The organism is Oxalicibacterium sp., from assembly GCF_035565035.1.
Lineage (GTDB): Bacteria > Pseudomonadota > Gammaproteobacteria > Burkholderiales > Burkholderiaceae_D > Oxalicibacterium.
The window spans coordinates 1-42,833 of the sequence record NZ_DATMTD010000107.1 but is presented as its reverse complement, the minus strand read 5'-3'; the positions used below and the strand labels follow the sequence as shown (position 1 = coordinate 42,833).

The following is a 42,833-nucleotide window of genomic DNA, read 5'->3' as shown; positions in this document are numbered from 1 at the left end:
GACCCGTCGCATCAGCAAGCACGACGGGTCGTTTGGCGGCGTACTGGTAATGGGCATCGCCCCGCAGTTCTTCTCGCTTTTCTCGGATGATCCGCTGCTGGACAAGGGCGGCATTCTCGCCTTCATTGGTGAAGACGGCATCGAACGCATGTGGACGGTCAACGGCCGTGAAATTGCGAATGCCTCCGTAAAAAATGCGACGGACAAGCTCGCTTTTCCTGATGAAGAAAAGTACATCATCGCGACGCAAAAACTGAATAACTATCCGTTCATTGCCCTGGTCGGGCTTGATCGTGAACAGATCATGCTTCCCCATGAAATGAATGCAGACCTGTATCGCCGCATTGCCGTCGCCGGCAGCATCGTGCTGTTCATCTTCGCCTTCGTGGCTGCATGGATGTCCATTCATCTGAGCTGGAGAAAACGACAAGCCGAGTCGATCCGCGAAACCTATCGTCTGGCAACCGAAGGCGGCAACGAAGGTTTCTACATCATGGTTCCGCGACGTGATCGCAGCGGTTTCATTGCCGATTTCGAAATTGGCGACTGCAACGAAAAAGGTGCCGCCCTCTTCGGCAAGCACAAGGAGGAGTTTCTCGGTACCAGAATCTCCACGTTTTATTCCGGCGAATATTTCGACAGGTTGATGCACACCTATCGTAGTGCAATGGAAACCGGTTTTTACGAAGATGATTATCGCGTTCCCGACGAAAGCCCCGTTTCCGCCGAATGGCTGAAACGCAAATTCGTACGATCGGATAACGGCCTTGCCGTTACGGTGCGCGACATCACCGAATCCAAACGACATGAACGCGAGCTGGCGCAACGTGCGTCCGAAGACGGATTGACTGCGTTGCCGAATCGTCGCTGGCTGATGAACTATCTGCCGCAAGCACTCGCCAAGGCGCGCGACAATGAGGCAAGGATCGCCATCCTTTTCATCGATCTGGACGACTTCAAGAACATCAACGACACACTCGGCCATTCGGCGGGAGATCAATTATTGTGCGCCGTGGCGGCACGACTGAAATCCATCGTCCGTTCGACGGACAAGGTAATTCGCATCGGCGGCGACGAATTCACCATCGTGCTTGAATCGATTCACAACGAAGAAGAAGTCGCGCACATTGCCTTCGCAATCAACCAGACGTTGCGCGAACCATTCGAACTCGTACGAGAAACAACGTCACAGAAAAACAGAATAGGTTCTTCAATCGGCATCAGCATGTTTCCGCGCGATGGCCAGGACGTCGATACATTATTGAAAAATGCCGACATCGCCATGTATGCCGCCAAGGCTGGCAGCAAGGGACAATTCCGTTTCTACGACCGCATGCTGTATGAAAACATCAAGCTGCGCCTCAATACCGAACAGGAACTGGCGCAGGCAATCCGCGACGATCAGTTCCTGATTCATTATCAACCGCGCGTCCATGCAATGTCCGGACGTTTGCTGGGAGCAGAAGCGCTGATTCGCTGGCAACATCCGGAGCGTGGATTGATCCTGCCAAACGACTTCATCGGGTTGGCGGAAGAAAACGGCATGATCAACACCATCGGTGAAATCGTGGTGGACAAAGTCTGCGCACAGATAATGACGTGGCGCAAACAAGGACTGGAACTGGTTCCGATATCGGTCAACGTCTCCGCCCACCAATTCAACGAGAATAAGGTGAAAAAGACGATTGCCGCCGGATTGAAAAGATATGCGCTGCCCGCCGCATTGCTGGAAATCGAACTGACCGAATCGGCCATGATGCAAAACGGCGGTGACATCTTCGATGAAATCACCCAACTCAATGCGATGGGTATTCGCATTCATATCGACGACTTCGGCACCGGTTATTCGTCGTTGTCGCTGCTGCAGCGCCTGGACATGGATGTACTGAAGGTCGATCAGGCCTTCACCTCGCAGCTCGGACGCAGCGCGGACGGCGAAACATTTTTCACCGCCATCGTGTCGATGGCGAAAGCGCTTGGCATGCGTGTCGTCGCCGAAGGTGTGGAAACTGCGGAGCAATTGTCGATACTGCAGAAAATGGCCTGCGATGAAGTACAGGGTTACTACGTCGCACATCCGCTACCGGCCGACGAAATGCGTGACGTCATGCGCCGCCCTCACCTGTTCGCCTGACCGCGTTTTCCTTCTTCGGACAACCTCACTGCTTCTCAATCCCTTGGGGACGCCGCAGTTATAATGTCGGCGCTTGCGTACCCCGCCTTCGGCGAACTCGCGCATCGCAACCGTCTGTCCAACGAACACAATCCGTACAATGAATACTTCCAGCGCGCGCCCTATCGTTCTCTGTCTTTCCGGTCACGATCCTAGCGGAGGTGCAGGTTTGCAGGCCGACATCGAAGCATTGATGGCACAAGGTTGTCATGCAGCGCCAACGGTTACAGCGCTGACCGTCCAGAATTCGATCGACGTCTCCGATTTTCGCGTGCTCGATGCGGCCTGGGTATTGGCACAGGCCGATGCGGTCATCAGGGATCTGACGATCGCCGGCATCAAGCTCGGCATGCTCGGCTCAGTGGAGATGGTCGATACCGTCGTGCAAATCATCAGGCGCCTGCCCGGCATTCCTGTCGTTTGCGATCCGGTTCTGCGTGCCGGCGGCGGCGGTGCGCTCGGCAAGGACGAAGTCGGCTACGCAATGCGTGAACGCCTGCTGCCGATTGCCACCATCGCCACGCCGAACCTGCCTGAAGCGCGCATTCTGGCAGAGCTGCCGAACGGTACCCCGGATCAATGCGCAGAAAAGATTCTGCCCTTCTGCCAGCATTTGTTGATTACCGGCGGTCACGGCGACGAAAACGAAGTCCACAACCGCCTCTATTCACATGACGGCTCGATCAGCTCGTTCACTTGCGAGCGTTTGCCGGGCAGTTACCACGGTTCCGGTTGTACGCTGGCCAGCGCGTTGTCGGGTCGGCTGGCGCTTGGTGAAAACATCAAGCTGGCGGTCGAAACGGCGCTCGCCTACACGTGGCGCACGCTGCGTGACGCGGATCGTCCCGGAGCCGGGCAGCATTTTCCGCGGCGCCTGCCGCTCGATTTCTGCGCCTGATCCGTTAAATCGCGCGATCGGCGACATTTCTCGTGGCAGATCGCTGATGAAAAACAAAAAGCCTGCCGAATCGGCAGGCTTTTGCTGGAAGAATTCTGGTGGGAAGTACAAGTTTCGAACTTGTGACCTATCGCGTGTGAGGCGATCGCTCTACCCCTGAGCTAACCTCCCGGAGAGGCCGTAATTATCGCATAAAAGACCGGGAGCATCAATTCGCTTCTGCGGAACGCCACAGGCACTGCCCTCTGACTTCCTTGTCCAGGCCATTCATCACATTTTCATGCTCGGCCAGTTCATCATCGTTCGCGCATTGCAGAATCACTTCCGCAATGGCCACGACTTCCAGCACGACGCCTTCGCTTCCCGCTTCCGGCTCCAGGTCCATCGTCAGACTGTTCTGGCCGCGCGTCATCGCCAGATAGACTTCAGCCAGCAATTCCGCATCAAGCAACGCACCGTGCAACGCACGATGCGCATTTGAAACGCCGTAGCGATCGCATAACGCATCGAGCGAATTGCGTTTGCCCGGATGCATTTCCTTGGCCTGTACCAGCGTATCGACGATGCCGGAAATATGTTCCTTGAACACCGGCATGCCGACACGTTTCAGTTCTTCATCAAGAAATCCAACGTCGAACGGCGCATTGTGAATGATCACTTCTGCACCGTTAACGTAATCACGGAATTCGTCGACGATCTCCGCAAACTTTGGTTTGTCGCTGAGGAATTCGGTGGTCAGGCCGTGGACTGCCAGTGCGCCTTCTTCCGAATCGCGCTCCGGGTTGATGTAATGATGAAAGTTGTTGCCAGTCAGTTGACGGTTGACCAGTTCGACGCAACCGATTTCGATGACGCGATCGCCTGAACGCGCATTCAGGCCGGTGGTTTCGGTATCGAGGACAATTTGCCGCATGCTTTTCCTGTGATCAGTTTCTGCGTAATGTGTGGTTCAGAGTGTCGCGACTTCTACACCGCGATTGGCCAGTGCGTCGGCTCGTTCGTTTTCTGGATGGCCGTTGTGACCGCGAACCCAGCGCCATTCGATCTGGTGACGCGCCTGCGCTGCATCAAGCGCCTGCCACAGGTCGACGTTCTTGACCGGCTCTTTTGCAGCAGTTTTCCAGCCGCGCGCCTTCCAGCCGTGAATCCATTCGCTGATACCTTTTTGCACGTACTGACTATCGGTATGAACGATGACTTCGCACGGACGCGTCAGCGCATTCAGCGCTTCAATCACGGCTTTGAGTTCCATCCGATTGTTGGTGGTACCCGCTTCGCCACCGAACAATTCTTTCTCGTGCCCGCCCATTATCAGCAATGCACCCCAGCCACCGCGTCCCGGATTCCCCTTGCAGGCGCCGTCCGTGTATATATTTACCTTGTCCATTTTCTTTTGTCTGTCTTCTATCGACGTATCTTGTTGGTTACGGGAACGCCTTTCGGCGCCGCCGCTTTTTGCGTTTTCCATGCGGGTCCGATCAGTCGCATGCCTTTCACGCGCTTGATTGCCTGCACGATATAAACCGCACCCAGCACCGGCCACCAGCGTTCACCGGCGCTTTCCATGAAAGAAAAGCGGTTCAGCCATTTTTCCGATTCGCACGGTGGTGCGTAGCAACCGAAGCAGCCGTTGTCGACTTCCATGTTCAGCAACTTCAACCAGTCCTTGATGCGAGGTAGACCGATGAACTCGCCATACTGCGGCAGAAAGTACGCATCGCTCAATCTTCCCAGCACCTGACGCGAACCCCACAAGCTGAAGGGATTGAACCCGCAGATGATGACCTGCCCTTCCGGGATCAGCACACGCTCCACTTCGCGCAGCACCTGATGCGGCTCGGCCGCAAATTCCAGCACGTGCGGAAGAATGATCAGATCGATGCTGGAAGATGCGAACGGCAATTCCTCGAACTCCTGTATTGCCACCAGCGGCTTTGTTTCATTGTCATAGCCTGTTGTCGGCAGTTGGGTATCGGTCAGCCACGTATGCGGCATGCGGCTGCCACGCAACGCCTCGATCTGCGGCAAGCCGATTTGCGTCGCGTTGAAGCCGAAGATGTCTGCCGTCAATTCCTCCAGGCAGGTCTGCTCCCAGTTCCGCACGTAATTGCCGGCCGGACTCTGCAGCCAGGAGCCGAGAGATATAATCGATTTTTCAGAGGAAAAATTGTCCATGCCCATGCTGAATGTACTGACCGTCCCCGCGTTCAACGACAACTATTTATGGATCATCCACGATGGCAGTCATGCTGCGGTCGTCGATCCGGGCGATGCTGCACCGATTCTTGCCGCACTGAAGGCGCACAATTTGTCGCTGGTTGCTATTCTACTGACACATCATCACGCTGACCATGTCGGCGGTGTCCCCGCGCTGTTGCAACACGCGAATGTGCCGGGGAATTTGCCAGTTTACGCGCCGCGCAACGACCGCATTGCCAACGTCACGCAATTGCTGGACGAAGGCGATACGGTCCGCATTCCGCAACTGGATCTGACGTTGTCCGTGCTCGACGTACCCGGTCACACGCTGGGACACATTGCCTATGTTGCAAAGGAACAGGGCTGGCTGTTCTGCGGCGATACCCTGTTCGCCGGCGGTTGCGGTCGCATGTTCGAAGGTACCCCGGAACTGTTTCTGTCGTCGCTCGACAAGCTTGCGGCGCTCCCGGACGATACCAAAGTGTTTTGCGCGCATGAGTACACCTTATCCAATCTGCGCTTCGCGCTGGCCGCCGAACCCGACAACGCTGCGCTCGCCGTGCGGATGACGGAAGAACAGCATAAACGCGATCAGGATCAACCCACTGTGCCTTCTTTTATCGGACTGGAAAAAGCGACCAATCCTTTTCTGCGTACACGCGAGCCCGCCATTGTGAAACGGTTGACTGCTGAAGCTCGCGTGCAGGGCGACGATCCGGTTGCTGTTTTTGCGGCGTTGCGCGAATGGAAAAACAATTTCCGCTAGATCAACGTTTCGCAGTCAAAGATTGGTATTTTGATATTCATTTGATCTGCAAACCCTTGTTTTGCATGTAAATTCTCTTGACGGACAAAACGGGCATTCCTTACACTCGAACCTTATTTTTCTGCCGGCTATCATGGGTCGGTCATTTTGCGAGCCCCCATGCATCCAACCGCTTCCCGACGCCTGTACAAGATCCTCTGCACTGCTGCATTTCTCCTCAATTTTTCCGGCATGTCCCACGCCAGCGATCTGGCACTACCGCCTTACGACTGGGCCAAGGACGCCGCGCTTCAAAATAATCCTGAACTGGCCAACGATCCTCTGAGCCAGTTCGTCGTCGATAGCGATGCAGACATCTGGGCACGCATCCGCCGCGGCTTCGCCATTCCGGACCTGGTCGACAACCAGCTCGTGATCAATCAGACGACCTGGTATGTATCGCGTCCCGACTACATTGCACGCACCACCAAGCGCGCATCGCTGTATCTCTATCACGTCGTCGAGGAACTGGAAAAGCGCGGCATGCCGACGGAGCTGGCACTGCTGCCTTTCATTGAATCGGCCTTCAATCCGCAAGCCTATTCATCCGCCAAGGCAGCCGGCATGTGGCAGTTCATTCCTTCGACCGGACGCGATTTCAATCTGAAGCAGAACATGTTCAAGGATGAGCGTCGCAGCGTGCTTGCCTCGACAGATGCGGCATTGACCTATCTGGAAAAATTGCACGATATGTTCGGCGACTGGCAACTTGCACTCGCCGCCTACAACTGGGGCGAAGGCTCGGTACAGCGTGCGATCAGAAAAGCGGAAGCTGCCGGCAAACCGATCGACTTCAACAGCCTGTCGGCCTACATGCCGGCAGAAACACGCAACTACGTGCCCAAGCTGCAAGCGGTCAAGAACATCATTGCCACACCCGACGCCTATAACATCACCTTGCAGAAGGTCGACAACCAGCCCTACTTCGTCAGCATCGCAAAAACGCGCGACATCGACGTCAAGCTCGCGGCGCAACTGGCAGAGCTGCCGATGGATGAATTCAAGGCGCTGAATCCGCAATTCAATCGCCCGGTAATTACCGGCAGCAGCACGACGGAAATTCTGCTGCCGCAAGGCAATGCGGAAAAATTCAAGGCCAACCTGTCGAAGTGGACGCACGCACTGTCATCGTGGACGGCGCATCGCATTACCAATGCACGCGAGAAGATCGAAACCATCGCTGCAAAATTCCACACCACACCGCAAATCATTCGCGAGGTGAACAACATTCCACCGAAGATGGTGCTGAAGGCAGGCTCGACGATTCTGGTGCCGCGCACCACGGATTCGGGCCAGAAGGACATCACACAGGAAGTCGCCGATAACGCGGTGCTGGCAATGGCGCCGGAAGCATCGGAAGGCAAACGCATCAAGTTGACCGCGAAGAAACGCGACACGCTGCAATCGCTGGCAAGTCGCTACAAGGTGACCGTTGCACAGATCAAGGGCTGGAACAACCTGCATCAGGACAAGCTGTCTGCAGGACAGAAGCTGGAACTGTACGTGCGACCGACCCGCACTGCATCAAAAACCAGCAAGACGCGTCAGACTGCCAGCACAGGAAAATCGAAAACAGTCGTTGCGTCCAAATCTGCCAGCAACCGTTCCGCCAAGGTCAGCCTGGTTTCCGCCAAGGCCTCGAACAACAAGGTTGCCATCAAATAGTACCTGTAATACGTCGCCCGGCGACTTGTTCACTGCAGTCTATCCATTCACGAACAGACAATCGGCGCGCAGCACATCGCCTTTATCAGGCGTTCCCGACGTCGGCGTAGACCGCCGCGGCCAGCAGGCGTTGCGTGTACGGCTCCTGCGGATGGGACAATAATTCCGCCGTTCTCCCATGCTCCACCACTCTGCCGTCCTTCATCACCATCACGCGATGCGCCATTGCACGAATGACGGCCAGATCGTGACTGATGAAAATATAGGCAAGACCGTATTTTCGCTGCAAGTCCGCCAGCAATAACAGGATTTGCTGTTGCACGGAGACGTCAAGCGACGATGTCGGTTCGTCCAGCAGAATCAGCTTCGGCTTCAATACCAGCACCCGTGCGATGGCGATACGCTGGCGCTGACCACCTGAAAATTCATGCGGATAGCGCACCATCATCTCCGGCGACAAGCCGACTTCGATCAGACTGTCGGCAACAGCCCTGCGAACGCCTGCCGCACCGAGTTGAGGTTGATGCAGCGCCAATCCTTCACCGACAATCTGCTCGATCGTGCGACGCGGCGACAGCGATGCAAACGGGTCCTGGAACACCACCTGCATTCGCGCACGCAACGGCCGTAGCGTGTCACTGCGCATCGTGTCGATCCGTTTTCCCTCAAACGCAATGGCACCTGCCACACGCGCAACCGACAGGCGGAGCAAGGCCAGACCCAGCGTCGATTTTCCGGAACCGGACTCACCGACAATGCCCAGCGTTTCGCCCGGATGCACATCGATGCCGACATCATCGACCGCAATGAAAGGCGTGGTATTGAACCAACCCTTCCTGATATCGAATGTGCAGCGCACGTGTTCCGCGTGCATCAAAGGTGCCAGCGCGGCATTAACCTGCGTATCGACGATACGGTTGGGCTGGCTTGCCAGCAGTTTTCTTGTATAGGGTTCGCGAGGCTGTGCAAACAATTCCGATGTGGTGGCAACCTCGACCATTCGGCCTTTTTCCATCACGCCGACACGGTCGGCAAAATGACGCACCAGATTCAGGTCGTGCGTGATCATCAGCACCGCCATGTTTTCTTCGCGTTGCAGGCGATTCAGCAATTCGATGATCTGCACCTTGATCGTGACGTCGAGCGCCGTTGTCGGCTCGTCGGCGATCAGCAGCTTGGGGCGGCAAGCCAGCGCCATTGCGATCATCGCGCGCTGCCGTTGTCCGCCGGACAACTGATGCGGATAAGACAGTGCACGACGTTGCGGTTCCGGAATGCCGGTTTTGTCCAGCAACTCAATCGCTCGCAACGCTGCTGCCTTCGCACTCAGGCCTTCGTGCAGCATCAGGACTTCGGCAATCTGGTTGCCGATCGTGAACAGCGGATTCAGCGCTGTCATCGGCTCCTGGAAGATCATCGCGACTTCCTTGCCGCGCACAGCACGCATTGACGCTTCGCTGCGTGCAAGTATGTCGCTGCCTTCGAACAGGATGCTGCCCTCGTAGGCCGCATCCTGATTCAATCGCAGGATGGACAAGGCCGTCACCGTCTTGCCCGAGCCCGATTCGCCTACCAACGCAAACTTCTCGCCGGGTGCGATCGTGAAGCCGACATCGTTGACGACGTTGACGCCATCAAAATTCACGTTCAGATTACGTACTTCCAGCAGGCTCATGCCTTCCTCCGCACGTCCAGCGCGTTGCGCAGCGCATCCCCGATATTCGTCAGCAACAGGAGCATCACGGTCAGCACGCAGAAAGTCGAGACGACGATCCACCACGCGTCGAGATTGTTCTTGCCCTGCGCCAGCAACTCACCGAGGCTCGCCACCGATGGCGGTACGCCAAGCCCGAGAAAATCCAGGCTGGTCAATGCGAGGATCGCCGCACTCATGCGGAATGGTAAAAAAGTGACGACCGGCGTCAGGCTGTTCGGCAACACATGACGCCAGATGATTTGCCGGTTCGACAAACCCAGCGCACGCGCCGCCTGCACATATTCCAGATTTCGGTTGCGCAGGAAATCGGCACGCACGTAGTCGGACAATCCCATCCATCCGAACAGCGACAGCAGTAACAGAAGCAAACCGATACTGGGCTGAAAAATCGATGCGAAGATGATCAGCAAATACAACTCCGGCATGCTTCCCCAGATTTCCATGAAACGCTGGAAGAACAGATCCGTCTTGCCCGCAAAGTAGCCCTGGATCGCGCCCGTCACGATGCCGAGCAAGACTCCTGTAATCGTCAGCGCCAGACCGAACAGCACCGATACCCTAAATCCATACAATAGGCGCGCCACCACGTCACGCCCGCTATCGTCCGTACCCAGCCAATTCTCGGCGGAAGGCGGCGCGGGATTCGGCGCTTCTGCAAAATAATTCAGCGTATCGAAGTGATAGTGATTCAGCGGATAGATCGCCCAGTTGCCGTTCTTGCCGAACTGATCGCGTATGAAGGGATCGAGGTAATCGGCCTGCGTGTCAAAGTCACCGCCGAACTTTTTCTCCGAATAGTTCTTCGCAATCGGAAACACGAGTTCGCCGTTATAACGTGCGACCAGCGGCTTGTCGTTCGATATCAGGTCCGCCATCAAGCTGATCACGAACAGGATTGAAAAAACAATCAGGCTCCAATAGCCACGACGATTCTTGCGAAAGCGCAACCAGACGCGCCGTCCCGGCGAGACCGACGGCGACGGTGAAGAAACTGTGCTCATCGGTTCAGGCTTTCAAACTGCAGGCGCGGATCGGCCCAGACATAACAAAGATCGCCGATCAGCTTGACCACCAGTCCGATCAGCGTGAACAGGTACAGCGTGCCCATCACGACCGGATAATCGCGTCGGATCACCGATTCATATGACAACAGGCCCAGACCGTCGAGCGAGAACAGCGTTTCGATCAGCAGGCTGCCGGCGAAGAAAGCGCCGATGAAGGCTGCGGGGAATCCTGTCACCAACGGAATCAATGCATTGCGGAAGACGTGCTTGTACAAAACGGAACGTTCGCTCAATCCCTTGGCGCGCGCGGTCAGCACATACTGCTTGCGGATCTCTTCCAGAAACGTGTTCTTGGTCAGCATCGTCATGACTGCAAACGACCCCGCCACAGAAGCCGTGACCGGCAATGTGATGTGCCACAGATAATCGAGCACCTTGCCTGCCAGTGACAACTGCTCCCAGTTATCCGATGTCAGCCCGCGCAAAGGAAACCACTGCAGGAAGCTGCCGCCGCCGAAGATCACCAGCAGGAACACGCCGAGGATGAAACCGGGAATCGAATATCCGACCAGTACAACCATGCTGCTGATCGAATCGAAGCGGCTTCCCTCGCGCACTGCCTTCGCAATCCCCAGTGGCAGCGAAATGAAATACGTCAGAAAGAACGTCCACATGCCGATCGTGATCGACACCGGCAGTTTGGACACGATCAGTTGCCACACATCCTGATGATGATAAAAACTCTGTCCCAGATCAAAGGTTGCAAAGCCCTTCAGCATCTGCCAGAAGCGCTCCGTCACCGGCTTGTCGAAACCGTACAGCGCCTTGATTTCGGCCACTCGCTCCGCATCGATGCCCTGCCGGCCGCGATAGACCGAGGAACCTCCGGCCTCGGCCAGCTCCCGCGATTTGAGTTGCTGCACGGCTTGCTCTACGGGGCCGCCGGGGACGAACTGGATGACGCTGAAAGTCAGCAGGATCACGCCCAGCAATGTCGGCACGATCAGCAGCAAGCGTCTGAGTATGTAAAGCCACATAGCAATCCTATTTTTGCCACCAGGTCGTCAAGACCCAGGCCGACGCGGCATATTGCAGCGGGAGCACCGAAGGAAATGCCAACTTGCTGTTATACGCAACGTAATGTTTCTCGTTGTAGAAATTGGGCACGCAATAATATTCGTGCAGCAAAACACGATCCAGTGCGCGGCTGGCTGCGACAAGATCTGCTCGCGACGTGCTCTTGACGATTCTATCGATTAATTTATCGACCGCTGGATTGGCGATGCCGCCGATATTTTCACTTCCGCTCTCCTTGGCTGCCGCCGAACCGAAATCGCCATAGAGTTCATTGCCCGGACTTGAAGATCCGCCCTTGATCTGCGTCACCATATCGAAATCGAATTCATCCAGTCGTTTCTGCGCCAGCGCAGGATCCAGCACACGATAGTTCAGCGTGATGCCCAGCTTTTCCAGATTCCTGGCAAAAGGTGCCACCACGCGTTCCGATGATTTCTGGACAATCATGAAATCGAATTCGAAAGGCTCGCCTTTTGCATTGCGCAGTGCACCGTCGCGATATGTCCAGCCAGCTTCCGCCAGCAACGCCTTGGCTTCCTTGAGATTGGCCCGTAAAGATCGCGGCGGCTGCGTGCTTGGCGGCACCGGAGCCGGGCCGAAAACTTCCGGACGCAGGATGCCGCGAAGAGGCTCCAGGATGGCCAGCTCTTCCGGACCAGGCAAACCCGTTGCAGCCAGTTCGCTGTTGGTGAAGTAGCTGTAACTGCGTTTTAAACGATCGAAATAGATTTGCCGGTTGAGCCATTCGAAATCGAGTGCCAGACCAATGGCCTTGCGCACCCGGATGTCCTGGAATTCAGGCCGGCGCAGGTTGAACACGAATCCCTGCATTCCCGCACCATTGCGATGGGTGAATTCCTGCTTGACCAGCTCGCCGCTGGAAAATCGCTTTCCGGTATACCCGCGAATCCAGTTTTTGATGCTGTTTTCGACGTTGACCGAAAACTCTCCCGCCTTGAAAGCCTCCAGCCGAATCTGGTCGTCCTTGTAATAGCGATAGGTGACGCGATCGAAATTAAACATGCCGCGCCGACTGGGCAGATTGGTTGCCCAGTATGCCGGGTTGCGCTTGTAGGTAACGAACTTGCCAAGATCGTAGCGTTCGATCGTGTACGGGCCGCTGCCTATCGGCGCTTCCAGCGCCAGCTTGTCGAAAGGTTTTCCCTGTCCCCATTTCGGCGAGAACACGGGCAGTTGCCCCAAAATCAGGTGCAGCTCGCTGTTTTTCTTCGCGAACTCGAAGCGGATGGTGTACGGATTCACCACAACCGCGCGTTTCACATCAGCCCAATAGGAGCGGAATACAGGCGTTGCCGATTTGCTCATCAGCGTTTCAAACGAATACTTCACGTCAGACGCAGTGACCGGATCGCCGTTGGAAAAGCGCGCGGCGCGATTCAGGCGAAAGGAGACGCTCAATCCGTCGGGTGCCAGTTCCATGTCTTCCGCAATCAGGCCATAGGCGGAAAAAGGTTCGTCATCGCTTTGCGTCATGAGGGACTCGAACATCAGGCTCATCTGAGCGAACACAAAGCCGCTTCCTCCAAGCCCCAGTCCCGCCACCGACGTTCCCCTCAAGGTAAACGGATTGAACTTGTCGTAGCTGCCAAGCGCGGCGAAAGTCACCGCGCCCTGCTTGGGTGCGTCCGGATTAACGTAATCGAAATGGGTAAAGCCGGGCCGATACTTGGGCTCGTAACCCAGTGCCATTGCATAGGCCGCAAAGGCATGATTGGCATAACCGAGGCTGCCAAGCAGAAGGAAGGAGAAGATAAATTTAATCATTGGCCTATATGTTCAGCAACCGGGAACACGTGAAGATCGCAGGATTTTACCGAAGGCCCGCTTATCCATGTCAGGGAAAACAATGCGCCCGCCTCGTGCCGGATACCGAAGGAATGATCCGAAAGGTTGCCGACATTGCCTTGTCCCCCTACAATCTTGCCCAGTTTAAGCGGTCTTAACCAAGCAGTCTTAAAATCGCGCCACATTCATTAATTCAACGGACATATCCTCGCAGTGCCGGATCCGAGTCGGTGATTCCCGATCCGCATGACGTACCTGCGAGACTAATCGGAGCATCTCATGGCATTCCTGCAAGGCAAAAAAATCCTCATCACCGGTTTGCTGTCCAACCGTTCGATTGCTTACGGCATCGCCACTGCATGCAAGCGCGAAGGCGCGGAACTGGCATTCACCTATGTCGGCGACCGCTTCAAGGACCGCACGACCGATTTCGCCAGGGAATTCGGCAGCGAACTGATTTTCGATTGCGACGTCGGCAGCGATGAGCAGATCAATGCTTTGTTCGCCGATCTCGGTAAATCGTGGGACAAACTCGACGGTCTGGTGCATGCAATCGGCTTTGCGCCGCGTGAAGCCATTGCCGGCGACTTCCTCGACGGCCTGTCGCGCGAAGGCTTCAAGATTGCGCACGACATTTCCGCGTACAGCTTTCCGGCAATGGCAAAGGCTGCGTTGCCGATGCTGAGTTCCAACGCTGCATTGCTCACACTGAGCTACCTCGGTTCGATGCGCGCGCTGCCGAACTACAACACGATGGGCCTTGCCAAGGCATCGCTGGAAGCCAGTGTGCGTTACATGGCCGAATCGCTCGGACCGAAAGGGATTCGTGTCAACGGCGTCTCGGCCGGTCCGATCAAGACGCTGGCGGCTTCCGGCATCAAGGATTTCGGCAAGATCCTCAACTTCGTCAAGGACAATGCACCGCTGCGCCGCAACGTGACGATCGAGGATGTCGGTAATGCATCGGCATTCCTGCTGTCCGATCTGGCAGGCGGCATCACGGGCGAAATCACTTACGTAGACGGCGGCTTCTCGCACGTTGTCCCGGGCATGGGCGCGGACTAAGCGATTTTCTGCATGCAGGAACAAACGGCGCTTCGGCGCCGTTTGTTCATTGATCTTGAATTTCTCGGATGTTTCTCTTGAGGCATCGAACAGCGAAACGGCAATAATGCCTCGACAGAGCGCGTCAAAGCGATTACAATACGCGCTGTGCTTTGCAACAGGCAATGCACTTTTTGCAGCATCGCGAACCGTTAGCAGTAACGATAAAGCCCTCCCGCCTTTCAGGTGTTGAATTTCAGACACCGTCCCGGCGCAAAGCTTTTGTGCCGAAATCTCTCAGATTTTTCTTAGCTGTTTCGTTGGTTGGCGTTGCATTTTTGCGTACGCAATTTTCATCATGACGGTTCACCGACCGGTGGCTTTGTCACGAATATTGCAACGCTGATTTTACGAAAGAAAATAATGACTTTTGAATCACTAGGCCTCCACCCGTCCATCATCAAGGCATTGGCCGAATCCGGCTATACCGAACCGACCTCTGTCCAGGCACAGGCTATCCCTGCCGGCATCGAAGGCCGCGACATGATGGTGTCGTCGCAAACGGGTTCAGGCAAAACCGCAGCATTCATGTTGCCGGCCCTGCACAAATTCGCCATCCAGTCGGATGAGCAACCGGCTGGCGGCAAAACGCCGAACCAGGAAATGCAATCGTCCCGTTCCCGCGGCGAGCGTCCACGCTTCAAGGCTGCACAGCCGAAGATGCTGGTGTTGACGCCGACACGCGAACTGGCCCTGCAGGTCACGACCTCGACCGACAAATACGGCGCGTTCAACCGTCGCGTCAAGGCCGTGTCGATCCTTGGCGGCATGCCTTACCCTAAACAGATGCAACTGCTGTCGCGCAATCCGGAAATCCTGGTCGCAACGCCAGGCCGTCTGATCGACCACATGGAATCGGGCAAGATCGATTTCTCGCAATTGCAGATTCTGGTGCTGGACGAAGCTGACCGCATGCTGGACATGGGCTTCATCGACGACATCGAGAAAATCGTTGCTGCCACGCCGGAAGGCCGTCAGACAATGCTGTTCTCGGCCACGCTTGACGGCATGGTCGGCAACATGGCAAAGCGCATCACGCGCGATCCACTGATCATTCAGATCGCGGGCTCGGCTTCCAAGCACGAAAACATCCAGCAACGCGTCCACTTTGTCGACGACCTGTCGCACAAGAATCGCATGCTCGATCATCTGCTGCGTGACGAAACGATGGATCAGGCTGTTGTCTTTACTGCGACCAAGCGCGATGCAGACACGATCGCGGATCGTTTGAACATCGCCGGCTTCGCTGCTGCCGCACTGCATGGCGACATGCATCAAGGCGCACGTAACCGCACGCTCGACGGCCTGCGCCGCGGCAATATCCGCGTGCTGGTTGCAACTGACGTGGCTGCACGTGGTATCGACGTTCCTGGCATCACGCACGTCGTCAACTACGACCTGCCGAAATTCCCGGAAGACTATGTGCATCGCATCGGCCGTACCGGTCGCGCAGGCCGTAACGGCATCGCCGTTTCGCTGGTCAACCACGCAGAAGGCATGAACGTCAAACGCATCGAGCGCTTCACCAAGCAATTGATTCCTGTCTCCGTCATCGAAGGTTTCGAACCAAAGCGCAGCGCTTCGGCACCGCGTTCGAACAAACCGGGCGGCTGGAAACCAGGCGACAACCGTGGCGGCAACAAAACGAGCCAGCGCACGTTCAGCAAACCGGGCAGCGCACCGCGCAACGAAGGTTCCGGCTTCGGCAAGGGCCCTCGTACCGGCAGCGGCACGGGCAACCCTGCAGGCGCACCGCGCCGTTCGTTCGGCGAACGCTGATCGAAATCGTATTTGTATCAAACAAAAACGGGCCTGATGGCCCGTTTTTTTATGCCCGGATGCGCTGCCGTAACAAGTGTAAGCAATTGCTTGAATTTCACCCGCCTTGCAAATTCCGCTATATATTTGATTTCCATCGTTATCGGGGAAACCATCATGAAGCCATCTCTCGCCTTGATTGCCGCAATACTGGTCAGCACCTCGGCCGCCCTGCCTTTGCAAGCTGCGGCGCAAGTCAGTATCAACGTCAATATCGGAAGCGAGCCACCGCCCTTGCGTTATGAACGCGTACCGTCCCCACGCAGCGGCTATGTCTGGGCCCCGGGCTATTGGGACTGGAACGGGCATACCCATGTGTGGGCCGATGGCCATTGGGTCCGAGAACGCCCGGGGTATGTCTATGAGCGTGCCGAGTGGTATCAGGAAAATGGCGGATGGCATTTGCGCAAGGGGAAGTGGAAAGCGCACAAGGGCAAGCATCATGAAGATCGCTATCACTGCCCTCCGGGACAAGCAAAAAAGGGAAATTGCTGATTGCAGGAATTTCATTTTTGGCAAAAGCCCAGTCGACTTCTTCCGACTGCGCTTTTGCAACGATTCCAGGGCGCGACTTGACAGTTACGCCCTGCTTCGCCTACAGTAAGCAAATGTTTTCCGCTCCGAACATCTCGTCCCCATCGCACGTCGCCGGCATTCTGCTATCGACGCTGCTATCGCTACTACTAGCCTAGTATCGATGTTCCCTGCTGTCCGCAGCAATGCAATACCCCCAAACGCAGTACCAAACGAGTTGTTCGTGATTAGCATGCTTACCAAGCCTATTTCCGTTGTGCGCATCCTTAGCGACCTGATCGCAGAAGCCCTGCTACTGCTACCGATCGGTTGCCTGACCACGCGCATGTGGCAGTCAGGCAGCCCTCCCGCCACACCTGACACCATTTCATGAACGTTGCAGGTCACCATCGGCAAGCCGTTCGCAGTATTCAAAGACAAGAGGAATTACCATGATGCTCACCAACCCGGAAACCAAATACCGCGCCTTCCCGACCATCGGCCTCAAGGACCGCACCTGGCCAAACAACGTCATCAGCAAACCGCCGATCTGGATGAGCACCGATCTGCGCGACGGCAATCAGGCACTGATTGATCCGATGGATTCGGCGAAGAAGCTGCGCTTTTTCGAGATGCTGCTGAAGATCGGCGTGAAGGAAATCGAAATCGCGTTTCCATCTGCATCGCAAACCGATTTCGATTTCTGCCGCAAGCTGATCGACGAAAAACGCATCCCGGACGACGTGACCGTCGAAGTGCTGACGCAGGCACGCGAAGACCTGATCCGCCGCACGGTCGATTCCGTCGTGGGCGCACGCCGCGCGATCGTGCACATGTACAACGCCACGGCACCGTCGTTCCGCAAGATCATGTTCAACATGAGCAAGGATGAGGTCAAGGAACTGGCCGTCAACGGCACCAAACTGATCAAGCAATTGACCGATGCGCATCCGGAAACCGAATGGGTCTACCAGTACTCGCCTGAAGCCTTCAGCATGACCGAGTTGGATTTTGCAAAAGAAGTCGTCGATGCCGTCTCCGAAGCATGGGGCCCGACACCTGAACGCAAGATGATCGTCAACCTGCCGGGTACGGTCGAATCCGCCACGCCGAACGTCTACGCCGATCAGGTCGAGTGGATGCATCGCAATATCGAACGCCGCGATTCGATCATCATCAGCCTTCACCCGCACAACGATCGCGGCTGCGCAGTCGCGGCCGCCGAACTCGGCGTGATGGCCGGTGCAGATCGTGTTGAAGGCTGTCTGTTCGGCAACGGCGAACGCACCGGTAACGTCGACCTCGTCACCCTCGCATTGAATCTGTATTCGCAGGGCATCAACCCGGGCCTCGACTTCTCCGACATCGACGCGATCCGTCAGACCGTCGAAGAGTGCAACCAGATTCCGGTGCATCCGCGCCATCCGTACGCAGGCGACCTCGTCTTCACCGCGTTCTCCGGCTCGCATCAGGATGCGATCAAAAAAGGTTTCGCCAAGCAGAAGAAAGACGAAATCTGGGAAGTGCCTTACCTGCCAGTCGATCCAGCCGACCTCGGCCGCAGCTACGACGCCGTCATTCGCGTCAACAGCCAGTCCGGCAAAGGTGGCATGGCGTATCTGCTCGAACAGGAATTCGGCCTCGTTTTGCCGCGCCGCCTGCAGATCGAATTCAGCCGCGTCGTGCAACGCGTCACCGATGAAACCGGCAAGGAAGTCGTTGCCGGCGACATTCATACGATCTTCAAGAATGAATACGTGGATGCGCTGTCGCCATACAACTACCGCAGCCATAACATGGTCGATGCGAATGGCGTGATCGAAATCGAAGTCGAGCTGGAAAAAGACGGCAAGCCGATGAAGGTCAAGGGCAAAGGCAACGGTCCGATCGACGCCTTCGTCGATGCACTGGGCCTCGACATCAAGTTCATGGATTTCCACGAACACGCCATCGGCTCCGGCGCAGACGCCAATGCCGCCAGCTACATTGAACTGCGCGTCAACAACGGCCCGACCCGTTTCGGCGTCGGCATCGACTGCAATATCATGAAGGCATCTTTCCGCGCCGTCCTGAGTGCAGTGAACCGTGACAGTGCATTGAATGTAAAAGCTGCCTGAGCCACCCAAGACCTTGCAAAAAAGCCGCTGAGATTCAGCGGCTTTTTTTATCTGAAAAATATGCATGACCGGATTTGTGAAATTCGATTCCTGCATATGAAATTCAGGTGAGGTATTTCCCGCCACAAACGCGCGACTTCCCGGGCAATTTCATTGACTAGATTTATCGCCCAACCCTACTATGGAGTTGTCCACATCAGTAAAGCATCGCCATGTCTGACAAGAATACGGAAGGCAATAACGTCCTGCTCTTCAAACGTGTTGCCAAGCAAGGTTCCGCGGCGGTTACCATCGCGGCGGAACTGAGAGAACTGTTGATCGTTTACGATCAATTGATCGTCCTGCTCAGGGAAACATACGACGATGGACTGGACTCGCTGACTGATGATCTGGTCGTTTCTGTCGTTGGCTGCAGGGAAGCGCTGGCAAACGGCATCGACGATAAAACCGGTCTGGAGATGGTGAAAAAAATGCGTGCCGGGTTGCACGAAATCCCGCGCATCCTGCGTTCGATCCTGCCCGGTCTTGGCCCCCGCCTAGGCGAAAGTATCGAACGGAAATTGGGTGTGCAATTTTCCAAATATTGAATGAAAAAAGCCGCTGAACACAGCGGCTTTTTTGATACGTGGTGCACCCTTATTTCGCCAGCCGAATTCCCATGAACTGCCAGCGCGCAGTCGCCGGAAAGAAGTTTCGGTAGCTGGTCCGTGCGTGACCTTCCGGTGTCGCGGACGACGAACCACGCAATACATACTGATTCGACATGAACTTTCCGTTGTATTCACCGAGCGCACCGTCTGCGGTGCGGAATCCCGGATACGGCGCGTAGCTGCTGGACGTCCATTGCCAGCAGGTGCCGAACAGTTGCGTCAGGGTCTTGTCGGTGCCCGCGGCATGTTCCCATTCCGCTTCGGTCGGCAAACGAGCGCCGGCCCAGCGTGCGTAGGCATCGGCCTCGAAATAGGAAATCTGCGTGGCGGCGGCATTCCGGTCCAGCGCCTGCAGGCCGTGCAGGCCGAAGCTGTGCCAGCCATCATCGGTTTCGCGCCAGTACAACGGATGCGCGAGCTCTTCCCGCTTCACCCAGTCCCAGCCTTCCGACAGCCACAGCGACGGATCGCGATAACCGCCGGCTTCGATAAAGGCGAGATATTCGCCGTTGGTCACGAGACGCGACGCAAGTTGATACGGTTCGACGAACTGGCGATGGCGCGGTAGTTCATTATCGAAGCTGAAGCCGTCGTCGCCATGGCCGATCTCGACGATGCCGGCGTCGAACGCGCACCATCGCAACGGCGCTGCCATCGCAGTCGCTCGCGGCTTGCCTTCCCTGTAAGCCGGCCACAAGGGATTGCACGACAGCAGATGCAGTACATCCGTCAGCATCAGTTCCTGATGCTGCTGTTCGTGTTGCAGGCCGAGTTCCAGTAATTTTGCCAGCGCGACGAATGATTCGACCGGCAGATCGGACGACAGCAGCGCGAGCATGCGGGCATCGACGTTGTGCCGATAGGCGATTACTTCATCCAGTGCCGGCCGTGTCAGCAGACCGCGATGCGGTCGCGCATGCTTGTCGCCCACGCCGTTGTAATACGAATTGAACAGTACGCGAAACGCCGGATGAAACGGTTTGAAACCCGCTTCGTACTGTTCGAGGATGAAAGTTTCAAAGAACCAGGTGGTATGCGCCAGATGCCATTTGATCGGACTCGCATCCGGCATCGATTGCGCACAGCAATCTTCCTCCGACAGCGGCGAAGCCAGCGTCATCGAATGACGGCGTACTTGCGCGAAACGCTGCGGCAGGACTTCCAGATCGTTCAGGCGGATGCGTTCGGCTTGTGCGTTCATGATGTTTTCCTCCGGCGCAATCAGAAGACGTTCGCTGCGCTGTTCTGCTTCGGTAAAAGGATTTGGACTGCCTCGTCGTAGGCACGTTCCATGATTGTGTACTTATCAGGCTGCGTGTGCATGACACACGAGAAACCATTCCTGCGGATCGGTCCAGACTGCAACATTTCGGAATCCTGCTACTTGCAGCAACTTAACGAAATCCTGACGTGTGTATTTGTAGCTGTTCTCAGTATGAATGCGCTCACCGCGAGCGAATCGGCGCTCGCCTCCCTGCCAGCGCACAAGCTGGTCTGATGCGGCTTCAAGATGCATTTCGATGCGGCTCGATTCCCCATTGAAAAATCCGCGATGCCGCCATTCGCGCAAATCGAAATCGGCTTCCAGCAAGCGATTCAAATGGCGTAGCAGATTCAGATTGAATGCTGCAGTAACACCAAGCGCATCGTCGTAGGCCGCATCCAGTACAGCCTTGTCCTTGACAAGATCGACGCCGATCAGCAAGCCGCCTTCGGCCTTGCCATTTTTCACGCAGGCTGCATGCACCCGCTTGAGAAAGGTCAGTGATTCTTCCGGCGTGAAGTTGCCGATGGACGAACCGGGATAAAAGAACAGGCGATTGCCGGCATTCACCTCGTCAGGCAATGTCAGTGCCGACGAAAAATCCATGCCTACGCCCACCATGTCAATCTGCGGAAACTGTTGCTGGAGGCGATCAACCGCATCGCGCAAAAACGTCACTGAAATATCCACCGGCACATATTGCGAAGGCTGCAAAAACGGGAAAAGCCTGGCCGCCTTCGCACAATTTCCGGCACCCAGATCGATCAACGTCGTACCCCTACCGGTCGAACGCGCAATCTCTTCTGCATGCGTGGCGAATATCTGTGCTTCGGTGCGCGTCGGATAATATTCGGGCAGTTCGCAGATCGCTTCGAACAACTTGGAGCCCAGCGCGTCGTATAGATATTTCGGTGAAGCGGAAGCTTGTTCGGCAGTCAGCCCTGCGATCAGTTCTTGATGAATATCGTGTGTATGTTCCTGCAGTTGCTGAATGAAACGGGCCAATGAATTCTCCTTGTTCTGTGATGTGCGCTCTATCGCAGATCATCATGCCTCACGAGGAATCGCGGTCGGGCTATTATGCCGTTGCAGGAACAATCGTGCTGACACCTGTAATGACAGGTATTCGTTCGATCGCGAAAAAAGGTTACGACACAAAGCAAAATTCCCTGCCATGCGAGAGATGCTAAGCTAGCCCATTGCGGACAGGCTGTTTTTCCGCGATTACCGCCACGATCACAATCATTCGGCACCTTATTTGCAACGCGCCGCACCCACCGTTCGATTACCCACACAAGCAATCAATAAAGATGGTTTCCAGGAATTCAAGAGATCTACCCAAAGGCAGTATCGTCACGTTGCGCGGCCTGGCTCGTTTTCTTCTGCCGTACAAGAAACAGTTTGCGCTCGCCGCGATTGCCTTGATCGTCGCAGCCGGTGCAACGCTGGCGATTCCGTATGCATTCCGCCAGATGATCGATCTGGGCTTCGGCGCAGGCGGCATTCAAAGCACGACACATATCAACACCTATTTCATCGCACTGTTCGGCGTTGCATGCGTATTGGGTGTGGCGACAGCAGCGCGTTTCTACATGGTGTCGTGGCTGGGCGAACGCGTCACTGCAGATATTCGCAGCGCCGTGTATACGCATGTCGTGACGCAAAGCCCGCAATTTTTCGAAACGACTCAAAGCGGCGAGGTATTGTCGCGTCTCACCACCGACACCACGCTGATCCAGACGCTGATCGGTACCAGTATTTCGATGGCGCTGCGCAATATTCTGCTGTTCATCGGCGGGCTTGGCATGATGTTCGTCACCAGCGCGCGTCTGACGTCCATCATCCTGGTGATGCTGATTGCTGTCGTCTTGCCGATCGTGTTGTTCGGCCGCCGCGTGCGATCGCTGTCGCGCGATTCTCAGGACAGAATCGCCGACGCCTCGGCGCTGGCGGGTGAAATCCTCAACGCGATGCCGACCGTGCAGGCGTTCACGCACGAAAAGATCGAATCGAACCGTTTCGGCCTGACGGTTGAAGATGCGTTCAAAACCGCGATCCGCCGCATTCGCGCGCGCGCCTTGCTGACGATGATCGCGATCCTGCTGGTTTTCGGTGCGATCGTGTTTGTGCTGTGGCTGGGTGCACACGCGGTGATCGACGGCACGATGAGCGGTGGCCAGCTCGGTCAGTTCATTCTGTACTCGGCTATCGTGGCCGGCGGTATCGGCGCCTTGTCCGAAGTAATGGGCGATGCGCAACGTGCCGCCGGCGCCGCAGAGCGCCTGCTGGAACTGCTTTCCGCACAATCACCGATCACCTCCCCGGTCGAACCGCTTGCGTTACCGCCGCGACGCGCAAACGGCGCAGCGCTGACGCTGGACATGGTGACCTTCGCCTATCCATCGCGGCCGTTGACGCCGGCAATCTCCGGCCTGTCGGTAACGATCGGTGCCGGTGAAACGGTTGCCGTGGTGGGTCCGTCCGGCGCAGGTAAAACGTCGCTGTTCCAGTTGCTGCTGCGCTTCTACGATCCGCAGGAGGGTACGATCGAACTGGACGGCACGGATATTCGCCAGCTCGATCTGCACGCGCTGCGCGACACCATTGGTATCGTGCCGCAGGACACCGTGATTTTTTCCGCCAATGCGATGGAAAACATCCGCTACGGCCGTCCCGATGCCAGTGACGAGGAAGTCGTGATCGCGGCCAAACTCGCCGCCGCGCACGAGTTCATCGAACGTCTGCCGGAAAGTTATTTATCCTTCCTCGGCGAACGCGGCGTACGCCTCTCCGGCGGACAGCGCCAGCGCATCGCGATCGCACGCGCGCTGCTGAAAAATCCGCCGTTACTGTTGCTGGACGAGGCGACCAGCGCTCTCGATGCCGAATCCGAACGACTGATTCAAGGCGCGCTGGAAGCCGCCATGGTCGGTCGCACCACGCTCGTCATCGCACACCGGCTGGCAACCGTACAGCGAGCCGATCGCATCATCGTGATGGAACATGGCAGGATCGTCGAAACCGGCACGCACGCGTCACTGGTCGCGGCCGGCGGCTTGTATGCCGGCCTGGCGGCGCTGCAGTTCGGCCAGCATTGAGCCCATTTCAGCCCCATTGATTCGGTAACGTTAAAATAGCGGTTTTCGCAGGTGCGGCAATATGCGTAACGCTCGCTGCCCTGAGCAACCAGAACATCAGAACGGACGATGCATGAAACAATATCTTGACCTGGTGCGCACGATCCTCGACACCGGTACATGGCAAGAAAACCGCACCGGCATTCGCACCATCAGCATTCCGGGCGCAATGCTGCGCTTCGATCTGCAAAAGGATGGTTTTCCGGCCGTCACCACCAAACGCCTCGCGTTCAAATCGGTGATCGGCGAACTGGTCGGCTTTCTGCGCGCATCGCGCAGTGCAGCGGATTTCCGTGCGCTTGGCTGCAAGGTATGGGATCAGAACGCCAATGAAAACGTCGAGTGGCTGGCCAATCCGTATCGCCTGGAAGAAGACGATCTGGGGCCGGTCTATGGCGTACAGTGGCGCGCATGGCCAGCCTACAAGCTGATCGAGGCTGACAAGAAGGCACAGATCCAGCATGCGCAGGAACGCGGCTTCCGCGTGGTGGGCGTTGTCAAGGATCAAGGCACGGACAAGGTGTTGCTGTACAAGGCGATCGACCAGTTGCGCGACTGCCTGGATACCATCATCAAGAATCCCGGCAGCCGCCGCATCCTGTTCCACGGCTGGAACTGCGCCGATCTCGATGCGATCGCTCTGCCCGCCTGCCATCTGCTGTACCAGTTCCTGCCGAACCAGACGACCAAGGAAATTTCGCTGTGCCTGTATATCCGCAGCAACGATATCGGACTCGGCACCCCGTTCAACCTGGCGGAAGGCGCTGCGCTGCTGCATCTGGTCGGCCGCCTGACGGGCTACACGCCAAAGTGGTTTACCTACTTCATCGGCGACGCGCATATCTACGAGAACCATCTGGATATGCTGAACGAACAGTTGCAGCGCGATCCGTATCCGGCACCGAAGCTGGTGCTGTCCAAGCGCATTCCGGAATATGCCGTCACCGGTAAATACGAACCGGAATGGCTGGACAAACTTGAACCCGGCGATTTTGCGCTGGAAGATTATCAACATCACGCGCCGTTGAGCGCGCCGATGGCCGTCTGAACGGAATCACGATCCAATGCCTTCTCAACTGACTCTCGTCGTCGCCATCGATGCCAACAATGGCATTGGCATCGACAATCAACTACCGTGGCATCTGCCGGAAGATCTGGCGCACTTCAAGCGCACCACGTCCGGTCATCCGATCATCATGGGCCGCAAGACGTTCGACTCGATCGGCCGTCCGTTGCCGAATCGCCGCAACATCGTCGTTACGCGCAATCCCGGCTGGAAACATGACGGCGTCGAAGCAGTCACCTCCATTGCCGCGGCGAAAGCACTGGTCGACGGCGACAATAACAGTGCGCCTGCCTTCATCATCGGCGGCGGCCAGATTTTTGCCGACACGCTGCCCGAAGCCGATCGCCTGATCGTCACGCATATCGACAAGACATTCGACTGCGACGCATTTTTCCCTGCCATCGATCCCTCGGTGTGGAAGGAAGTTGCCCGCGAAGACCACCGCTCGGAAGCCAACGGCTTCGACTTTTCCTACATCACTTACGACCGCATTCGCTGACGCACCGTCGTCATGCTTTCGTCATATACAACACCGGCGGCCCCGATGCGACAAAACCGCCGGTTTTCTGCACAAATCCGTCGCATATCTGCGAAAATTCGCTTTCCCTGAGCGACAGACAAATACCGTCCTGTGCGCCACGCCTTTCCTGCTGGAGATTTCATGAAATTTCGCTTCCCCATCGTCATCATCGACGAAGACTTCCGTTCCGAGAATACCTCCGGCCTCGGCATCCGCGCGCTTGCCGACGCAATCGAAAAGGAAGGCATGGAAGTGCTTGGCGTCACCAGCTATGGCGACCTGTCGCAATTCGCGCAACAGCAATCGCGCGCATCGGCTTTCATCCTGTCGATCGACGACGAGGAATTCGGCAGTGGCTCATTCGAAGACACCGATTACGCATTGAAATCGCTGCGCGCCTTCGTCGAGGAAATCCGTCACAAGAACGCCGATATCCCGATCTACCTGTACGGCGAAACGCGTACGTCGCGCCACATCCCGAATGACATCCTGCGCGAACTGCACGGATTCATCCACATGTTCGAGGACACGCCGGAATTCGTCGCGCGTCACATCATTCGCGAAGCGAAATCGTACATGGACGGACTCGCGCCTCCATTCTTCCGCGCGCTGGTGCATTACGCACAGGACGGTTCGTACTCGTGGCACTGCCCGGGCCACTCCGGTGGCGTTGCGTTCCTGAAGTCTCCGATCGGCCAGATGTTCCACCAGTTCTTTGGTGAAAACATGCTGCGCGCCGACGTTTGCAACGCTGTCGAAGAACTCGGCCAGTTGCTCGATCACACCGGCCCGGTTGCCGCATCGGAACGCAATGCTGCGCGCATCTTCAATGCCGATCACTGCTACTTCGTCACCAACGGCACCTCGACGTCGAACAAGATGGTCTGGCATTCGACCGTCGCGCCGGGCGACATCGTCGTCGTCGATCGCAACTGCCACAAATCGATTCTGCATTCGATCATCATGACCGGCGCGATTCCTGTCTTCCTGATGCCGACGCGTAATCACTTGGGCATCATCGGCCCGATTCCGCTGTCGGAATTTTCGATGGAAAACATTCGCAAGAAAATCGAAGCGAATCCCTTTGCGCGCGAAGCCGTCAACAAGAAGCCGCGCATCCTGACCATCACGCAATCGACGTATGACGGCGTGATCTATAACGTCGAGACATTGAAAAATCTGCTCGACGGCGAAATCGACACACTGCATTTCGACGAGGCATGGCTACCGCATGCGACATTCCATGACTTCTACAAGGACATGCACGCGATCGGCAAGGATCGTCCACGCGCAAAAGAGTCGATGATCTTCTCCACCCAATCGACGCACAAATTGCTGGCCGGCCTGTCGCAGGCATCGCAGATCCTGGTGCGCGAATCGGAGAAGGTGAAACTCGATCAGGATGCGTTCAACGAAGCCTATCTGATGCACACATCGACGTCGCCGCAGTATTCGATCATCGCGTCGCTCGACGTGGCGGCATCGATGATGGAAGCACCGGGCGGCACCGCACTGGTGGAAGAAAGCATTCTGGAGGCACTGGATTTCCGCCGCGCCATGCGCAAGATCGAAGCCGAATGGGGCAAGGAAGACTGGTGGTTCCAGGTGTGGGGGCCGGACACCTTTGCCGACGATGGCATCGGATCGCGGGAAGACTGGATGATCCGCGCCGAAGACAGCTGGCACGGCTTCGGCAATCTCGCACCGGGTTTCAACATGCTGGACCCGATCAAGGCGACGATTGTCACACCAGGCCTGTCGTTGGACGGCAAGTTCGGCGACACCGGCATCCCCGCATCGATCGTGACCAAATATCTGGCCGAACACGGTGTTATCGTCGAAAAGTGCGGCCTGTACTCGTTCTTCATCATGTTCACCATCGGCATCACGAAAGGTCGCTGGAACACGCTGCTGACTGCGTTGCAACAGTTCAAGGACGACTACGACAAGAACCAGCCGATGTGGCGCATCCTGCCGGAATTTGCACAGGCAAACACGCGCTACGAGCGCGTCGGTCTGCGCGACCTGTGTCACATGATCCACGATTTCTACAAGGCCTACGATGTTGCACGCCTGACGACCGAGATGTATCTGTCAGACATGCAACCGGCAATGAAACCGTCGGACGCCTTCTCCAAAATGGCACACCGCGAAATCGAACGCGTTGCCATTGACGATCTGGAAAGCCGTGTCACTTCGATCCTGTTGACGCCCTATCCACCGGGCATTCCTCTGCTGATTCCGGGCGAACGCTTCAACAAGACGATCGTGGATTACCTGCGCTTTGCGCGCGACTTCAATGAGAAATTCCCAGGCTTCGAAACCGATGTGCACGGTCTGGTGACACGCGAGGTAGACGGCAAACGCGGTTATTTTGTCGATTGCGTGAAACAGTAACGCCGGCGTAGCACGCCCGGCGAACGCCGTAGTCGTTTTGCAGAGACATCCTCTAACTGGCAAAACAAGCACGTCAAAAAAAAGGGGTTGTCCATCGCCATGGCATTGCCAGACATTTGGACAACCTACGATTTGCAATTGAGGCCTACGTGTTCTCCCAACAGCAATTGATCGTTCTTCTCGCCGCACTTCCCGATCCCGCATTTATTCTGACGCGCGGCGGACGCTATGCGGCCATTTATGGCGGCTCCGACAAGCGCTATTACCACGATGGCGGTGCCTTGATCGGAAAATACATGCACGAGGTATTGCACGAAGAAAAAAGCACGTGGTTTTCATCACAGATTGCCGAGGCCCTTTCCACGCGCAGTCTTCATATCGTGGAATATGGTCTCGCCGCCAGCGATGTGCGCGGCCTCGAATCCGAAGGCCCCGGTCATACCATCTGGTTCGAAGGCCGCGTGCAGGCGCTCGATTTTCTCGTCGATGGCGAAGATGCGGTCCTCTGGGTCGCCAGCAACATAACTCGCCGTCATGAACTCGAAGCGCAGCTGCGCAAGCAATGCGAAACGGATTCGTTGACCGGCCTCTTGAACCGCCGCAGAATGCTTGATGTATTGGCGTCGAACTTCGACGTCTTTCTTCGTTACCAGACTCCCGCGACGCTCTTCATGTTCGATGTCGATGCCTTCAAGAACATCAACGACAAGCATGGGCACTTCAAAGGCGATACGGCATTGCGTTCCATCGCCGCCGTCTGCCAGGCGGAGCTACGCGCCACGGATCATGCTGCGCGGTTCGGCGGGGATGAATTCGTGATCCTGATGCCGCATACAGACAGCAAGGATGCCTCACTCATCATTGATCGCCTGCGTCTGCGCATCGCAGAAGAAATGCTTGATCTGGCTGTCGTTGGTGCCGGCACCATCAGCGGTGGTTTCAGCGAGCTGATCGCTGGCGATAGTTCCTACACAGACGTCATGCATCGCGCAGACAGCGCGTTGTACAAGGCAAAGCGTGCCGGAGGCAATCTGGCTCTTCCTTATACTGATGACTGACCCCTATTTTTCGCGCGACTTCTAGCGTCCTTTTCCATGACGATGACGACGCCATTCATTCGAATCATGCGAAATTTTTGCGAACGCAATCGCAATCGTCTCCGCTATTTTTCAAACAGTCATATCGAAAGGTAGATCACCATGAAACCACGCATCACTGTCCTCACGCTCGGCGTTGATGATCTGGAAAAGGCGGTGGCCTTCTATCGCGACGGACTCGGCCTGGCGACACAAGGCATCGTCGGCACCGAATTCGAACATGGTGCTGTCGCCTTCTTCGACCTGCAAGCAGGTTTGAAGCTTGCGTTGTGGCCGCGCGCCAGCATCGCCCACGACAGCGGACTTTCCATCGGTACGGCGTCATCGACGGAATGCACGATCGGCCACAACGTGGCATCGAAACAGGAAGTCGACGCCGCCATGGCGCAAGCCGCAGCTGCCGGCGCTGCCATCGTCAAACCCGCCCACGACACCTTCTGGGGCGGCTACGCAGGCTATTTCAAGGATCCCGACGGGCATCTGTGGGAAGCGGTCTGGAACCCGCAATTCGACCCTGACTAATACGTCTTCCACCCGCCTTTGACCGAATTACGGTAAGGTTGCGCGATCGGGGCCTCGCCCCATGATTTCTTTCCGCAGCGATCTCACGGAGGCATCATGGCCGTTCGCATCGTCAGACTCGGCAGCACCCGCCACAAGAACGAAGGAATACGCGTCGGCACGGTGCGCCGCCCGCCGCGTGGCGTTCCCAAATCCGCTTTTTCCTCGCAGGACTGGTACGACGTCTGGTTTCCGAATCTCGCACCTTCCGCCGATATCATCAAGCTCGCGCAACAAGCCGAAACACCTGCGCAATGGCGCACCTTCGCCAACAAATACCGCGCCGAGATGGCAACGCCGGACAATGCGCACGCCATCGCGCTGCTGGCTGCACTGTCACATCACACTGATTTTTCAGTAGGCTGTTATTGCGAGAATGAATCGCGTTGTCACCGTTCGATCCTGCGAACGCTGCTCGCAAAACAGGGAGCACTCATTGCTTCCGGTTGAATATCCGACCAACGATATGGGAGAACTTCAATGCACAGAATCCCGGCAGTACTTCTTTGCCTTGCGATCAGCTCGGCCACCTTCGCAGCCGACGATGGACGCATCGTCAAAACCGCCACCTATCCGCAGACAAAGGGAATCGCGGTCGTCGCCGAGGGCGATCTGGAACCGCGCAGCATCGGCAGTTACAGCCTGCGCCTGTATGCGAAGAACGATCCGGCCTTTCCGTATGATGACTTTATCGCCGGCATCGTGCGGCCACGTGATGGTTCCATCGAGAGCATTCGCTTTGCCGATCTCGATCGTGATGGTATGCCGGAGATCGTCGTCGTGATGCGTGCTGCCGGCAGCGGCGGCTTTCTGTCGGCCGATGCATTCCGCTTTCAGGCATCGTCGCTGACGCTGCTGACTTCTGTTTCGGGGATTGAAGGTGATGGTGATCCGTTGCGCGCATTGGCGTCAAAGATCGACAAGCGCTAAAACAACGAACTACTCTGTCGTCACGCTCGCTGCATTAATGCAGCTGTCTTCCGTCTGCGTGATCAGATCGGCTTCTTCAACACGATTGCGTCCCTGGTGTTTGGCCTTGTAGAGCGCCGCGTCGGCGCGACCGTAGGCATCCTCGAAATCGCTGCCCGGATCGCTCCAGCTGACACCAAAGCTCGCCGTCACCGGGCGTGATGGCAGGCAACTGAACAATTCATCCGCGATGGCGCAACGCATCGCTTCGGCCAGTTGCAATGCATCGGCCAGATCCATGTTCGGCAACAGAACGGTGAATTCCTCGCCGCCAACCCGTCCGATTTCGCCGACGCCTTTCAGTGTGGCGTTCAGTCGTGCCACCAGCTCGCGAATCACGCCGTCGCCTGCCGGATGGCCGAACTCGTCGTTGATACGTTTGAAGAAATCGATATCGAGCACGATCAGCGACAGCGTGCCCTTCTGCAGAAAATGACTGGCGCGCTCGAATACCGCGCCGCGATTCAATGCTCCAGTCAGGTTGTCGTGACGAGCCTTGTAATCCAGCTCCGCGCTCAACTGCTGCAGCCTCACGTTCAGCGCATTCAGTTCCAGTTCCGTCCGGTCGCTGCGCGCGATCAGGCGGCGCGTCTCGCGCATCAGGCGTTGATAATGGCGCGCGAGTTCATCCAGCGCCGAGTAGTAGCTATCCGCCGGCGCACCGTCTGCCGAAAGGACCTGAAAGGCCTGCGCCAGTGCTGCCGTCTCTACCGCAAAAAGATCCGCCTCTGCCATCAGTTGTTCCCCGCATGATCGTGGAAGGTCAGCGAAGGAAAATCCTCATGCAGCTCCTGGCCGAATTCAAAGATCGTATCGTCTTCCTCATCGTGATACCAGTTGAGGATGACCGGCGTACCGCTCTTTGCCTTCTCGTTCAATGCGCCGAACAACGCGAACAGCATCTTCGTGCTGGAACTGTTGAAGTAAGCCAGCGCGACATTGACGGTAATCGCCTGACCCGAATTGTCGCCAGCCAGAAATTCGCGCACAGCGGTAATGATGTCGCCCCAGAAGACGGCAGCATTTTCTGGATACGCTTCGCCTTTCAATGAGAGGCGATATTCGTCGAAACGGAAATCGACTTCCGGAGAACTCGCGCTTGCTGCAATAAAAAGATTATTCATTTTCCCAACTCTTCAAAAAATACGATGTGCCTACGCCGAATCGGGGCGCGACATTCAGATCGTCGCCTTCAGGCAAAACATCGTGTTACCGCTGGCGTTGGCCGGGCCGAATTCGAATTCCAGCGGTTCGCTGGCATCGCGTGCCATCGTCAGCAAGCCCAGACCTGCGCCCTTGCTTTCTTCCGGCGTTTCGGCGCGCAGCGTTTCCTTGTATTCACGCTTGATCTCGTCATTGGTCAGCGTGCGCAGATACTGCAACTTCTCGCGCAAACGATTGGCCACGTCGATCTGGACCGGATTGGCGCAATGCAGGTAATAGCGATCATCCTTGGTCGAGATGCACACCGACCCGTGACGCATCGCGGCATGTTCCGCCGGACCAACCGCTTCATACGCATCGGCCGAATAGTGAATGATGTTCTGCGTCATCTCGATGAACGACGAAAACAGCTTGCGTCGCGTCATGCTGGCAGCGCCCACGTATTCGACTCGCATCTTCACCGCATCCGCCATCGCGGCGATGATGTTCTGCGAAAAATAACCGACGTAATAAAAAATCACATCCCGCCGTTCCGCGCACTGGCAGAAATACTCCCAGTGCAGGCTCATGCACTCTTCCTTGTTTTTCATCTGCTGCCCGATTCTCATGAATACTCAGTCAAGGCGAAAGCCGAAAAATGTCAGATCATCACGCCGGCTGTGACGCCCCTGATATTCTCTTTGCTCGCGCATCAATGTCTCTGCCAATGCAGGCATCGCCAAACCACGATGTCTGATCAATGCATCACGCAGACGCTGCTTGCCGAACGCAATATTGCGCGCCCCGCCGATCTGGTCGATGATGCCGTCCGTCGTACTCAATACGATCGCACCTGGCACCAGTTGCACGATATTGTTCTTCCACGCCATGTCGTGTGCGGTATCGACATAACCGAGGCCGGTGCGCCCGCCTTCCACCATCTGCACCTTGTCCTGTCCCGGCATCAGAACGAACAGTGGAGTCTTCGCGTTGGCGCATGTCAAATTGTGCGTCGCACTGTCGAACCAGAAAAACGCTGCATCCATGCCGTCGTCCGATTCCGATAAACGCTGCGCTGTCGAATGCTGACCCAGCGCCTGCTTCATGCTGCGATTGACCTCGCCCAGCAATTTCGCCGGATTGCGCGGACCGTGCTGGTTCAGCGCCTGCGTCAGCGCCGATGACGCAATCAATGTCAGGAAAGCGCCAGGCACACCGTGACCGGTGCAATCGGCCACTGCTGCAAACCAGCCGCCTTCGAACGATTCGAAGTGATAGAAGTCGCCGCCGACCACATCGCGCGGCTCCCACACCAGACACGCATCGCTCACGGCCGATGTCATCGCACCGCGCGATACGCTCAACATCGCGCGCTGGATCGTGCTCGCATAGTCGATGCTCTGCATGACCTGACGATTCTTTTCCGTCTGCAGGTCGACCATCATTTCCATCAGATCCAACCCTGAGCCCAGTCCAACGAACGTGCCGTCGTTCTCGACGATCAGGAAACCGTCGGCCAGCGTCTTGTCGCCCGATTCGACGGCCAGCGCAGCCAATGTTTCGATCGGCGTATCGGCACTGGCAATCAGCGGATCCTTGTCCATGAAGGCGATGCACGTCTTCTTTTCGTACAACTCGCGGTAGTACGGTTTGGACATCTGCGACATGAAGATATTGCGACTGATCAATCCCATCGGCCGCTCGCTTTCCAGCACCGGCAGGCTGATCAATTCGCGATGCTTGGTGAACACTTCCAGCACCTGCGCATTGGTTTTTTCGGATGTGATAGTGGCAACGGCGATGGCGAGGTCGCGTGCGGACGGCTGTTGGACATACTGTCTGGCCGTCGCCATGGCGCTGAAATCGGTTTCCACTTTCCAGTTACCCCTGAGTTGCGAACGCCCGAAATCGATCCGAAATCGCACGCGCACTTGTTTACCTGGAAGCAATGCTAGGTGGCTTGTATGACGAGAATGTGACTGATGCGTCGAATGGAGACGCGTTTTACCTTCTCAGCGCGATCTTTAACAATCTTTAACAATACGCGATGAAAATGTGAAACGGAGAGGAGAAAAAACGTGCAGCGCGTGCGCTGTTTGGCAATCCTGATTGGTTCCGATTTTGCCGGACCGGCTTTGACACGCATCGCGCGACATCGTGCGTTTGCATGCAACGGCTGCAACCCTGCGCAACAGAAGCACAGCCGTTCGCTACGGTGAATCAGGTTTTCGGCAACGTCACGCCATGCTGCCCTTGATATTTACCGCCACGGTCCTTGTACGATGTTTCGCACACTTCATCGCTTTCGAAGAACAGAACCTGCGCGCAACCTTCACCCGCATAAATCTTTGCCGGCAACGGCGTCGTGTTGGAGAACTCCAGCGTCACGTAACCTTCCCACTCCGGCTCGAACGGCGTGACATTCACGATGATGCCGCAACGCGCATACGTCGATTTGCCGAGACAGATCGTCAGCACACTGCGCGGAATGCGGAAGTACTCAACGGTGCGCGCCAGCGCAAACGAGTTCGGCGGAATGATGCAGACATCGCCCTTGAAATCGACAAACGATTTTTCATCGAAATTCTTCGGATCGACAATCGTCGAATTGATATTGGTGAAAATCTTGAATTCGTTGGCGCAGCGGATGTCGTAACCGTAGGAGGACGTACCATACGACACGATCTTGTGCCCGTTCGCCTCACGAACCTGACCCGGCTCGAACGGCTCGATCATGCCGGTTTCCTGCGCCATGCGGCGAATCCATTTGTCGGATTTGATGGACATATCTGTGCTTTTTGGTTGGAGGTGAACGAAAATTTTTCGCAATTTTACGCGAAATCGCGGTAATAGCCTGCCGAGTCGGGTACGAGCATGAAGCGCAATAGGCCACCATTTTTTATCACTCAAACCTTCTGCGTACGGAAGGAAGGGCTCCTTTTCGCTCACATAGGGCTGCAAGCAGCAGCCTGTCGATACGTATTATTAGACGGCCTAAATAACATGTTTATGAAAAATATTCTTACCTTTCAATGACATACACCTCATTTCGTTGACTTAGGCAATGTCGCAATCATATGATGCGATGGTCTAAATTTAGTTAGAGCTTTGCCTCATGCATAACGATTCAGAAAGAACCACACCACTTGGAATGGCACGCTATGCCTACGAGTTCCTAGAGGCAGCATTGGCCGTTGACGAAAAGATCGGGCATCGGCCTGGGTATGAAATCGTTGCCCCAATCCCAGCGCTTTATTTAATTGGCCACTCAATTGAGCTTTCGCTAAAAGCCTATTTATTAAGCAATGGCTTGGGGTTGAAGCAAGTGAGGATACTAAATCATGACCTGCATGCTGCGCTCCGAAAAGCAAAAGAGTTAGGGCTTCTAAGTCACGTCAAATTCAAAGGCGAAGAAGAGGGTGCTGTAGAAATACTGAACGACCTCTATTCAACCAAACAACTTGAATACATTGTTACTGGTGCAAAGCATTTTCCGTTGTTCGGTTTGATCCAGGCCTTCGCTGTAAGGCTCTTTAATGCGGTCTCGCTTATAGTTGGGTACAACAAACAGGTCCAGGGCGATGTATAGCTCTAACCTTCGGCCAAACGGGACGCTCCGTCGGGAGCCGGTTCCGCGCCCTTTCCTCCAACATTAAACAACTCCCGTGAGTAACCACGACTTTTACCTATGGGACGATGAGCTTTCCGAACGGGAGGCATTTCTAATTGGAAAGTCCATTGCACAATGGGGCGCACTTGAAAATGAGATTTTTGTACAAACCCTCATGACTTTTGAGGACAAGGATGTTGCTTTGCCCAAGGCAATGAACAACTTGCAGTTCACTGAAATATTGGAACTATGGAAAGAACGCGTTGTTGCCAAAGCTGAGCAGGAACAAAAGAACGTTCTAGCGCAACAGTACGAAAAAATTCTCAAACTAAAGGACTATCGTGACGCCCTAGTTCACGGTATGTGGCAATGGTCTAAAAATGAGCTTTCTAAAATCACTTCTGTGCGCATCCGGAAAAAGGAAATTATTTCTGTTCACTTCGCAGCAGATGATTTGGCTGATTTTTCCCTCAAACTAGCGAGAATCAATTTCAAACTTCGCTTTCCGGGAGGCGTTGAAGATCTGGCAGAACAACGTGCTGCAGAGGGTTTTTACATTAGCCGTCTCGGAGCGGCGCTTTTTACAGGCGCCCCCATCGCGGAAGACTGGCTTAAAGCTACTGGGATAACTGTAGATGATGAAAAAGAAGACTAGGCCCGATTTCTAACCCTCGTCAAGAGAGACTGTGGAACCAACGTGTTTCTTCAATAATCCTTCCGCCCCGGCGTCTTACCTCCAACGTTCAAACGTTAGGCAGCACGCAACCAAAATCAAGCGAATATGACTTGGAACTTCATTCCTACCGCTGCATCGACTCCCACACCTTCTGCAGCCGTTTGACCGACACCGGCATCGGCGTGCGCAACTCCTGCGCAAAAAGCGATACACGCAGCTCTTCCAGCATCCAGCGGTAATCGTTCATCTGCGGATCGCCGTGGCGATCTTTCAATGCGCGTTGCCACGGCTGCGCGGCCTGCTGCCATTCGCTCATCGCCTTTGCATCGCGCGCTGGATCGGCGCGTAACTTGTCGATGCGCACGTTGATCGCTTTCAAGTAGCGCGGGAAATGCGTCAAGTTCGTGTAATCGGTATCGGCGATGAAACGCTTGCCAACCAGCGCCTGCAATTGCGATTGCATGTCGTTGACGGCTTGCGTGTGTGCCTTCACCGTTTGCAGCTTCTTCGGCAACGCGTGATATTCGGTGAGCACGGTGCCGGCCAGTCGCGCGATTTCATTGACCAACAAACCGAGGCGGGATTTACCTTCATCCTTGCGGGCGTTGAATTGCTCGGCATTCTTCGGCAACGGATCTTGCAGGCAGGCGCGCTCCAGACCGGCTTCGATGATCTGGTCGCGCAATTCTTCCTGCGAACCGATTGCCATGAACTGCATGCCCATCTGCTGCAAACCGGGAATGTTCTTTTCCAGGAATTTCAGTTGTTCTTTCAACTGCAATGCGAGCAGACGGCGCAGGCCGATACGATGCACGCGCGCAGCTTCGTCAGGATCGTCGAACACTTCCAGATCGCAGTGCGTCTTCTTGTCGACCAATGCGGGAAAGCCGATCAAGGTTTGCTTGCCTTGCTGGATTTCCAGCAGTTCCGGCAGTTCGCCGAACGACCACGTTGTCAGGTTTTGATGCTGCGTGACGTTGGCATGTGTGCCGCCACCTGACTTGTTTGCGTTACCCGAAGCTTGCGAAACGTTTGACTTGGTCACCGCCGCGGCCGATGCAACCGGCGCTGCGGCAACGCTGGTTTTCTCTGCAATCCGCTGGAAACTTTCCCGTGCCTGTCCGCCGAACTCCGCACGCAAGCCGCCAAGGTTGCGGCCCATGTCGAGCTGGCGTCCGTGCTCGTCGATCACCTTGAAGTTCATGAAGTGATGCGCGGGCAAGGTCTCCAGTTTGTAATCGGTTGTCTTGGTGGCGATGCCGGTTTCTTCACGCACATCGGCGATCACGGCGTCGAGCAGACTGCCTTTGCCGAACATGAGCTTGTCGTGTACGCGATCGCAAAAATTGGCGGAATACTCCGGCAGCGGCACGCAATGACGGCGCAGTTTTTGCGGCAACGATTTCAGCAGCAGATGAACCTTGTCCTTCAGCATGCCGGGCACCAGCCATTCGGTGCGATCGGCTGACACCTGATTCAGCGCGTATAGCGGCACCGTCAGCGTGACGCCATCGCGCGGCGTGCCGGGTTCGAAGTGATACGACAGCGTCATGTCGACACCGGCCACGCTCATCGTCTTCGGGAACAGTTCTGTCGTGACGCCGGCCGCTTCGTGCCGCATCAGATCGTCCTTGTTCAGATGCAGCAGTTTCGGCTCGCTGGCCGTCGCATCCTTGTGCCACTTTTCAAAACCGATGCCATTGACCACGTCGGCCGGAATCAGCTTGTCGTAGAACGCGGCGATCAAATCGTCATCGACCAGCACGTCGATACGGCGCGACTTGTGTTCCAGATTCTCGATCTCGCGTACCAGCTTGTGGTTATGCGCGAAGAACGGTGCGCGTGTGTCGAAGTCGCCGCCGACCAGCGCATCGCGAATGAAAAGTTCGCGCGCTTCCTTTGGATTGATCAGGCCGTAATTGATGCGACGCTGGCTGTAGACAACCAGACCGTACAGCGTCGCGCGCTCGTAGGCAGACACTTGCGCGATGCGTTTTTCCCAGCGCGGTTCGCCGTAGGATTTTTTCAGCAGATGACCGGCCACGCGCTCCAGCCACTCAGGCTGAATCTGCGCAATGCAACGTGCATACAGCCGCGTGGTATCGACCAGTTCGGCCGCCATGATCCATTTGCCGGCCTTCTTGATCAGCGAAGAACCGGGCCAGATGTGGAACTTGATGCCGCGCGCGCCAAGGTAATGCGGATCGTCTTCGGCTTTGAAGCCGATGTTGCCGAGCAAACCCGTCAACAGTGCGGTGTGCAACTGCTCATATGTCGCCGGCAACTCGTTCAAGCGCCAGCCCTGCTCGCGCACGATCGTCAGCAATTGCGAATGCACGTCGCGCCATTCGCGCAAGCGCAATTGCGACAGGAAGTTGGCGCGGCATTCTTCCTGCAACAAGCGATTCGATTTCTTGTGCTCGATGGCGTCGCTAAACCATTTCCAGATTTTCAGATAACTCTGGAATTCGGATTTCTCGTCAGCAAATTTTTTGTGTGCGGCGTCGGCAGCGTTCTGCGCTTCCATCGGTCGATCGCGCGGGTCTTGCACCGACAACGCGGATGCGATGATCAGCACTTCAGTCAGGCAGACGTTTTCCTTCGCGGCCAGAATCATGCGGCCGACGCGCGGATCCAGCGGCAAACGCGCCAGCTCGCGCCCGAGTTTGGTCAGGCGATTGTCGTCATCGACTGCGCCGAGTTCCTGCAGTAGTTGATAACCGTCGGCGATCGCGCGGCCCAGCGGCGGTTCGATGAACGGGAAGGTTTCGACATCCGCCAGATGCAGCGACTTCATCCGCAGGATGACGGCTGCCAGCGACGAACGCAGGATTTCCGGCTCGGTGAATTTCGGGCGCAGCAGATAATCCTGCTCGTCGTACAAACGAATACACACGCCGGCGGCGACACGGCCGCAACGACCGGCGCGCTGGTTCGCTGCCGACTGCGCGACCGGCTCGATCTGCAACTGCTCGACCTTGTTGCGGTAGCTGTAGCGCTTGACGCGCGCGAGGCCGGCATCGACCACGTAGCGAATGCCGGGCACGGTCAGCGAGGTTTCCGCGACGTTGGTCGCCAGCACGATGCGACGCGCATTCGACGGTTTGAACACGCGTTCCTGCTCCTGCGCGGACAGTCGCGCGAACAACGGCAGGATTTCGACGTGCGGCGGATGATGCTTGCGCAATGCTTCGGCTGCATCGCGAATTTCTCGTTCCCCCGGCAGGAAGACCAGCACATCGCCGGAACCAATGCGCGCCAGTTCATCGACCGCATCGACTACCGCGTCCATCAGATCGCGCTGACCCCGTTCCTTCGCTGCGAGCGCAGAGCGACGTGCCTGCGCCGCGTCCGATGTGGCGTTCGGATTGACATTGGCGGCATTCTTGTCGAACGGTTCGACCGGACGATAGCGAATCTCGACCGGATACAAACGACCGGAAACTTCGATCACCGGCGCCAGCTTGTCGCCTTTTCCGAAATGTCGGGCAAAACGATCGGCATCGATGGTCGCGGACGTGATGATGATTTTCAGATCCGGACGTCGTGGCAGCAACTGCTTCAGGTAGCCAAGCAGGAAATCGATATTCAGGCTGCGCTCGTGCGCCTCGTCGATGATGATGGTGTCGTACTGCTTCAGCAGCGGATCGGTCTGCGTCTCGGCCAGCAGAATGCCATCGGTCATCAGCTTGATCCACGCGCCGTTGCTCAGCGTGTCGTTGAAGCGCACCTTGTAGCCGACATGTTCGCCGAGCGGTGAATTCAGTTCCTGCGCGATGCGTTTGGCAGTGGACGACGCCGCGATCCGGCGCGGTTGCGTGTGACCGATCAGGCCTTTTTCGCCGCGACCCAGTTCCAGGCAGATTTTCGGCAACTGCGTGGTCTTGCCGGAACCAGTTTCGCCGCTGACGATGACAACCTGGTTGTCGCGAATCGCGTTGGCGATGTCGTCGCGCTTGCCGGAAACCGGCAGCTCTTCGGGGAACGTGACCGGCGGCAGCGGATTGCGCACTGGCGGCACCGCTGATCTGGTTTGCTGGCCGGCGGGACGATTGCGGGCGGCGTTAGGGGCAGAACCGGGAGAATTGGGAGTATTTTCAGATGCAGACATGTGGCCTGAATTATACAGAGCGCGTGTGTTTGCCGCCCATGGAACGGAGTTGCTGTGGGTATAATGCGCAACATGGAAAACGCCGAACAATTCGTCCAGTGGCTGCGCTCGGTCGCGCCGTATATCCACGCCTTCCGCGGCAAGACGTTCGTCGTCGCCTTTCCGGGCGAACTGGTCACGGCCGGCGCGTTGCCAGTACTGGCCCAGGACCTGTCGTTGCTGCACGCGCTCGGCATCAAGATCGTCATCGTGCACGGCTCGCGTCCGCAAGTGGCGGAACAGCTGGGGCTGCGTAACGTCGAGGGACGTTTTCACAACGGCATTCGCATTACCGATACGGCCGCACTGGAATGCGCGAAGGAAGCCGCTGGCGAACTGCGCCTCGACATCGAGGCCGCATTCAGCCAGGGCCTGCCGAACACGCCGATGGCACACGCGGCGATCCGCATCATTTCCGGCAATTTCGTCACCGCGCGTCCGCTCGGCATCGTCGATGGCGTCGATCTGGAACTGACCGGCATCACGCGAAAAGTCGCCTATGAAACGATTCACCCGATTCTGAATGCCGGCGGACTGGTGCTGCTGTCCCCGCTCGGTTTTTCGCCGACCGGCGAGGTATTCAACCTGACGATGGAAGACGTGGCCGTCGCAGCAGCAATTTCGCTGCGCGCCGACAAGCTGATCTTCATCACCGAAACACCGATGATCACTGACATGACCGGAGCGGAAATTCGCGAACTGTCGTCGCATCAGGCGACGGTAGCGCTTGATTACAGTTGCATCCCCGCCGACTCCGCGTTCTATCTGCAACACGCGGTGAAGGCCTGTAACGGCGGCGTCGGTCGTGCCCACATCGTGCCGTTCTCGACCGATGGTTCTGCCCTGCTCGAACTGTTTACGCACGATGGCGTCGGCACCATGATTTCATTCGAAAACCTGGAAAGCCTGCGCGACGCGACCATCGAGGACGTCGGCGGCATCATCAAGCTGATCGAGCCGTACGAAGCCGACGGCACGCTGGTCAAACGCGGTCGCGAGCTGATCGAGCGCGAGATCGATCATTTTTCGGTCATCGAACATGACGGTGTGATCTTCGGTTGCGCCGCGCTCTACCCGTTCCCGGCAGAAAACATGGCGGAAATGGCCTGCCTGATCGTCAATCAGGATACGCAGACGCAAGGCGACGGTGAGCGCTTGCTGAAACACATGGAAAATCGCGCACGCGGTGCCGGCTTCAAGAAACTGTTCGTGCTGACGACGCGTACCGCACACTGGTTCCTGAAACGCGGTTTCGTCCCGGCAACCGTGGACGATCTGCCGAAAGATCGCCAACATATGTACAACTGGCAGCGCAAATCGCTGGTCTTTATCAAGAAACTCTGAGGACCTCCAAGACCTTTTCATCGCAACGCGATTATCTTCAACAGCCGCGCGCAACATTATTGCGCCGGACTTATTCAAGGAAACAGACATGACTCGCATGATTCACTGCATCAAGCTCGACAAGGAAGCCGAAGGCCTGGATTTCCCTCCATATCCGGGTGAACTCGGCAAGCGCATTTATGAAAGCGTCTCGAAGGAAGCCTGGGCTGCATGGCTCAAGCACCAGACGATGCTGGTCAACGAAAATCGCCTGAACCTGGCCGACGTGCGCGCACGCAAATATCTGGCCACACAGATGGAAAAACATTTCTTCGGCGATGGCGCCGACGCAGCGCAAGGTTACGTTCCACCAGCGAACTAATCTTCGCCGTATCGAAAAAAAGCCCGCCGATCACCCGGCGGGCTTTTTCATTGAATCCTCCGGATTCAGCTATCAGTAGAACCGAACTTCACCCGTCTTCACGTCCAGCATCGCACCGACAACCTTGATCTCGTTCTTGGCAACCATGTCGCGCAATACCGGACTCTGGTCCAGCAGGTTCTGCACGGTCAGATGCACGTTCTTTTCAGAGACGGCATTAACGAACGCATGGTTGTGCGACGACCGGTCATGATTATGGACATCTGCTGTTGCATCGACCGCCGGGCGAATTTTCTTCAACAGGCCGGTCAGGTTGCCCATCGCCACATTGTCGCAGGCCCCCTTCACTGCGCCGCAGGACGTATGACCGAGAATCACGATCAGCTTGGCGCCGGCCACTTTCGAGCCGAATTCCAGACTGCCGAGAATGTCTTCATTGACGATATTGCCGGCCACACGCGAACTGAAGGCATCGCCGACGCCAAGATCGAATACCTGGGTTGGCGACGAACGTGAATCGATGCAACTGACGAACTGCACAAACGGAAATTGCCCTTCCTTGCCCGTCGTCCTGATCTGCATGCGTTCGTCAAACTGCCGGGTCTGACCGGTAACATAGCGCGCATTCCCGTCCTTCAAAAGTTGCAACGCCTGATCCGCCGTCATCTGCTGTTGCACTGTTTGTGTCATTACCTGCGGATGGGTATCCGCCTGCTTCAGCGGCTGCTGCGCGCATGCACCCAGCGCCAGCATCAACGCGGCCACTCCCGCTCTCGCTACCATCCTTCTGCCTGAAACCAGCATATTCTCTCCGTCAAGTTTAGTTATCAATAAGGCAATTTCTTGCGCGACGAATTTTAACGACTCGTCAGGGATGCTGACGAGTCGTTTTTAAGAGAATGAATGCTCGGAATTTTCTTACAGATGTCCGCGACAAATACGGCAAGAGGCGAAGTGCAAGACGCTACTTGGGAATGCGAACGATCGTGCGC

At 56.3% G+C, this 42,833-nt stretch carries 38 protein-coding genes and 1 tRNA gene; 22 read left to right on the top strand and 17 right to left on the bottom strand.

What is annotated here, in order from left to right; translation table 11 throughout:
* Both VN114_RS11390 and VN114_RS11385 read left to right on the top strand, forming a co-directional pair.
* The coding region (locus VN114_RS11390) for a putative bifunctional diguanylate cyclase/phosphodiesterase (RefSeq protein ID WP_325514938.1) at positions 1 to 2,134 on the top strand (2,134 nt) is incomplete at its 5' end.
* A gap of 139 nt (positions 2,135 to 2,273) precedes the next feature.
* Positions 2,274 to 3,071, top strand: coding sequence for a bifunctional hydroxymethylpyrimidine kinase/phosphomethylpyrimidine kinase (locus tag VN114_RS11385; protein WP_325514936.1), 798 nt, complete (start codon positions 2,274 to 2,276; stop codon positions 3,069 to 3,071).
* 96 nt (positions 3,072 to 3,167) lie between these two features.
* On the opposite strand, the gene VN114_RS11380 is transcribed toward VN114_RS11385, so the two are convergent.
* The 4 genes from VN114_RS11380 to VN114_RS11365 all read right to left on the bottom strand — a co-directional run bounded on the left by VN114_RS11380 (position 3,168) and on the right by VN114_RS11365 (position 5,246).
* Positions 3,168 to 3,242 (bottom strand) — tRNA-Val (locus VN114_RS11380).
* A 37-nt stretch (positions 3,243 to 3,279) separates the two neighbouring features.
* On the bottom strand, positions 3,280 to 3,984 hold the full coding sequence (gene dnaQ / locus VN114_RS11375) for a DNA polymerase III subunit epsilon (RefSeq protein WP_325514934.1): 705 nt from the start codon (positions 3,982 to 3,984) through the stop codon (positions 3,280 to 3,282).
* Between the two features lie 36 nt (positions 3,985 to 4,020).
* Positions 4,021 to 4,458, bottom strand: a complete 438-nt coding sequence (rnhA, locus tag VN114_RS11370) for a ribonuclease HI (protein ID WP_325514932.1) — start codon at positions 4,456 to 4,458, stop codon at positions 4,021 to 4,023.
* 17 nt (positions 4,459 to 4,475) lie between these two features.
* On the bottom strand, positions 4,476 to 5,246 hold the full coding sequence (locus VN114_RS11365; RefSeq protein ID WP_325514930.1) for a class I SAM-dependent methyltransferase: 771 nt from the start codon (positions 5,244 to 5,246) through the stop codon (positions 4,476 to 4,478).
* 4 nt (positions 5,247 to 5,250) lie between these two features.
* Between VN114_RS11365 and gloB the strand changes: the two genes are divergently transcribed.
* Positions 5,251 to 6,036, top strand: a complete 786-nt coding sequence (gene gloB, locus VN114_RS11360; protein WP_325514944.1) for a hydroxyacylglutathione hydrolase — start codon at positions 5,251 to 5,253, stop codon at positions 6,034 to 6,036.
* 159 nt (positions 6,037 to 6,195) lie between these two features.
* On the top strand, positions 6,196 to 7,740 hold the full coding sequence (locus tag VN114_RS11355; protein ID WP_414694218.1) for a transglycosylase SLT domain-containing protein: 1,545 nt from the start codon (positions 6,196 to 6,198) through the stop codon (positions 7,738 to 7,740).
* 85 nt (positions 7,741 to 7,825) lie between these two features.
* Here VN114_RS11355 and VN114_RS11350 read toward each other — a convergent pair whose 3' ends face one another.
* From VN114_RS11350 to VN114_RS11335, 4 genes are read right to left on the bottom strand one after another with little or no spacing between them, the layout of a single operon-like run.
* The gene (locus VN114_RS11350) at positions 7,826 to 9,415 is read right to left on the bottom strand and encodes an ABC transporter ATP-binding protein (RefSeq protein ID WP_325514929.1); all 1,590 of its coding nucleotides are present in this window, start codon (positions 9,413 to 9,415) and stop codon (positions 7,826 to 7,828) included.
* Positions 9,412 to 10,458, bottom strand: a complete 1,047-nt coding sequence (locus VN114_RS11345) for an ABC transporter permease (protein ID WP_325514927.1) — start codon at positions 10,456 to 10,458, stop codon at positions 9,412 to 9,414. Before VN114_RS11345 ends, VN114_RS11350 begins: the two co-directional genes overlap by 4 nt.
* Positions 10,455 to 11,504, bottom strand: a complete 1,050-nt coding sequence (locus VN114_RS11340) for a microcin C ABC transporter permease YejB (RefSeq protein ID WP_325514941.1) — start codon at positions 11,502 to 11,504, stop codon at positions 10,455 to 10,457. The genes VN114_RS11345 and VN114_RS11340 overlap by 4 nt, the downstream gene beginning before the upstream one ends.
* Position 11,505: 1 nt before the next feature.
* Positions 11,506 to 13,323, bottom strand: coding sequence for an extracellular solute-binding protein (locus tag VN114_RS11335; protein WP_325514925.1), 1,818 nt, complete (start codon positions 13,321 to 13,323; stop codon positions 11,506 to 11,508).
* Positions 13,324 to 13,623: 300 nt separating this feature from the next.
* Here VN114_RS11335 and fabI point away from each other — a divergent pair, with 300 nt between their 5' ends.
* The 6 genes from fabI (at position 13,624) to VN114_RS11305 (ending at position 19,483) form a co-directional block, all read left to right on the top strand.
* Positions 13,624 to 14,409 (top strand): enoyl-ACP reductase FabI, encoded by a 786-nt coding sequence (gene fabI / locus VN114_RS11330; RefSeq protein ID WP_325514923.1) that lies wholly within the window; start codon positions 13,624 to 13,626, stop codon positions 14,407 to 14,409.
* Between the two features lie 402 nt (positions 14,410 to 14,811).
* A complete protein-coding gene (locus VN114_RS11325) occupies positions 14,812 to 16,227 on the top strand; it encodes a DEAD/DEAH box helicase (RefSeq protein ID WP_325514921.1) in 1,416 nt (471 codons plus the stop codon).
* A gap of 156 nt (positions 16,228 to 16,383) precedes the next feature.
* The gene (locus VN114_RS11320; RefSeq protein ID WP_325514919.1) at positions 16,384 to 16,761 is read left to right on the top strand and encodes a YXWGXW repeat-containing protein; all 378 of its coding nucleotides are present in this window, start codon (positions 16,384 to 16,386) and stop codon (positions 16,759 to 16,761) included.
* 262 nt (positions 16,762 to 17,023) lie between these two features.
* Positions 17,024 to 17,173 carry a hypothetical protein gene (locus tag VN114_RS11315; protein ID WP_325514917.1) on the top strand — a complete coding sequence of 50 codons (150 nt, stop codon included), beginning with the start codon at positions 17,024 to 17,026 and terminating at the stop codon, positions 17,171 to 17,173.
* A gap of 58 nt (positions 17,174 to 17,231) precedes the next feature.
* The gene (leuA, locus tag VN114_RS11310; RefSeq protein ID WP_325514915.1) at positions 17,232 to 18,896 is read left to right on the top strand and encodes a 2-isopropylmalate synthase; all 1,665 of its coding nucleotides are present in this window, start codon (positions 17,232 to 17,234) and stop codon (positions 18,894 to 18,896) included.
* 212 nt (positions 18,897 to 19,108) lie between these two features.
* Complete coding sequence (locus VN114_RS11305; RefSeq protein WP_325514914.1) at positions 19,109 to 19,483, top strand: hypothetical protein; 375 nt, start codon at positions 19,109 to 19,111, stop codon at positions 19,481 to 19,483.
* Positions 19,484 to 19,532: 49 nt separating this feature from the next.
* Here VN114_RS11305 and egtB read toward each other — a convergent pair whose 3' ends face one another.
* Together egtB and egtD are read right to left on the bottom strand one after the other, a co-directional pair.
* The gene (gene egtB / locus VN114_RS11300; protein ID WP_325514912.1) at positions 19,533 to 20,747 is read right to left on the bottom strand and encodes an ergothioneine biosynthesis protein EgtB; all 1,215 of its coding nucleotides are present in this window, start codon (positions 20,745 to 20,747) and stop codon (positions 19,533 to 19,535) included.
* Positions 20,748 to 20,852: 105 nt separating this feature from the next.
* The gene (egtD, locus tag VN114_RS11295; protein WP_325514910.1) at positions 20,853 to 21,815 is read right to left on the bottom strand and encodes an L-histidine N(alpha)-methyltransferase; all 963 of its coding nucleotides are present in this window, start codon (positions 21,813 to 21,815) and stop codon (positions 20,853 to 20,855) included.
* A gap of 305 nt (positions 21,816 to 22,120) precedes the next feature.
* On the opposite strand from egtD, the gene VN114_RS11290 reads away from it, so the two are divergent.
* The 8 genes from VN114_RS11290 (at position 22,121) to VN114_RS11255 (ending at position 30,518) form a co-directional block, all read left to right on the top strand.
* Entirely contained in the window at positions 22,121 to 23,908 is a 1,788-nt protein-coding gene (locus tag VN114_RS11290) for an ABC transporter transmembrane domain-containing protein (protein ID WP_325514908.1), read from the top strand.
* Between the two features lie 112 nt (positions 23,909 to 24,020).
* The gene (locus VN114_RS11285) at positions 24,021 to 24,995 is read left to right on the top strand and encodes a thymidylate synthase (protein ID WP_325514906.1); all 975 of its coding nucleotides are present in this window, start codon (positions 24,021 to 24,023) and stop codon (positions 24,993 to 24,995) included.
* A 16-nt stretch (positions 24,996 to 25,011) separates the two neighbouring features.
* Positions 25,012 to 25,512 carry a dihydrofolate reductase gene (locus tag VN114_RS11280; RefSeq protein WP_325514904.1) on the top strand — a complete coding sequence of 167 codons (501 nt, stop codon included), beginning with the start codon at positions 25,012 to 25,014 and terminating at the stop codon, positions 25,510 to 25,512.
* A 162-nt stretch (positions 25,513 to 25,674) separates the two neighbouring features.
* Positions 25,675 to 27,930 carry an arginine/lysine/ornithine decarboxylase gene (locus tag VN114_RS11275; protein WP_325514902.1) on the top strand — a complete coding sequence of 752 codons (2,256 nt, stop codon included), beginning with the start codon at positions 25,675 to 25,677 and terminating at the stop codon, positions 27,928 to 27,930.
* Between the two features lie 149 nt (positions 27,931 to 28,079).
* Positions 28,080 to 28,988 (top strand): diguanylate cyclase, encoded by a 909-nt coding sequence (locus VN114_RS11270; RefSeq protein WP_325514901.1) that lies wholly within the window; start codon positions 28,080 to 28,082, stop codon positions 28,986 to 28,988.
* Between the two features lie 141 nt (positions 28,989 to 29,129).
* Complete coding sequence (locus VN114_RS11265) at positions 29,130 to 29,549, top strand: VOC family protein (RefSeq protein WP_325514900.1); 420 nt, start codon at positions 29,130 to 29,132, stop codon at positions 29,547 to 29,549.
* A gap of 96 nt (positions 29,550 to 29,645) precedes the next feature.
* Positions 29,646 to 30,038, top strand: coding sequence for a DUF488 domain-containing protein (locus VN114_RS11260; protein ID WP_325514898.1), 393 nt, complete (start codon positions 29,646 to 29,648; stop codon positions 30,036 to 30,038).
* Between the two features lie 30 nt (positions 30,039 to 30,068).
* A complete protein-coding gene (locus tag VN114_RS11255; protein ID WP_325514896.1) occupies positions 30,069 to 30,518 on the top strand; it encodes a PliI family lysozyme inhibitor of I-type lysozyme in 450 nt (149 codons plus the stop codon).
* A gap of 9 nt (positions 30,519 to 30,527) precedes the next feature.
* Here the strand turns inward: VN114_RS11255 and VN114_RS11250 are convergent, their stop codons facing one another.
* The 5 genes from VN114_RS11250 to dcd all read right to left on the bottom strand — a co-directional run bounded on the left by VN114_RS11250 (position 30,528) and on the right by dcd (position 34,487).
* Positions 30,528 to 31,292: a GGDEF domain-containing protein gene (locus VN114_RS11250; RefSeq protein WP_325514895.1), complete on the bottom strand. Its 765-nt coding sequence runs from the start codon at positions 31,290 to 31,292 to the stop codon at positions 30,528 to 30,530.
* Positions 31,292 to 31,681 carry a DUF1987 domain-containing protein gene (locus VN114_RS11245; RefSeq protein ID WP_325514894.1) on the bottom strand — a complete coding sequence of 130 codons (390 nt, stop codon included), beginning with the start codon at positions 31,679 to 31,681 and terminating at the stop codon, positions 31,292 to 31,294. Before VN114_RS11245 ends, VN114_RS11250 begins: the two co-directional genes overlap by 1 nt.
* 54 nt (positions 31,682 to 31,735) lie before the next feature.
* On the bottom strand, positions 31,736 to 32,290 hold the full coding sequence (locus VN114_RS11240; protein ID WP_325514892.1) for a SiaB family protein kinase: 555 nt from the start codon (positions 32,288 to 32,290) through the stop codon (positions 31,736 to 31,738).
* A gap of 45 nt (positions 32,291 to 32,335) precedes the next feature.
* Positions 32,336 to 33,553, bottom strand: coding sequence for a SpoIIE family protein phosphatase (locus VN114_RS11235; protein ID WP_325514939.1), 1,218 nt, complete (start codon positions 33,551 to 33,553; stop codon positions 32,336 to 32,338).
* A gap of 367 nt (positions 33,554 to 33,920) precedes the next feature.
* The gene (gene dcd / locus VN114_RS11230) at positions 33,921 to 34,487 is read right to left on the bottom strand and encodes a dCTP deaminase (protein WP_325514891.1); all 567 of its coding nucleotides are present in this window, start codon (positions 34,485 to 34,487) and stop codon (positions 33,921 to 33,923) included.
* 328 nt (positions 34,488 to 34,815) lie between these two features.
* Between dcd and VN114_RS11225 the strand changes: the two genes are divergently transcribed.
* Both VN114_RS11225 and VN114_RS11220 read left to right on the top strand, forming a co-directional pair.
* Positions 34,816 to 35,289, top strand: coding sequence for a hypothetical protein (locus VN114_RS11225; protein WP_325514889.1), 474 nt, complete (start codon positions 34,816 to 34,818; stop codon positions 35,287 to 35,289).
* A gap of 76 nt (positions 35,290 to 35,365) precedes the next feature.
* On the top strand, positions 35,366 to 35,965 hold the full coding sequence (locus VN114_RS11220; protein ID WP_325514888.1) for a hypothetical protein: 600 nt from the start codon (positions 35,366 to 35,368) through the stop codon (positions 35,963 to 35,965).
* A 145-nt stretch (positions 35,966 to 36,110) separates the two neighbouring features.
* Here the strand turns inward: VN114_RS11220 and hrpA are convergent, their stop codons facing one another.
* Positions 36,111 to 40,097 carry an ATP-dependent RNA helicase HrpA gene (hrpA, locus tag VN114_RS11215; RefSeq protein ID WP_325514886.1) on the bottom strand — a complete coding sequence of 1,329 codons (3,987 nt, stop codon included), beginning with the start codon at positions 40,095 to 40,097 and terminating at the stop codon, positions 36,111 to 36,113.
* 72 nt (positions 40,098 to 40,169) lie between these two features.
* Between hrpA and argA the strand changes: the two genes are divergently transcribed.
* Positions 40,170 to 41,480, top strand: coding sequence for an amino-acid N-acetyltransferase (argA, locus tag VN114_RS11210; RefSeq protein WP_325514885.1), 1,311 nt, complete (start codon positions 40,170 to 40,172; stop codon positions 41,478 to 41,480).
* Between the two features lie 88 nt (positions 41,481 to 41,568).
* A complete protein-coding gene (locus VN114_RS11205) occupies positions 41,569 to 41,841 on the top strand; it encodes an oxidative damage protection protein (protein WP_325514883.1) in 273 nt (90 codons plus the stop codon).
* 72 nt (positions 41,842 to 41,913) lie between these two features.
* On the opposite strand, the gene VN114_RS11200 is transcribed toward VN114_RS11205, so the two are convergent.
* The gene (locus tag VN114_RS11200; protein WP_325514881.1) at positions 41,914 to 42,645 is read right to left on the bottom strand and encodes a carbonic anhydrase family protein; all 732 of its coding nucleotides are present in this window, start codon (positions 42,643 to 42,645) and stop codon (positions 41,914 to 41,916) included.
* Positions 42,646 to 42,833 lie beyond the last annotated feature (188 nt).

Bases quoted from the DNA above. Each gene is read 5' to 3' on its own strand.
- VN114_RS11385 (WP_325514936.1), top strand. From the start codon at position 2,274: ATGAATACTTCCAGCGCGCGCCCTATCGTTCTCTGTCTTTCCGGTCAC.
- dnaQ (WP_325514934.1), bottom strand. From the start codon at position 3,984: ATGCGGCAAATTGTCCTCGATACCGAAACCACCGGCCTGAATGCGCGT.
- rnhA (WP_325514932.1), bottom strand. From the start codon at position 4,458: ATGGACAAGGTAAATATATACACGGACGGCGCCTGCAAGGGGAATCCG.
- VN114_RS11365 (WP_325514930.1), bottom strand. From the start codon at position 5,246: ATGGACAATTTTTCCTCTGAAAAATCGATTATATCTCTCGGCTCCTGG.
- gloB (WP_325514944.1), top strand. From the start codon at position 5,251: ATGCTGAATGTACTGACCGTCCCCGCGTTCAACGACAACTATTTATGG.
- VN114_RS11355 (WP_414694218.1), top strand. From the start codon at position 6,196: ATGCATCCAACCGCTTCCCGACGCCTGTACAAGATCCTCTGCACTGCT.
- VN114_RS11350 (WP_325514929.1), bottom strand. From the start codon at position 9,415: ATGAGCCTGCTGGAAGTACGTAATCTGAACGTGAATTTTGATGGCGTC.
- VN114_RS11345 (WP_325514927.1), bottom strand. From the start codon at position 10,458: ATGAGCACAGTTTCTTCACCGTCGCCGTCGGTCTCGCCGGGACGGCGC.
- VN114_RS11335 (WP_325514925.1), bottom strand. From the start codon at position 13,323: ATGATTAAATTTATCTTCTCCTTCCTTCTGCTTGGCAGCCTCGGTTAT.
- fabI (WP_325514923.1), top strand. From the start codon at position 13,624: ATGGCATTCCTGCAAGGCAAAAAAATCCTCATCACCGGTTTGCTGTCC.
- VN114_RS11325 (WP_325514921.1), top strand. From the start codon at position 14,812: ATGACTTTTGAATCACTAGGCCTCCACCCGTCCATCATCAAGGCATTG.
- VN114_RS11320 (WP_325514919.1), top strand. From the start codon at position 16,384: ATGAAGCCATCTCTCGCCTTGATTGCCGCAATACTGGTCAGCACCTCG.
- leuA (WP_325514915.1), top strand. From the start codon at position 17,232: ATGATGCTCACCAACCCGGAAACCAAATACCGCGCCTTCCCGACCATC.
- VN114_RS11305 (WP_325514914.1), top strand. From the start codon at position 19,109: ATGTCTGACAAGAATACGGAAGGCAATAACGTCCTGCTCTTCAAACGT.
- egtB (WP_325514912.1), bottom strand. From the start codon at position 20,747: ATGAACGCACAAGCCGAACGCATCCGCCTGAACGATCTGGAAGTCCTG.
- VN114_RS11290 (WP_325514908.1), top strand. From the start codon at position 22,121: ATGGTTTCCAGGAATTCAAGAGATCTACCCAAAGGCAGTATCGTCACG.
- VN114_RS11285 (WP_325514906.1), top strand. From the start codon at position 24,021: ATGAAACAATATCTTGACCTGGTGCGCACGATCCTCGACACCGGTACA.
- VN114_RS11280 (WP_325514904.1), top strand. From the start codon at position 25,012: ATGCCTTCTCAACTGACTCTCGTCGTCGCCATCGATGCCAACAATGGC.
- VN114_RS11275 (WP_325514902.1), top strand. From the start codon at position 25,675: ATGAAATTTCGCTTCCCCATCGTCATCATCGACGAAGACTTCCGTTCC.
- VN114_RS11265 (WP_325514900.1), top strand. From the start codon at position 29,130: ATGAAACCACGCATCACTGTCCTCACGCTCGGCGTTGATGATCTGGAA.
- VN114_RS11260 (WP_325514898.1), top strand. From the start codon at position 29,646: ATGGCCGTTCGCATCGTCAGACTCGGCAGCACCCGCCACAAGAACGAA.
- VN114_RS11255 (WP_325514896.1), top strand. From the start codon at position 30,069: ATGCACAGAATCCCGGCAGTACTTCTTTGCCTTGCGATCAGCTCGGCC.
- VN114_RS11250 (WP_325514895.1), bottom strand. From the start codon at position 31,292: ATGGCAGAGGCGGATCTTTTTGCGGTAGAGACGGCAGCACTGGCGCAG.
- VN114_RS11245 (WP_325514894.1), bottom strand. From the start codon at position 31,681: ATGAATAATCTTTTTATTGCAGCAAGCGCGAGTTCTCCGGAAGTCGAT.
- VN114_RS11240 (WP_325514892.1), bottom strand. From the start codon at position 32,290: ATGAGCCTGCACTGGGAGTATTTCTGCCAGTGCGCGGAACGGCGGGAT.
- VN114_RS11235 (WP_325514939.1), bottom strand. From the start codon at position 33,553: ATGGCGACGGCCAGACAGTATGTCCAACAGCCGTCCGCACGCGACCTC.
- dcd (WP_325514891.1), bottom strand. From the start codon at position 34,487: ATGTCCATCAAATCCGACAAATGGATTCGCCGCATGGCGCAGGAAACC.
- VN114_RS11225 (WP_325514889.1), top strand. From the start codon at position 34,816: ATGCATAACGATTCAGAAAGAACCACACCACTTGGAATGGCACGCTAT.
- hrpA (WP_325514886.1), bottom strand. From the start codon at position 40,097: ATGTCTGCATCTGAAAATACTCCCAATTCTCCCGGTTCTGCCCCTAAC.
- argA (WP_325514885.1), top strand. From the start codon at position 40,170: ATGGAAAACGCCGAACAATTCGTCCAGTGGCTGCGCTCGGTCGCGCCG.
- VN114_RS11205 (WP_325514883.1), top strand. From the start codon at position 41,569: ATGACTCGCATGATTCACTGCATCAAGCTCGACAAGGAAGCCGAAGGC.
- VN114_RS11200 (WP_325514881.1), bottom strand. From the start codon at position 42,645: ATGCTGGTTTCAGGCAGAAGGATGGTAGCGAGAGCGGGAGTGGCCGCG.